Annotated in this window: 58 protein-coding genes and 1 tRNA gene (1 of these 59 cut by a window edge); 41 read left to right on the forward strand and 18 right to left on the reverse strand. The window is 71.9% G+C overall.

Going from position 1 to position 54525, the window contains the following annotated elements:
- A protein-coding gene (locus ABD331_RS11740; protein WP_344473609.1) for a GNAT family N-acetyltransferase crosses the window boundary here: on the forward strand, positions 1–429 show its 3' portion. 417 nt of this gene lie to the left of the window's left edge; 429 of the gene's 846 nt are visible here — the last part of the coding sequence; its start codon lies off the left edge, out of view; the stop codon is at positions 427–429.
- A 37-nt stretch (positions 430–466) separates the two neighbouring features.
- On the opposite strand, the gene ABD331_RS11745 is transcribed toward ABD331_RS11740, so the two are convergent.
- Entirely contained in the window at positions 467–1045 is a 579-nt protein-coding gene (locus ABD331_RS11745) for a PadR family transcriptional regulator (protein WP_344473612.1), read from the reverse strand.
- A gap of 77 nt (positions 1046–1122) precedes the next feature.
- Between ABD331_RS11745 and ABD331_RS11750 the strand changes: the two genes are divergently transcribed.
- Genes ABD331_RS11750 through ABD331_RS11770 form a run of 5 tightly spaced genes read left to right on the forward strand, consistent with a single transcriptional unit; the run spans position 1123 to position 5094 of the window.
- Entirely contained in the window at positions 1123–1788 is a 666-nt protein-coding gene (locus ABD331_RS11750; protein WP_344473615.1) for a class II aldolase/adducin family protein, read from the forward strand.
- Positions 1785–2675, forward strand: a complete 891-nt coding sequence (locus ABD331_RS11755) for a VOC family protein (RefSeq protein WP_344473617.1) — start codon at positions 1785–1787, stop codon at positions 2673–2675. Before ABD331_RS11750 ends, ABD331_RS11755 begins: the two co-directional genes overlap by 4 nt.
- 2 nt (positions 2676–2677) lie before the next feature.
- Positions 2678–3460, forward strand: coding sequence for a 2-keto-4-pentenoate hydratase (locus tag ABD331_RS11760; RefSeq protein WP_344473619.1), 783 nt, complete (start codon positions 2678–2680; stop codon positions 3458–3460).
- A 1-nt stretch (position 3461) separates the two neighbouring features.
- The gene (locus ABD331_RS11765; protein ID WP_148438837.1) at positions 3462–3662 is read left to right on the forward strand and encodes a tautomerase family protein; all 201 of its coding nucleotides are present in this window, start codon (positions 3462–3464) and stop codon (positions 3660–3662) included.
- A gap of 1 nt (position 3663) precedes the next feature.
- Positions 3664–5094: an aldehyde dehydrogenase gene (locus ABD331_RS11770; protein WP_344473624.1), complete on the forward strand. Its 1431-nt coding sequence runs from the start codon at positions 3664–3666 to the stop codon at positions 5092–5094.
- 260 nt (positions 5095–5354) lie between these two features.
- Here ABD331_RS11770 and ABD331_RS11775 read toward each other — a convergent pair.
- Positions 5355–5431: transfer RNA gene (locus ABD331_RS11775), tRNA-Pro, on the reverse strand.
- A 117-nt stretch (positions 5432–5548) separates the two neighbouring features.
- On the opposite strand from ABD331_RS11775, the gene ABD331_RS11780 reads away from it, so the two are divergent.
- From ABD331_RS11780 to ABD331_RS11795, 4 genes are all read left to right on the forward strand, one after another.
- Positions 5549–5974 carry a helix-turn-helix domain-containing protein gene (locus ABD331_RS11780; RefSeq protein ID WP_344473625.1) on the forward strand — a complete coding sequence of 142 codons (426 nt, stop codon included), beginning with the start codon at positions 5549–5551 and terminating at the stop codon, positions 5972–5974.
- A 68-nt stretch (positions 5975–6042) separates the two neighbouring features.
- Positions 6043–6591, forward strand: a complete 549-nt coding sequence (locus ABD331_RS11785) for a hypothetical protein (RefSeq protein ID WP_344473626.1) — start codon at positions 6043–6045, stop codon at positions 6589–6591.
- Between the two features lie 5 nt (positions 6592–6596).
- Positions 6597–7355 (forward strand): hypothetical protein, encoded by a 759-nt coding sequence (locus tag ABD331_RS11790; RefSeq protein ID WP_344473628.1) that lies wholly within the window; start codon positions 6597–6599, stop codon positions 7353–7355.
- Positions 7356–7361: 6 nt separating this feature from the next.
- The gene (locus ABD331_RS11795) at positions 7362–7562 is read left to right on the forward strand and encodes a hypothetical protein (protein ID WP_225274243.1); all 201 of its coding nucleotides are present in this window, start codon (positions 7362–7364) and stop codon (positions 7560–7562) included.
- A 59-nt stretch (positions 7563–7621) separates the two neighbouring features.
- Here the strand turns inward: ABD331_RS11795 and ABD331_RS11800 are convergent, their stop codons facing one another.
- The gene (locus tag ABD331_RS11800; RefSeq protein ID WP_344473633.1) at positions 7622–8035 is read right to left on the reverse strand and encodes an ATP-binding protein; all 414 of its coding nucleotides are present in this window, start codon (positions 8033–8035) and stop codon (positions 7622–7624) included.
- 16 nt (positions 8036–8051) lie between these two features.
- A complete protein-coding gene (locus ABD331_RS11805; RefSeq protein ID WP_344473635.1) occupies positions 8052–8822 on the reverse strand; it encodes a SigB/SigF/SigG family RNA polymerase sigma factor in 771 nt (256 codons plus the stop codon).
- Between the two features lie 176 nt (positions 8823–8998).
- On the opposite strand from ABD331_RS11805, the gene ABD331_RS11810 reads away from it, so the two are divergent.
- A complete protein-coding gene (locus ABD331_RS11810; protein WP_344474239.1) occupies positions 8999–9355 on the forward strand; it encodes an STAS domain-containing protein in 357 nt (118 codons plus the stop codon).
- Between the two features lie 4 nt (positions 9356–9359).
- Here the strand turns inward: ABD331_RS11810 and ABD331_RS11815 are convergent, their stop codons facing one another.
- Entirely contained in the window at positions 9360–10088 is a 729-nt protein-coding gene (locus ABD331_RS11815) for an ANTAR domain-containing protein (RefSeq protein ID WP_344473637.1), read from the reverse strand.
- A gap of 58 nt (positions 10089–10146) precedes the next feature.
- On the opposite strand from ABD331_RS11815, the gene ABD331_RS11820 reads away from it, so the two are divergent.
- From ABD331_RS11820 to ABD331_RS11835, 4 genes are all read left to right on the forward strand, one after another.
- Positions 10147–11979: a SpoIIE family protein phosphatase gene (locus ABD331_RS11820; protein WP_344473639.1), complete on the forward strand. Its 1833-nt coding sequence runs from the start codon at positions 10147–10149 to the stop codon at positions 11977–11979.
- 106 nt (positions 11980–12085) lie between these two features.
- The gene (locus tag ABD331_RS11825) at positions 12086–13189 is read left to right on the forward strand and encodes a glycosyltransferase (RefSeq protein ID WP_344473641.1); all 1104 of its coding nucleotides are present in this window, start codon (positions 12086–12088) and stop codon (positions 13187–13189) included.
- Between the two features lie 82 nt (positions 13190–13271).
- Positions 13272–14690, forward strand: coding sequence for an AAA family ATPase (locus ABD331_RS11830; protein ID WP_344473643.1), 1419 nt, complete (start codon positions 13272–13274; stop codon positions 14688–14690).
- A 21-nt stretch (positions 14691–14711) separates the two neighbouring features.
- Positions 14712–15422, forward strand: coding sequence for a glycoside hydrolase family 16 protein (locus ABD331_RS11835; RefSeq protein WP_344473645.1), 711 nt, complete (start codon positions 14712–14714; stop codon positions 15420–15422).
- Here the strand turns inward: ABD331_RS11835 and ABD331_RS11840 are convergent.
- Entirely contained in the window at positions 15419–15916 is a 498-nt protein-coding gene (locus ABD331_RS11840; protein WP_344473647.1) for a DUF7660 family protein, read from the reverse strand. The two genes, ABD331_RS11835 and ABD331_RS11840, sit on opposite strands and share 4 nt — an antisense overlap.
- Positions 15917–16302: 386 nt before the next feature.
- On the opposite strand from ABD331_RS11840, the gene ABD331_RS11845 reads away from it, so the two are divergent.
- Together ABD331_RS11845 and ABD331_RS11850 are read left to right on the forward strand one after the other, a co-directional pair.
- Complete coding sequence (locus tag ABD331_RS11845) at positions 16303–16446, forward strand: hypothetical protein (RefSeq protein WP_344473649.1); 144 nt, start codon at positions 16303–16305, stop codon at positions 16444–16446.
- A 102-nt stretch (positions 16447–16548) separates the two neighbouring features.
- Positions 16549–17415, forward strand: a complete 867-nt coding sequence (locus ABD331_RS11850) for an alpha/beta fold hydrolase (protein WP_344473651.1) — start codon at positions 16549–16551, stop codon at positions 17413–17415.
- 106 nt (positions 17416–17521) lie between these two features.
- Here the strand turns inward: ABD331_RS11850 and ABD331_RS11855 are convergent, their stop codons facing one another.
- A complete protein-coding gene (locus ABD331_RS11855) occupies positions 17522–18733 on the reverse strand; it encodes a PucR family transcriptional regulator (RefSeq protein WP_344473653.1) in 1212 nt (403 codons plus the stop codon).
- Between the two features lie 76 nt (positions 18734–18809).
- On the opposite strand from ABD331_RS11855, the gene ABD331_RS11860 reads away from it, so the two are divergent.
- The 5 genes from ABD331_RS11860 (at position 18810) to ABD331_RS11880 (ending at position 23329) form a co-directional block, all read left to right on the forward strand.
- Positions 18810–19727 carry a proline dehydrogenase family protein gene (locus ABD331_RS11860; RefSeq protein ID WP_344473655.1) on the forward strand — a complete coding sequence of 306 codons (918 nt, stop codon included), beginning with the start codon at positions 18810–18812 and terminating at the stop codon, positions 19725–19727.
- Positions 19728–21353, forward strand: a complete 1626-nt coding sequence (pruA, locus tag ABD331_RS11865; protein WP_344473658.1) for an L-glutamate gamma-semialdehyde dehydrogenase — start codon at positions 19728–19730, stop codon at positions 21351–21353. It abuts the gene before it with no gap.
- A 125-nt stretch (positions 21354–21478) separates the two neighbouring features.
- Positions 21479–22459, forward strand: a complete 981-nt coding sequence (locus tag ABD331_RS11870; protein WP_344473660.1) for a GlxA family transcriptional regulator — start codon at positions 21479–21481, stop codon at positions 22457–22459.
- Positions 22456–23079 (forward strand): DJ-1/PfpI family protein, encoded by a 624-nt coding sequence (locus ABD331_RS11875; protein ID WP_344473662.1) that lies wholly within the window; start codon positions 22456–22458, stop codon positions 23077–23079. Before ABD331_RS11870 ends, ABD331_RS11875 begins: the two co-directional genes overlap by 4 nt.
- A 46-nt stretch (positions 23080–23125) precedes the next feature.
- A complete protein-coding gene (locus ABD331_RS11880; RefSeq protein ID WP_344473664.1) occupies positions 23126–23329 on the forward strand; it encodes a hypothetical protein in 204 nt (67 codons plus the stop codon).
- A 1013-nt stretch (positions 23330–24342) separates the two neighbouring features.
- Here the strand turns inward: ABD331_RS11880 and ABD331_RS11885 are convergent.
- The gene (locus ABD331_RS11885) at positions 24343–24927 is read right to left on the reverse strand and encodes an ArsR/SmtB family transcription factor (protein WP_344473666.1); all 585 of its coding nucleotides are present in this window, start codon (positions 24925–24927) and stop codon (positions 24343–24345) included.
- A gap of 68 nt (positions 24928–24995) precedes the next feature.
- Between ABD331_RS11885 and ABD331_RS11890 the strand changes: the two genes are divergently transcribed.
- On the forward strand, positions 24996–26297 hold the full coding sequence (locus ABD331_RS11890; RefSeq protein ID WP_344473668.1) for an MFS transporter: 1302 nt from the start codon (positions 24996–24998) through the stop codon (positions 26295–26297).
- Positions 26298–26353: 56 nt separating this feature from the next.
- A complete protein-coding gene (locus ABD331_RS11895) occupies positions 26354–27160 on the forward strand; it encodes a serine/threonine-protein kinase (RefSeq protein WP_148438856.1) in 807 nt (268 codons plus the stop codon).
- A 363-nt stretch (positions 27161–27523) separates the two neighbouring features.
- On the opposite strand, the gene ABD331_RS11900 is transcribed toward ABD331_RS11895, so the two are convergent.
- Positions 27524–28270: a lysophospholipid acyltransferase family protein gene (locus tag ABD331_RS11900; RefSeq protein ID WP_344473671.1), complete on the reverse strand. Its 747-nt coding sequence runs from the start codon at positions 28268–28270 to the stop codon at positions 27524–27526.
- Between the two features lie 18 nt (positions 28271–28288).
- Positions 28289–29455 (reverse strand): cytochrome P450, encoded by a 1167-nt coding sequence (locus tag ABD331_RS11905; protein WP_344473673.1) that lies wholly within the window; start codon positions 29453–29455, stop codon positions 28289–28291.
- Between the two features lie 54 nt (positions 29456–29509).
- Here ABD331_RS11905 and dhaK point away from each other — a divergent pair, with 54 nt between their 5' ends.
- Genes dhaK through ABD331_RS11920 form a run of 3 tightly spaced genes read left to right on the forward strand, consistent with a single transcriptional unit; the run spans position 29510 to position 31535 of the window.
- Positions 29510–30490 carry a dihydroxyacetone kinase subunit DhaK gene (gene dhaK, locus ABD331_RS11910; RefSeq protein ID WP_344473675.1) on the forward strand — a complete coding sequence of 327 codons (981 nt, stop codon included), beginning with the start codon at positions 29510–29512 and terminating at the stop codon, positions 30488–30490.
- On the forward strand, positions 30490–31107 hold the full coding sequence (gene dhaL, locus ABD331_RS11915) for a dihydroxyacetone kinase subunit DhaL (RefSeq protein ID WP_344474241.1): 618 nt from the start codon (positions 30490–30492) through the stop codon (positions 31105–31107). Before dhaK ends, dhaL begins: the two co-directional genes overlap by 1 nt.
- 53 nt (positions 31108–31160) lie before the next feature.
- Positions 31161–31535, forward strand: coding sequence for a PTS-dependent dihydroxyacetone kinase phosphotransferase subunit DhaM (locus ABD331_RS11920; protein ID WP_344474243.1), 375 nt, complete (start codon positions 31161–31163; stop codon positions 31533–31535).
- A gap of 12 nt (positions 31536–31547) precedes the next feature.
- On the opposite strand, the gene ABD331_RS11925 is transcribed toward ABD331_RS11920, so the two are convergent.
- From ABD331_RS11925 to ABD331_RS11940, 4 genes are read right to left on the reverse strand one after another with little or no spacing between them, the layout of a single operon-like run.
- The gene (locus ABD331_RS11925) at positions 31548–33563 is read right to left on the reverse strand and encodes a thiamine pyrophosphate-binding protein (RefSeq protein ID WP_344473677.1); all 2016 of its coding nucleotides are present in this window, start codon (positions 33561–33563) and stop codon (positions 31548–31550) included.
- Positions 33560–34333, reverse strand: a complete 774-nt coding sequence (locus ABD331_RS11930; protein WP_344473679.1) for a cyclase family protein — start codon at positions 34331–34333, stop codon at positions 33560–33562. The genes ABD331_RS11925 and ABD331_RS11930 overlap by 4 nt, the downstream gene beginning before the upstream one ends.
- 60 nt (positions 34334–34393) lie before the next feature.
- Positions 34394–34984, reverse strand: a complete 591-nt coding sequence (locus ABD331_RS11935; RefSeq protein ID WP_486348505.1) for an Rv1352/Rv1906c domain-containing protein — start codon at positions 34982–34984, stop codon at positions 34394–34396.
- Positions 34985–35008: 24 nt separating this feature from the next.
- A complete protein-coding gene (locus ABD331_RS11940; RefSeq protein ID WP_344473683.1) occupies positions 35009–35437 on the reverse strand; it encodes a CBS domain-containing protein in 429 nt (142 codons plus the stop codon).
- A 138-nt stretch (positions 35438–35575) separates the two neighbouring features.
- Here ABD331_RS11940 and ABD331_RS11945 point away from each other — a divergent pair, with 138 nt between their 5' ends.
- The 11 genes from ABD331_RS11945 (at position 35576) to ABD331_RS11995 (ending at position 46892) form a co-directional block, all read left to right on the forward strand.
- Positions 35576–36979, forward strand: a complete 1404-nt coding sequence (locus ABD331_RS11945) for an aminopeptidase P family protein (protein ID WP_344473685.1) — start codon at positions 35576–35578, stop codon at positions 36977–36979.
- Between the two features lie 136 nt (positions 36980–37115).
- The gene (locus tag ABD331_RS11950; RefSeq protein WP_148441617.1) at positions 37116–37907 is read left to right on the forward strand and encodes an MlaE family ABC transporter permease; all 792 of its coding nucleotides are present in this window, start codon (positions 37116–37118) and stop codon (positions 37905–37907) included.
- Positions 37907–38761 carry an ABC transporter permease gene (locus tag ABD331_RS11955; RefSeq protein ID WP_344473689.1) on the forward strand — a complete coding sequence of 285 codons (855 nt, stop codon included), beginning with the start codon at positions 37907–37909 and terminating at the stop codon, positions 38759–38761. The genes ABD331_RS11950 and ABD331_RS11955 overlap by 1 nt, the downstream gene beginning before the upstream one ends.
- Before the next feature lie 4 nt (positions 38762–38765).
- Positions 38766–39779, forward strand: a complete 1014-nt coding sequence (locus ABD331_RS11960; RefSeq protein WP_344473691.1) for an MCE family protein — start codon at positions 38766–38768, stop codon at positions 39777–39779.
- A 3-nt stretch (positions 39780–39782) separates the two neighbouring features.
- Positions 39783–40826: an MCE family protein gene (locus ABD331_RS11965; protein ID WP_344473693.1), complete on the forward strand. Its 1044-nt coding sequence runs from the start codon at positions 39783–39785 to the stop codon at positions 40824–40826.
- Positions 40826–41851, forward strand: a complete 1026-nt coding sequence (locus ABD331_RS11970) for an MlaD family protein (protein ID WP_344473696.1) — start codon at positions 40826–40828, stop codon at positions 41849–41851. Before ABD331_RS11965 ends, ABD331_RS11970 begins: the two co-directional genes overlap by 1 nt.
- Positions 41848–42873 carry an MCE family protein gene (locus tag ABD331_RS11975; RefSeq protein WP_344473698.1) on the forward strand — a complete coding sequence of 342 codons (1026 nt, stop codon included), beginning with the start codon at positions 41848–41850 and terminating at the stop codon, positions 42871–42873. The genes ABD331_RS11970 and ABD331_RS11975 overlap by 4 nt, the downstream gene beginning before the upstream one ends.
- Complete coding sequence (locus tag ABD331_RS11980) at positions 42870–43868, forward strand: MCE family protein (RefSeq protein ID WP_344473700.1); 999 nt, start codon at positions 42870–42872, stop codon at positions 43866–43868. Before ABD331_RS11975 ends, ABD331_RS11980 begins: the two co-directional genes overlap by 4 nt.
- Positions 43865–45199, forward strand: a complete 1335-nt coding sequence (locus tag ABD331_RS11985; protein ID WP_344473702.1) for an MlaD family protein — start codon at positions 43865–43867, stop codon at positions 45197–45199. The genes ABD331_RS11980 and ABD331_RS11985 overlap by 4 nt, the downstream gene beginning before the upstream one ends.
- Positions 45196–46278, forward strand: coding sequence for a hypothetical protein (locus ABD331_RS11990; RefSeq protein ID WP_344473704.1), 1083 nt, complete (start codon positions 45196–45198; stop codon positions 46276–46278). The genes ABD331_RS11985 and ABD331_RS11990 overlap by 4 nt, the downstream gene beginning before the upstream one ends.
- A 17-nt stretch (positions 46279–46295) precedes the next feature.
- Complete coding sequence (locus ABD331_RS11995) at positions 46296–46892, forward strand: 4'-phosphopantetheinyl transferase family protein (RefSeq protein WP_344473706.1); 597 nt, start codon at positions 46296–46298, stop codon at positions 46890–46892.
- Between the two features lie 73 nt (positions 46893–46965).
- Here ABD331_RS11995 and ABD331_RS12000 read toward each other — a convergent pair whose 3' ends face one another.
- Complete coding sequence (locus tag ABD331_RS12000; RefSeq protein ID WP_344473708.1) at positions 46966–47898, reverse strand: cation diffusion facilitator family transporter; 933 nt, start codon at positions 47896–47898, stop codon at positions 46966–46968.
- Positions 47899–47932: 34 nt separating this feature from the next.
- Here ABD331_RS12000 and ABD331_RS12005 point away from each other — a divergent pair, with 34 nt between their 5' ends.
- From ABD331_RS12005 to ABD331_RS12015, 3 genes are all read left to right on the forward strand, one after another.
- Positions 47933–48391 carry a MarR family winged helix-turn-helix transcriptional regulator gene (locus ABD331_RS12005; protein ID WP_148441606.1) on the forward strand — a complete coding sequence of 153 codons (459 nt, stop codon included), beginning with the start codon at positions 47933–47935 and terminating at the stop codon, positions 48389–48391.
- A 77-nt stretch (positions 48392–48468) separates the two neighbouring features.
- Positions 48469–49122, forward strand: coding sequence for an LppX_LprAFG lipoprotein (locus ABD331_RS12010; protein WP_344473711.1), 654 nt, complete (start codon positions 48469–48471; stop codon positions 49120–49122).
- Positions 49123–49127: 5 nt separating this feature from the next.
- The gene (locus ABD331_RS12015) at positions 49128–50657 is read left to right on the forward strand and encodes an MFS transporter (protein ID WP_344473713.1); all 1530 of its coding nucleotides are present in this window, start codon (positions 49128–49130) and stop codon (positions 50655–50657) included.
- Positions 50658–50761: 104 nt separating this feature from the next.
- On the opposite strand, the gene aspS is transcribed toward ABD331_RS12015, so the two are convergent.
- The 3 genes from aspS to cmk all read right to left on the reverse strand — a co-directional run bounded on the left by aspS (position 50762) and on the right by cmk (position 54457).
- Positions 50762–52024, reverse strand: a complete 1263-nt coding sequence (gene aspS, locus ABD331_RS12020) for an aspartate--tRNA(Asn) ligase (protein WP_344473715.1) — start codon at positions 52022–52024, stop codon at positions 50762–50764.
- A gap of 272 nt (positions 52025–52296) precedes the next feature.
- A complete protein-coding gene (gene der / locus ABD331_RS12025) occupies positions 52297–53691 on the reverse strand; it encodes a ribosome biogenesis GTPase Der (RefSeq protein ID WP_148441602.1) in 1395 nt (464 codons plus the stop codon).
- A gap of 37 nt (positions 53692–53728) precedes the next feature.
- Positions 53729–54457, reverse strand: coding sequence for a (d)CMP kinase (gene cmk / locus ABD331_RS12030; RefSeq protein ID WP_344473718.1), 729 nt, complete (start codon positions 54455–54457; stop codon positions 53729–53731).
- Positions 54458–54525 lie beyond the last annotated feature (68 nt).

The raw sequence follows: 54525 nt of genomic DNA on the forward strand, positions 1-54525 counted from the left end.
GCCCCGGCGACGGGCCTGCCCGCCCCGCCGCCGCCCGTCCGCGTGACGTCCCCCGACAGCATCGCCGCCCTGGACGCGCAGGTGTCGGGCGGCGCCCGCCACGAGACCCTCTCCTGGTACGCCGCCCGTCCGGGCGTCACCGCGTACACGACCGGCGCGGGCTACGCGCTCACCCGCACCACCGAGGACGGAACGCTGATCGGCCCGGCGGGCGGCGCCGAACCACAGGACTGCGCGCACGCCGTCCTCGCCGCCCTCGCCACCGCACAGGGCACGGCGAAACTGGCCCTCCCCGGCACGCACCCTCTCCTCCCGTCACTGCTCGCGGCCGGCTGGCGCATCCACGACCTGGACACCCTCATGGCCGACGACGCCGCCCTCGCCCTGATCCGCCCCGACCGCTACGTACCCCACCCTGACCTGGGATGACCTGGGATGACCTGGGATGACCTGCGCGGCCGAGCGGTCAGCCGTCCTCGGCCAGGAGGCGCAGTCCTTCGCGGGCCCAGTCGGCGCGCGCCTGCGCGACGGCGATCTGCCCCTTGAACACGTGCGCCTTCAACCTGGCGATGCGTTCGTGCTCGACCGGCGGCCGGTTCTTCAGCCGCTCCTTGATCAGATCGGTCTCCTTGGCCAGCAGCGCCTCGCTGTGCGCCCGCCACTCCGCGATCAGCTTCTCCTGCTGGGCGACGTAGGTCTGCAGCACGGACGCGGCCTGCTCCGGCTCGACCATGTCGAAGAAGAGCGCCTGTAGGAAGAACGCGTCCCGCACCGGCGGCGCGGCGTGCTCGGTGCCCGCCCAGGCGCGCAGTTCGGCCAGCCCGCGCTCGGTGATCGAGTAGACCATCCGCCTCAGCTTCGTGCCGCGGATCTCCTGCTGGCCCTCGATCAGACCGGCCTGCTCCATCTGCCGCAGCGCCGGATAGATCTGGCTGTGCGGGGCGGACCAGACCCAGCGCGGGGCGGCCTCGAAGAAGCGGGTCAGCTCGTACCCGTTCATCGGGCGCGCCTCCAGGACGCCGAGCAGCGCGTGCTGAAGCGACATGCCCCTCAGCATAGGGAGCCTTGGAACATGTATCGAGATACATGTATGGTCCTGCCTGATCACCAAGGAGGGCTGACGTGAGCGCACCACCGACGGACGTTAGAAGTGAGCTGGCGGATGCCGGGCGGGCGCTGGCGGCGGCCGGGCTGGTCACCGCGTTCGGCCACGTGTCGGCCCGGCTGCCCGGCGACCGCCTGCTCATGACCCCGCCCGTCCCCCTCGGCACCCTCACCCCCGCCGCCCGCTACGCGGAGGTCCCCCTGGACGGCGCAGCCCTCCCCGACGGCACCCCGCGCGAGGCGTGGATCCACGTCGAGATCGCCCGCGCACGTCCGGACGTCGGCGCGATCTGCCGGGCGCAACCACCCACCGCCACCGCGCTGGCCTCGGCAGGCGTGCCGATCCTGCCGCTGCACGGCCAGGGCGCGTTCCTCGGCCCCGAGGTGCCCGTCCTGGACGACGCCGTCCTGGTCCGCGACCGCGCCAGGGGCAGGGCGCTGGCCGAACGCCTGGCCGGAGCCCCCGCCCTGGTGATGCGCGGCAACGGCGCCGTCACCGTCGGCGCGACCGTCGGCGAGGCCGTCGCCCTGATGTGGGTGCTGGAGGCCGGCGCCCGCATGAACGCCACCGCCGCCGCGGCAGGCACCCCCGTCCCCATCACGCCCGCCGAGCAGGAAGCGTGGCGGGCCGTGCGATCCGAACTGTCCGACCGCATCTGGTCCCATCTCAGGGAGTCGTCATGATCGAGTTAACCGACATCGCCTACGTCCGCTCCGGCGCCGCCGACCTGGAGGGCGCCGTGCGCTTCGCCGTGGACATCGTCGGCATGGAGCTGACCGCCCGGGAGGACGGCGTCGCCTACCTGCGCGCCGACCAGCGCCACCACTGCCTGGCCCTGGTCGAGGGCGAGTCGGGGGTGATCAGCTCGGGCTTCCTCGTCCGGGACGAGGACGCGCTGGCCGCCGCCGAGACCGAGCTGGAGAAGGCGGGCCTCACCGTCGCCCGCGGCGGCGCGGAGGCCGCCCGCTCCCGCCGCGTCCGCGACTTCATCGCCTTCGACGACCCCTTCGGCAACCGCATCGACCTGGGCATCGACCAGGTCACGCTGACCGCGCCCGTGCACGGCGGGCGCGCGGCCGGCATCACCGAGTTCGGCCACCTGTGCCTGGACGCCCCTGACGTGCGCGAGGCGTACCGCTTCTGGAACGGCCACTTCAACGCCCGCGTCTCCGACTGGATCGGCGACTGGGCGTGCCTCATGCGCATCGACCCCGTCCACCACAAGCTGGCCGTCTTCCAGGGCAGCCAGCCGGGCCTGTGCCACATCAACTTCCAGGTCGACTCGCTCGACGACGTCATGCGCAACTGGCACTTCCTGGAGGCCAACGGCGTCGAGATCGAGATGGGCCCCGGCCGCCACCCGCAGTCCACGGCCGTCTTCGTCTACTTCAAGGGCCCGGAGGGCATCACGTACGAGTACTCCTGGGGCGTGCGGCTCATCACCGACGAGGACGCCTGGCGCCCCCGCTACTTCGACCCGGCCGAGCCGGGCTCCATCGACATGTGGCAGGGCCCGACCCGCCGCGTGCACACCCAGCCGCAGATCCGCCGCCCGCTCGGACAGAGCTGACCATGACCGACTGGACCATCGAACGCGCCGCCGACGTGCTGCTGGAGGCGGAGCGGAACCGCGCCGACCGCGGCCCCATCACCGCCGAGTGGCCCGGCCTGGACCTGGCCACCGCCTACCGCGCGCAGGACGTGCTGCTGGAGCGCAGGAAGGCCGCCGGTGAGACGGTCATCGGCGTGAAGCTGGGCCTCACCTCGCGGGCCAAGCAGCTCCGGATGGGCATCGACGCGCCGCTGACGGCGTGGCTGACCGACGCCATGGTGCTGCCCGCCGGCGAGAACGTGCGGGTGGACGAGCTGATCCATCCCCGCGTCGAGCCCGAGATCGTCTTCGTGCTCAAGGACCGCCTCGCCGGCCCCGGCGTCACGGCCGCCTCGGCGATGGCGGCGGTGGGCGCGGTGCACGGCGGGTTCGAGGTGATCGACTCCCGCTACCGCGACTTCAAGTTCACGCTGCCGGACGTGGTCGCCGACAACGCCTCCTCCGCCCGGTTCGGCGTCGGCCCGATCGGGCGGGCGCCGGACGGGCTGGACCTGTCCCTGCTGGGCTGTGTCCTGGAGGTGGACGGCCAGGTCGTGGACACCGCCACCGGCGCCGCCGTCCAGGGCCATCCTGGCGAGGCCCTGGCCCTGGCCGCCAACTCCCTCGCCGCGCGCGGCCTGGCCCTGGAGGCCGGGTGGATCGTGCTGACGGGCGGGATGACGGACGCGGTGCCGCTGCGCCGCGGCTCGTCGGTGACCGTACGCTTCGCCGGGCTCGGCGGGCTCACCGTGGCGGGGGTGTGACATGCCGCTGGTCGAGGTGACGCTGTCGGAGGGGCGCGAGCCGGCCGCGATCCGGGCGCTCATCCACGAGGTGCACGCCGCCGTCGAGCGCTCGCTGGGCGCCCCGGCGCAGAGCATCCGGGTGATCGTACGCGAGGTGCCGCGCACCCACTGGGCGGCCGGCGACGAGACGCTCGCCGAACGAGACTCCCGAGGAGGCTGACATGGAATTCTTCGGACATGTGATCGACGGCGCGGAGGTGAAGTCCGCGAGCGGCGAGACGTTCGCCAGCGTCGACCCCTACACGCGGGAGCCGTGGGCGGAAGCCGCGCTCGGCGGCGCCGCCGAGGTGGACCGGGCGGTCACGGCGGCCCGCCGGGCCTTCGACGAGGGCCCCTGGCCGCGCATGAGCCGGGCGGAACGCGGCCGGCTGCTGCACCGCCTGGCCGACCTCGTCCTGGCCAACCTGGACGCGCTCGCCCTGGCCGACACCCGCGACATGGGCAAGCCGATCGCCCAGAGCCGCGGCAAGGACGTGCCGCGCGCCGCCGACAACTTCCGCTTCTTCGCCGACCACGCCCGCCTGACGCCGGCGGAGGCGCTGCCCATGGACTCCGGCCACCACGCCTACACCCGCTACGACCCCGTGGGCGTGGCCGCCGCCATCGCGCCGTGGAACTTCCCGCTCATGCTGGAGAGCTGGAAGATCGCGCCCGCGCTGGCCTGGGGCAACACCGTCGTGCTCAAGCCCGCCGAGGACACCCCCGCCTCCGCCACCATCCTGGCCAGGCTGGCGCTGGAGGCGGGCCTGCCGCCGGGCGTGCTGAACGTCGTGCACGGCTACGGCCCGGACTCCGCAGGCCAGGCGCTCACCGAGCACCCGGGCATCGACCGCATCACCTTCACCGGCGAGTCCGCGACCGGCCGCGCCATCTCCGCCGCCGCCGCCCGCCACCTGGTGCCGGTCAGCCTGGAGCTCGGCGGCAAGGGCGCCAACGCCGTCTTCGCCGACGCCGACCTGGACAAGGCCGTGGACTGGTCGCTGAAGGCCATCTTCACCAACGCCGGCCAGGTCTGCCTGGCGGGCTCCCGCCTGTACGTGCAGCGGCCGGTCTTCGAGGAGTTCCTGGCCCGCTTCACGGCCGCCGCCGAGGCCATGCGCCTGGGCGACCCCAAGCAGGAGAGCACCGAGATCGGCCCGCTGGCCTCGCAGACCCATTACCGCAAGGTCCGCGGCTACGTCGAGACGGTCGCGGACGAGGGCGGCACCGTCCACTCCGGCGGCCTCGGCGACGGCTGGTTCGTCCGCCCCACGATCGTCACCGGCATGCCCGCCACCGGCCGCCACCAGCGCGAGGAGATCTTCGGCCCGGTCGTCACGGTCACCCCGTTCGACACCGAGGACGAGGTCGTGGCGCTCATGAACGGCACCCGCTACGGCCTCAACGCCATGCTGTTCACCGAGAACCTGTCGCGCGCCCACCGCGTCTCGGCCCTCCTGCGCGCCGGGACGGTCTGGGTGAACTGCTTCTTCATCCGCGACCTGCGCGCCCCGTTCGGCGGGGTGGGCGACTCAGGGGTCGGCCGGGAGGGCGGCACCTTCAGCCGCGAGTTCTTCACCGAGCCGAAGGCCGTGGTCATGCAGATCGACTGACCGGCCGCCACGGGCACCCGGCGATCACCCTCCAGGCGGGTCGCCGGGCCGCCATGACTCATGCAGCTCCAGCAGAACGTGGACGGGCCTCGTCCGGACGGAGGTGACTCGCCCGTCAGCCGCCCCTGAGCCGCGCAGGCCCTCCAGCACAACGCCGAGCGCCGCCACCAGAGCCCGAGCCGCGCGCCCGGCCCGTCGGCCGCCCACCTGTGCGAAAGGGTGCCACCCTGACGAGTGACACCCTGATCGACCAGAAACCCTGGTCGGGACGACAGGATTTGAACCTGCGACCCCTTGACCCCCAGTCAAGTGCGCTACCAAGCTGCGCTACGTCCCGGCTGTGCTGTGTCGGCCGCCCCTATGGGGCGAGACGTCATAACCTTAGCGCACATCGGACGTGCACGCGTACACGGAAAGACGTGCACGCGTACACGACAGCGGGAGCGGAGGCCAGGTGGGGCGGAAGCCGACCATTGATCGCGAGGAGCTGGCGCGGCGGGTGGCGGAGGGGATGAGCGTCCAGGAGCTGGCCGCTCACTTCGGCGTCAGCGAGTCCGGCGTGCTGCAGGCGAAGCGGGCGGCCGGGCTGGCCAAGCCGATGCTGGACCACAGCACCGCGCTCCCGTGGAAGGTGGACCGCGCCCACACCCAGTCCGGCCCGGCGACGAACCTGCGGAACCTGTCGGCGGCGGCGCAGGGCAAGCCGCCGGCGGCGGAGCGGCTGAACACGGCGCTGCGGTGGGCGCAGCGGCTGGTGGACGCCGGGCTCGACGTGCGCTACGACACGGCGGAGGGGTTCACCGAGGTGCCCGCCGCCTCACAGGGCTCACATGTCGCAGCCGTACTGGCCGCGGCCAGGAAAGCGCTTGACGCCCGCTGAGAAAGGCGTTTCGACCTGCCGTTCGAGGGCAGTCGCTGGTCTCGACACAGAGACCGGAGGCGAACATCATGACCACCTGGGCATGGGTGGCCGTCGTCGTGGTCGCGGTGGTGGCGCTCGCCGCAGTCGGTTACTTCGTGCTGCAGCAACAGAAGCGCCGCACCCATCTCCGCGAACGCTTCGGCCCGGAATATGAACGCATAGTCGCCGAGCACGACAACCGCCGCGAGGCGGAGCAGGAGCTGCTCAGCCGCGAGCAGCGCCATGCGGAGCTCGACATCCGCCCCCTGACGGAGGAGTCGCGCGACACCTACGCCAATCGGTGGACCGAGGTGCAGGAGCGTTTCGTGGACGCACCGGGGTTCGCGGTGACGGAGGCGGACCAGCTCGTGACGGCGGTCATGGCGGAGCGCGGCTACCCCACGGAGAACTTCGAGCAGCGGGTGTCCGACCTGTCGGTGGGTCACGCCGCGACGCTCGATCACTACAGGACGGCTCACGAGATCAGCGGCCGCGCGGCCAGGAAGGAGGCCTCCACCGAGGACCTCCGCCAGGCCATGGTGCACTACCGCGCGCTGTTCGAGGAGCTGCTGCAAGAGACCACCCGAGGACGGTGAACGATATGAGCAGCGACGAGCTGAAGGTTCCGTCGCAGCAGCAGCGCAATGACGTTCATGACTACGACCACGACCGTGACCACGACCGTGACCGTGACCACGACCGTGACGACGACAGGGACCGGCTGACGAACGACCCCGTGGACGGCGAGGAGCTCGCCCGCAGCGAGGCCAGGACCGAGGACCTGTCGCGACGCGACGACGAGGACGAGACCGGCCGCAACCCCCGCGCCGGCGACGAGCACGCCGCTCCCGTGACCGGCGCCCCCGTCCCCGGGGTCGGCGTCACGGGCTCCCCCGACGTCGTGGCGGACGACGAGGTCCCGTACCGGGACCCGTACGCCAGGACCGACGGCGACATGCTCGCCGAGCCCGACCCGGCGCACGCGACCCCAGGCTCGCACGCCGCCCCCGACGACATCGTGCTGTTCGACCAGGACCCCTCCGAGGTGCAGGCCCGCTGGCGCGACCTGCAGTCCTCGTTCGTGGACGACCCCGGCGAGGCGGTGCAGCGGGCCGACGGGCTGGTCAGCGAGGTGGTGGACTCTCTCACCAGCACCTTGAGCAGCCGGACCAGCGCCCTGCGGGACCGCTGGAAGGAGACGGGGAGCAGCGCCGACACCGAGCAGCTCCGGCTGGCCCTGCGCGACTACCGGACCGTCCTGGAGCGCCTGCTGGCGCTGTCCAGCAAGTCTCCGGCACAGCCGGCACAGGCGGCGCAGGCCTCGCAGTCCGGTCCGTTCCAGAGTCAGGAAATGAGGTGACATGACATGCTCGCAGTCATCGCAGCGATCATCTTCGGGCTGGGCTTCCTGCTCGACCTGGTAGGCGCGTCGATTCCCGGCGGGTTCTCCGGCATGACGTTCGTCCTGCTGGGGCTGACCCTGCTGGCCCTGCACCAGGCAGGCGTCGGCACGGCCAGCATCCGCACGGGTTACAGCAACTGGCGCGGCGGCAGAGCCCGCCGTTGAGTGGACACATGAGATCGCCGGGTGGCACGGAGCCACCCGGCGATCTGCCGTCCTGGACCTCAGGCCTTGCCGGGGAACCTCATGATCACCGTGCTGCCGCCGCTGCCGACGCGCAGGGTCAGGTCGGAGGAGAGCAGCCGGGCCACCCACAGCCCCATGCCGCCCACGGCGCCCGGCATCGGGCCCGGCTTCCAGGCGCCCTCGTCGTGCACCTCGACGATCAGGTCGCCGCTGATCACCCAGGTGCGCATGCGGGCGTCGTCGGCCCCGTGGGTGACGGCGTTGGTGGCCACCTCGTTGACGGCGATGACGAAGTCGCCGATGGCCTCTTCCGGCATGCCGACGCCGCGGGCCTCCTCCTCGGCGAACTGCCGGACCTCTGGCAGATCCGGCAGCCGGAAGCGGAGTGTCTTCACGGGCGCGCCGGGTGGCGGGCTCGTGTAGCCCGACTGAGGCTCGACGTCCTCGTTCACCCGGCGACCGCCTTCGTCAGCCGACCAGCTCGGAGCGAAGCTGGTCGAGAACCTTGCGGAGAATACGCGAAACATGCATCTGAGAGATTCCGAACTCGGCTGCGATCTCGGCCTGCGTCATGTTGCCGAAGAACCGCAGCAGCAGGATGTGCTTCTCACGGGAGGGCAGCGCGTCGATGAGCGGCTTGACGGCTTCCCTGTCGACCATGTTGCTCAGCGTGTCGTCGTCCTCGGGGATGACGTCGCCGAGCGAGGCGGCGTCGTCGTCGGTGCCGAGCGGCGCGTCGAGCGAGAGGGTGCTGTACGCGGCGGAGGCGTCGAGCGTGAGCAGAACGTCCTCCTCGCTGATGTTCATCTTCGCGGCCAGCTCGGCCACGGTCGGCGAGCGGCCGAGGTCCTGGCTGAGGTCGGCCACGAGCCGGTTGAGCTCCGAGCGGCGCTCCTGGTAGAGCCGCGGCACCCGGATGGCCCAGGTGCGGTCGCGGAAGTGGCGCTTGACCTCACCGGTCATCGTCACGACCGCGTACCCTCTGAACGCGTGGCCGAGGGTGGGGTCGAAGCCGTTGACGGCCTTCATCAGGCCAACATACGCGGCCTGGAGGAGATCCTCCAAAGGTTCGCCGCGATAACGGTAGCGGCGGGCGATCTCCATGGCGAGCGGCCGGTGCATCTCGACGATGCGCTCGCGCAGGCGCTCCCTGTGGCTGTCGAGCGTGTCTTCCCTGACCATCTCGGCCAGGAGTTCTTCCGCGGTCATCTCCTCGAGGACGTATTCCTGCACAGCCATCGCTGCTCCTCATATGGGTCGCAGGCGGCCTGCCGCAAAAGGAAAAAGCCCATGCAGAGGCACGCCTCGCTCTACTCTCGAGACCGAAGCCCTCTGCTGGACTTCGGCTCCAGTATCCCCCATGCGGCGACAAGTATTCGCCGATCGTGTGGTGACAGTAGGGTTGCTCCGTGACAATGCCGGAGAACGGCGAGGAGCCAGTGGCGGCCCTCAGCCTGACGTCGACGACCGTGGACGACATCACCGTGGTCAGGGTCGACGGCGTCCTCGACGCCACGACACGAGCCCAGTTCGCCGACTATCTCGCGATGGCGGGCTCGGACCTCATCCTGGATCTGGCCGGGGTGACGTTCATGGATTCGCGCGCCCTCGGGCTGATCGTGCATCACTGGCAGACGAGCCTGTCGGCGGGCGCGAAGTTCGCCCTGATAGGCGTCGAATACTCAAAGTCCAAGGTGATGTGGATCACTGGCCTGGCTCAGCGCCTGCCGCTCTACGACACGCTGGAGGACGCGCTGGCCGCCATCAAGTAGCCGGCTAGCGCTTCGACTTCGACGACGACTTGCGCTGGTGCTCGTCGACCAGCAGCCTGGCCAGGTCCGCGACCTTGACCTGGTGGTGCTGGGAGATCCTGCGCAGCTCCTCGAAGGCGGCCTCGGCGGTGCATCCGCTGGTCTGCATGATGATGCCCTTGGCCTGGTCGATCACCGATCGTCCGGCGAGTGCCTCCTGGAGCTGCGCGTGGTCGGTGCGCACCTCCTCGAACTCCCACATGTTCGCCATGGCCACGCCGACCTGCTCGGTCAGCATGTCGGCGAGGGAGCCGGCGCCCTGCGGGGAGAACGCCCCCGGGCGTACGGAGTAGAGGCCGACGACGAGCAGGGCGGGCGGCACCTCGATGGGGACGACGAGCGCGGAGCGCACGCCCCAGCGGGTGGCCAGCGCGTCGTAGCGGGGCCAGCGGGTCTCCTTGAGCACGTCCGTCACGGTGGCGCGGCCCCCGCTCTGCCTGGCCTCGATGGAGGGGCCCTCCCCCAGCTCCCGCTCGCCCTCGACGAGCAGGATGAGCTCGCTGTGCGATCCGGAGACGAGGACCCGCTGGTCGCGCCAGTGCTCGGCGGAGGCGCCTGAGCAGTTGGGCACGCCCGTGGCCAGGGCTGTGGTCAGGCCGCGCAACACGCTTTCCGTCGAGGTGTCCTCTCCCAGCCGGCCCAGTGCGGCGAGGTCTCTGGCGAGTCCAGGGGTGATCATCGCGGTCGATTCCATAGCAACAAGCTTCTACCCCTTATGGCTAGCATTATCCCGAGTGGCGTAGCGTCAGACCATGACCATGCCGGACCTCGAACACGCGCTTGACGCGCTGGCCGGGCGCGTCTCCTCACTGCGTGAGGCGAGGGCCGCCTACCCCACCGACCTGGCGCCCACGCTGGACGCCGCGCTCGCCGAGCTCGACACCGCCGCGGAGCTGCTGGCGGAGGCCCGTGAGGAGCTGCGCAAGGCTCCCAAGCGGGTCAGCAGCCGCAAGGACGGCGGGCAGCGGGAGCTGAAGCTGCTGCGCCAGGTGCTGCGGGCCTTCCCGGTGCCCGTGATCGTCCTCGACGGCGGCGGCGTCGTCCGCCGGATCAACCCCGAGACCTCCCGCGTGCTGGGCAGCCCCGACGGCTACCTGGTGGGGCGGTCCTTCCCGCTGCTGGTGGACGTGTCGCGCCGGGCGGCGTTCCGCTCCCACCTGACGTCGGTGCTGCAGACCGGGCAGCCGGCGGCGTTCGAGACGCGGCTGGCGCACCAGGGGCGCACGCACACCGTCCAGCTCGCGCTGACCAGGCTGACGATGCCGGGCGAGCCGCAGCAGATGGTGGCGGCGGTCGCGCTGCCGACCGAGGTGCAGCTTCCCGAGCCGGGCGCGCGCCGGCCCGAGCTGAGCGACGGCGCGCTGCTGCTGGCCGCGGCCAAGCGGCAGGACCTGCTGACGCGGATGGGCAGGCTGCTGCTCGACGAGGAGGCGCTGCTGCGCCCCGTCGTGCTGCAGCGGGCCTCGCGGCTGCTGGCGGCCGAGTGGGCCGACTGGGTGGTCGCCGACATGGTGCGCGACGGGGCGCCGCGCCGCTCGGTCGTCATGGCGCCGAAGAACCACCCGCTCGGCGGCCTGGTCCGGCAGGTGGAGTCCGCCGACCCGGCGGCCAGCCAGCTCGTGCTGCAGGTGCTGGAGCGCGGCTCCGGCATGGTGCTGGAGATGGTGGACGACGACTCGCTGCTCGGCTTCTGCGCCGACGGGCCGCTGCTGACCGTGATGGGCGCGGGCTCGGTGCTGTGCGTGCCGATCGGCCGCGGCGACGGCGCGCTGACGCTGGTGCGGGCGCACGACAGGCCGCCGTTCGCGCTGGCCGACCTGGCCGTCCTCCAGGAGGTGGGGCTGCAGATCGGGCTGGCCGTACGCTCCCAGAACAGCTTCCAGAGCCGCTCCAGCGCCGCCGACGCCCTGTCGGCCAGTGTGGCCCCGCGCAACCTGCCCGACGTGCCCGGCTACGAGGCGGCGGCCGTCTACCACCCCGGCTCGTCGGTGGGCGCCGAGTTCTACGACGTGTTCCCCGTCTCGGGCGGCTGGGGCTTCGCGCTGGGCGGCGCCGCAGGCAAGGGCGAGGAGGCGGCCTCGGTCAGCGCCATGGTGCGCGGCGGGCTGCGCGTGCTCAGCGTCTGGGAGTCCGACCCCGACCTGGTGGTGCGCAAGGTCAACGAGGCGCTGGTCACGCAGGGGACCGGCATGTTCGTGATGGCCGTGGCGGGCTTCGTGAAGGGGCGGCAGATCAGGCTGTCGTCGGCCGGGCACCATCCGGCCGTGCTGCTCCAGTCCGACGGCGGGGTGCGCTTCGCCGAGGGCGGCGGCGTGCCGCTGGGCATCTCGCCCGAGGCGGAGACCGGCGTGGAGACCCTGACGATCGCTCCCGGCGAGACGCTGGTGCTCTACTCGGAGGGGTTGATCTCCTCCAGGAACGAGCACGGCGAGCCGTACGGGGAGGAGCGGCTGGCCGACGTGCTCACCAGATGCGCAGGTCAGGCGCCGTCCACCGTGGTGAAGGCGGTGGAGGCGGACCGGCACGCGTTCTCCGGCGGCCAGGTTTGGGATGAGATCGTGGTGTTCGCGCTCAGAGGTGTCTGATCTGCGGGGGTTTGCGATCGACGGAAATCTGGGTATGGTCGAAGACGAAGAACGACGTGCCTAAGACGCAGGCACACCTTTAAGGCTTTCCACGCTGAGGTGTGCCATGAATATTGCGATCGTCGCTTCCGCAAACGGTAACCAGCGCCACCGCATCCTGTCCGTCGCACGGGAGCTGGGGCGCGATCACCACGTCACCATCTACTCCCGCCGTGACAACGCCGATGGCAAGCCCAAGACGCGGGTGGCCCCGGGTGTCACGCTGGAGCACATCGACGTGGGCCCCGCCAAGGAGCTCACCGGTGACGAGGTGGCGCCCTACCTCAACGAGGTCGGCAACCAGTTGATGAAGCGGTGGAGCCAGGAGCGTCCCGACGTGATCCACGCGCACTCGTGGACCGGCGGGCTGGTCGCCGTGACCGGCGCCAAGGGTCTCGGCGTCCCCGTCACGCAGACGTTCCACACGGTCGACACCACCCACATGGAGCTGGAGCGGGCGCTCGGACGCCGCGCCAACGCGGTCATCGCGGGCTCCGGTGACGAGGAGTCGGCACTGATCAGGCTCGGCGTCCCGCGCGGCAACATCGCCGTGGTGCCGTACGGCGTGGACACCGAGCGCTTCCAGCGCCGTGGCGCGATCGCCACGCGCGGCAACCGCAAGCGCCTCCTGCACGTCGGGCCGCTCTCGATCGACCGCGGCGCGCACACCATCGTGCGGGCGCTGCCCGGCCTCGGTGACGTCGAGCTGGTCATCGCAGGCGGCCCCGAGCCCGAGGACCTCGACCAGGACAGGGACGCGCGCCGCCTGCGCGCGCTGGCGGAGCAGCTCGGCGTGGCCGACCGCGTGACGCTTCTCGGCCAGGTGAAGCGGGCCGCCGTACCGAAGCTGATGCGCAGCGCGGACGCCGTGGTGTCGGTGCCGCGCGACGCGGTGACGGGCATCGTGGCGCTGGAGGCGATGGCCTGCGGCGTACCGGTGATCGCCTCCGCTGTGGGCGCGCACCTCGACTCCATCATCGACGGCGTCACCGGCCTCCTGGTGCCGCCGGACCGGCCCGCCCGCACCGCGCGGCTGGCCCGCGAGCTGCTCTACGACCCCACCCTGCGCACCGCGCTGGGCTATGCGGGCGCCGACCGGGCGCGTTCGCGCTACTCGTGGGAGCGGGTGAGCCAGGAGCTCGTACGCGTCTACGAGGCGGCCTGCGCCTGATCCCCTCAATACTCCGGCAGGTGGCGGTGGCCACCTGCCGGCGCCATTTCCAGACCGAATGCGGTGTGCGAGGGTGGCGCGCATGGAGATCGAAGAGGCACGATCACTGGCCCACGCCCTCCAGCGGCTCGTCCACGACGCGCACACCGTGATCGACGAGTCCCGTCCGGTCCCCGCCCTGGTGGCCAGGGTGACCGGGCACCTGTCCTGCACGCTGAAGGACCTCGTGGTCGTCACGCAGACGTTCGGCAACTGGGAGCACGCCAGCCTCCAGCGCGGCGTGGACGCCTACCTCGCCGGCCGCGGCGAGCCCGCCTGGTACGGCGTGTCGGGACACGGCCGCGAGCACAACGACACCATCGACCTCCTGACCGCGGCCGGCCGCGGCGTCGAACGCTTCGAGATCGGCGCCGTCGACTACGCCACCGCGGCGACCGGCCCCGACGAGACCGTCGAAGTGGTGACGTTCGGCATGGTCGGGACCGTCGCGCCGGACGGCGCGCCGGTCGTGCTCTGCCTGCGCGGGTCCGCCGAGCAGTTCGGCAGGGAAGGCTGCAGGATCGAGGTGATCGCGACCTCCCGGGCGCGCGCCACCGCCACCCGCGAGGAGATCGAACGCCAGATGCGCCGCCACGACGTGCTGCGCGGCCAGATCCTCACGTTCGGGCTCTCCGAGCACCGGGGCAACAGTCTGGTGACGTTCCTGCCCCGCCCCGCGCTCGGCCCCGCCCAGGTGATCCTGCCGGAGGGGGTGCTCGACACCATCGAACGGCACGTGGCGGGCATCGGCCGGCACACCGAGGCGCTGCTCGCCCGCGGCCAGCACCTCAAGCGCGGCCTGCTGCTGCACGGCCCGCCCGGCACCGGCAAGACCCACACGGTGCGCTACCTGATGGGACGCATGCCGGGCGTGACCGTCGTGGTCATGACCGGCACCGCGCTGCGCTTCATCTCCGACGCCGCCGCCCTGGCCAGACGGCTGCAACCGGCCATCGTCGTGGTGGAGGACGTGGACCTGGTCGCGCACGAGCGCCGCTTCTCCGCCGAGGGCAGCCCACTGCTGTTCACACTGCTCGACGCCATGGACGGGATCGGCGCGGACGCCGACGTCACGTTCGTCCTCACCACGAACCGCCCCGACCTCCTGGAGACCGCCCTGGCGAACCGTCCCGGCCGGGTGGACCTCGCCGTCGAGGTCCCCAGACCCGACGCCGCCTGCCGCGCCGCCCTGCTACGCCTGTACGGCGCCGCCCACCTGGCCGAACCGGACCTGGAGCGGCTGGTGGCGGGGACGGAGGGCATGACCGCCTCGTTCTTCAAGGAACTGGTGCGCCGCGCCGTCCTGGCGTGCCTGCGCGAGGACCCCGCCCCCGACATGCCGGACGCCTCCCACCTGACGTCCGCGCTCGCGGAGATGCTGCACGGCCACGAGGCCCTCACCCGCTCCCTGCTCGGTGCGCCTCGTGTTACCGATGGGACAGATGGGTTGTTAAGTCCGTGAGATGTTGCTTCGATGGTCGGCATGCCTACACGCAGACCGATCCTGGCGGCGGTGGCACTCGCGGGTGTCGCCGCCCTCCCCCAGACCGCGCACGCGCAGACCTCGTGGGGCAGACCCGTCCTCGTCGAGAACTTCAACGGCTCCACCGTCAACACCAGCCGCTGGATGATCTACCACTCCCCGCAGGCCTCCCACAACCCGCGCACCGGCAAGGCCGCCTCCGTCTCCAACGGCGCCCTGCGGCTCAAGGGCGGCCTGTACGGCGGCAAGGACCTTTCGGGCGGCGTCGCCACCCGGCTCGCCCAGCAGTACGGGCGATGGGAGGTCCGCTTCAAGGCCGAGGCCGGGGCCGGCTACACGCCCGTGGCGCTGCTCTGGCCCGTCTCCCAGGACGACGGCTACTCCGAGGTCAACTTCGCCGAGATCGTCGACCCCCGGCGGCAGGGCGGCGGCATCTTCGTGCACAGCGAGCAGGGGCGGGCCAGGAAGGCGCTGCGGGGGGACTTCACGCGGTGGCACACGGCGGCGGTGGACTGGCTGCCTGGGCGGCTGACGTTCTGGCTGGATGGGAGGAAGGTGTGGGAGTACCGGGGGCGGCATGTGCCTGAGGGGCGGAAGATGGGGCTCGCCCTGCAGAACGACGTGGTCTGTGAGCCGCGCTGCCGGGACTCCTCGACGCCTGACACCGTGTCGATGTACGTGGACTGGGTGAAGGTCTACAAGGCTCGCTAGCGCAGCTCGTCCGCAGCCGCTTCGAAGAGCTGATTCTGCAGCTCTTCGAAGCGGTCCTGCTCGGGCAGTGCCACGCCTCGGGGCGTCTGCAGGACCAGGTCCGAGAAGCTGCCCATGCCGCCCGCGAGCGCGATGATGTGGCGGACGGCGAACTGGAGCAGTTCTGGAGATTCGGGGCGGTCGCGGGCCTCCTCCACCTCCACCAGGTGGTGCCGCATCGCATCGGCCCAGCCGGTCTCGCCGACGCCGTCCAGCAGCTCGATCAGAGCCACCAGCACGGCGCGCACGCGGTCTTCCGGCACGGCCTCCCCCATGTTGCGACAGGTGCTGTCCATGCTGCCCGTCCAGGCGGCCAGCGCCTCCAGGAAGGCCGGCAGCGTCAGGTTCTCCCACCCCAGGCTCTCCGCCGACTCGGCGGCCTCCGCCAGGGCCGCGACGAATTCCGCGAGGTCCTGCCTGGTCGCGATCCGGTCCAGCTGCTCGCCCAGCTCCATGTGCACTCCCGTCGGTGGTCAGCCTGGCAAGGGGCCGTGCCATTCGCCCTCGCGGATCTGGATGCCGATGCCGTCCGTCCGCGTGGTGAACTTCCTCTTCCGCACGAGCGCACGCCCAGCGCCGGGCTGGCGCCCGCGACCGTGGCCAGCCGGGCCGTGTTGTCCTCGGCCAGCCGCGCCTGGCCCAGCAGGCGGGTCGCCAGCGCCCGCACCTGCGCCGGGTCCCCGGGAGTGGGGTCGCCCGCCAGTCCGAGAGTCTCCCAGCCGCCCGGCATGAGATCACCCGCTCCGCTGTCGTGGAGGTCGTCTCCCCACCGGTACGCAGCGGGCGCGCCCTGGAGTTCAACATCAGGCCTGACCTTCGGGTACGCGGGCAGGAAGCTTCCGTGAACCTCCTGAGCAGCCTCGCCCTGGTCGCGCTTCTCGTCGGCATGGCCGTAGCCCTCACCCAGAAAGTGTGGCCGGTGGCGCTCCTGTGTCTCGGACTGTTCCTGGCTCTGCTCGCCGAGGCGGGCTTCATCGTGACATGAGCGGATAAGGTCCGAAGTTGTACCCGAGTGTGCCGGAGACGACCGATGAGTTCCGCCGTCTCCCCTGGTCTACATCTTCGGTTCATCGACAAGGAGTGACACATGACCGAACCCAGAAGCCACACCCTTGAGGTGCCCGGCGCCACGCTCGCGTACGACGTGCGGGAGGCCCAGGGCGTCGGCGCGCCGATCCTGCTGATGATCGGCTCGCCGATGGACGCCAGCGGCTTCACCACCCTGGCCGGCCACTTCGCGGACCGCACGGTGGTGACGTACGACCCGCGCGGGGTGAGCCGGAGCAAGCGCACGGACGGCCTGGCCGAGTCGACGCCCGACCTGCACGCCGACGACCTGCACCGGCTGATCGACGCGATCGGCGGCGGGCCGGTCGACGTCTTCGCCAGCAGCGGCGGCGCGGTGAACGCGCTCGCGCTGGTGGCGCGGCATCCCGGGCAGGTGCGCACGCTGGTGGCGCACGAGCCGCCGGTCGCCAGGGTGCTGCCGGACGCGGAGCGGGCGATGGCCGTGATCAGGGACATGCGGGAGACGTACGAGCGGGAGGGGTTCGGGCCCGCGATGGCGAAGTTCATCGCGACCACGAGCCACACCGGCGAGTTCCCGGCGGATCCGAAGGAGCTGCCGGTGCAGGATCCGGCCATGATGGGCCTGCCGACGCAGGACGACGGCTCGCGCGACGACCCGCTCCTGGGGCAGAACCTCATCACGTGTACGCACTACGAGCCCGAGTTCGAGGCGCTGCGGGGGGCCTCGACGCGGGTGGTGATCGCGGTGGGCGTGGAGTCCGAGGGGCAGATGGCGCGGCGCGGGGGTGAGGGGGTGGCCGAGCGGCTCGAGACGGAGCCGGTGATCTTCCCCAGCAACCATGGGGGGTTCATGGGGGACGAGTTCGGCATGCCGGGCCAGCCCGAGGCTTTCGCCGCCGCACTGCGCCAGGTCCTGGACGCGTAACCCCGGGACTGCGGTCCCGGTGCGTCACGGCTGGTCGTGGGTGTGCAGCCGGGGGCTGCGGTCCGGGTGCGTCACGGCTGGTCGTGGGTGTGCTGGTTCGGGTGCGTCAGGGCTGGTCGTGGGGGCGGAGGCGGGCCGCCTTCAGGCCCATGTGCACGGCCAGCCGGTCGTCGCCGTCCGACAGGTCGCGGTGGATGAGCCGCTCCGCCTTGCCCAGCCGGTAGTAGAGCGTCTGCCGGTGGATGCCCAGCTCGGCCGCCGTCTTCTGGACGTGCCCGCCCCGGTCGAGGTAGACCTCCACGGTCTGGGCCAGCTCGGCGTCCAGCGCCGCGATCTCGGCGGCCAGCTCGCGCAGGTCGGCCTGGCCGAGCCGGGCCAGGAGGCGGTGCACGCCCAGGTCCTCCCACCGGGCGATGGGCGCGTGGCGGGGGAAGTGCTCGGCGATGCGCAGCGCCTGGCGGGCCTCGCGCCAGCTCAGCCAGGCGTCGGCCGGGTCGGTGCGGGTGGCGCCGATGCCGGCGGCGGTGCCGTACGCGCTCTGCATGGTCTGCGCCACCTCCCCCGCGAGGTGGGCGGGGGCGAGCAGGGCGACGGGCGAGCCGGCGCGGGCCAGGACGCCGCGCGGGAGCGTCCAGAGGGCCGCCACCCGCTCCTGCGACTCGCGGACGGCGATCGCCGCGACCGGGCCCGGCACCTCGATGGAGGCGCCGGCCCGCTCCTCCGGGTCGGCCGAGAGCAGGGCGCGCAGGCCGCGTCCGAGGTCCTGGCGGCTCCTGGCCTCCTGGGCGAGCGCGGCGGCGGCCCGCGCGACGAGCGGGGCGGCGGCGAGCAACCGCTCGTCGATCAGCCCACCAGAACCGGCCCGCCCGCCAGAACCGGCCTGCCCACCAGAACCGGCCTGCCCACCAGAACCAGCGTGCCCACCAGCACCAGCCCGCTCGCCCGAGCCAGCCCGCTCCCCCGCGCCGAGCTGCCCGCCGGGGCCGGTCAGCTCGCCGGGGTCGAGGAGCCACAGGTAGCCGTAGGTGACGTCGGCGTGGCGCAGCGGCCAGCAGACTCTCGCCAGCACCCCGAGCTCGGCGTCGGCGGGAATCCTGACGGGCCCGTTGGCCCGGGCGATGCCATAACGTTCGAAGTACTCGCGCACCTCCCCGGTAGCGCGCCGCCGCAGGATGGACTCCTGGCGGACCGTGTCGATGTCGCCGTGCTGCGCGCCGTACGCGAGCAACCGGAACGAGCGGTCCTCCAGCGTCGCGGACGCCCCCAGCCGGGCGGCGATCTCATCGACGATCTCTTGTAGGTCAGCCGAGTTGTGCATTTGTATGACAGCCTGCCACAACCGGCGTTACGCCCGTCGATGGCCCCCTCTGAGCTGCGGTTTCTAGACTGAGCGCATGCTGGGTCAACTGCTGCTCGCCGCTTCGAGGAGCGGCGTCGTACGCCGTACCGTGTCAGGCTTCCCCCTCACGAAGAGGGTCGTGAAGCGTTTCGTCGCGGGCGAGAGCGTCCAGGAGGCCCGCGCCGCGATCGAACGGCTGCGCGACGCGAAGCTCGCCGTCACCGTGGATCATCTCGGCGAGGAGACGCTGGACGCGCGCGCCGCCGAGGACACCGCCAACGCCTACATCACGCTGCTGCAGGCCGTGCAGCCACTCGAGCTGGGCGCCGGGGGCGAGGTGTCGGTGAAGCTGTCGGCCGTGGGGCAGCGGCTCGACGACTCCATGGCGCTGGAGCACGCCCGCGAGATCTGCGCCGCCGCGGCCGCCAACGGCTCGACCGTCACGCTCGACATGGAGGACCACACCACGGTCGACTCCACGCTGTCGATCCTGCGCAAGCTGCGCGAGGACTATCCCTCGACGGGTGTGGCGATCCAGGCGTACCTGTTCCGCAGCGAGCAGGACTGCCGCGACCTGTCCGCGGAGGGCTCGCGCGTGCGGCTGGTCAAGGGCGCCTACCGCGAGCCGGCGTCGGTCGCGCACCAGGGCAAGCCGGACGTGGACAAGGCCTACGTGCGATGCCTGCGGATCCTCATGGCGGGGAAGGGTTACCCCATGGTGGCGACGCACGACGACCGCATGATCGCGATCACCGAGCTGCTCGCCGACCGCTTCGGGAGGACGATCGGCGACCACGAGTTCCAGATGCTCTACGGAATCAGGACCGACCGGCAGGAGGCCCTGGCCGGGGCCGGTCACACGGTCCGCGTGTACGTCCCCTACGGCGACGACTGGTACGGCTACTTCATGCGCCGCCTGGCGGAGCGCCCGGCCAACGTCGCCTTCTTCCTTCGTGCCCTTGGGGGTAAGTAAATGGATGCCATCAGCAACGTCCCCGTGCCCGCGAACGAGCGCGTGTACGGCTACGCGCCCGGCAGCGCCGAGCGGGAGACGCTGGAGGACCGCATCAAGGAGCTGGCCGGCGCGTCGCTCGACCTGACCTTGACCATCGGCGGTGAGCAGCGGCTCGGCGGCGGCGCCCCCATCGACGTGGTGCAGCCGCACAACCATGCCTCCGTCCTGGGCCGTACCAACGACGCTACGGCCCAGGACGTGCAGGACGCGATCTCGGCGGCGCTCCAGGCGGCGCCGGCGTGGCGGTCGCTGTCGTTCGACGAGCGGGCGGCGATCTTCCTGAAGGCGGCGGACCTGCTGGCGGGCCCGTGGCGGGCGACGCTGAACGCGGCGACCGTCCTGGGGCAGTCGAAGTCGGCGCAGCAGGCGGAGATCGACGCGGCGTGCGAGCTGATCGACTTCCTGCGCTTCAACGTGGCCTACGCCCGGCAGCTCTACGCCGACCAGCCGATCTCCTCGCCCGGCGTGTGGAACCGGATGGAGTACCGCCCGCTTGAGGGGTTCGTGCTCGCGATCACGCCGTTCAACTTCACCGCGATCGCCGGCAACCTGCCGACCTCGGCCGCGCTGATGGGCAACGTCGTGGTGTGGAAGCCGTCGCCGACGCAGCAGTTCGCCGCGCACTTCACGATGCGGCTGCTGGAGGAGGCGGGGCTGCCGCCGGGCGTGATCAACCTGGTGACGGGCAACGGGCAGGCCGTCTCCGAGGTGGCGCTGGGCCACCCGGCGCTGGCGGGCATCCACTTCACCGGCTCGACCCCGACGTTCCAGCACCTGTGGCGGACGATCGGCACCAACATCTCCGCCTACCACACCTACCCGCGTCTCGTCGGCGAGACCGGCGGCAAGGACTTCGTGCTCGCGCACCCCTCCGCCGACCCGGCCGTCCTGACGACGGCGCTGGTCAGGGGCGCGTTCGAGTACCAGGGGCAGAAGTGTTCCGCGGCGTCGCGGGCGTACGTGCCGCGCTCGCTGTGGAACCGCATGCGTGACGACTTCGTCGCCACCGCCGAGTCGCTGACGGTCGGCGACGTGGCGGCCGACCTGTCGACGTTCATGGGCGCGGTCATCGACGCGCGGGCGTTCGCCAAGCACAAGGAGGCGATCGACCGGGCGCGCGCGGCCTCGAACATCGACGTGCTCACCGGCTCCTACGACGACTCCGTCGGCTACTTCGTCAAGCCGACCGTCCTGGAGTGCGCGGACCCGTCCGACGAGATCTTCGTCAAGGAGTACTTCGGGCCGATCCTCGGCGTGCACGTCTACGAGGACCGCGACTACGACCGGGTCGTCGACCAGATGGAGAACGTCTCCCCGTACGCGCTGACCGGGTCGATCATCGCCCAGGACCGGTACGCCATCGCGGCGGCGGCCGAGCGGCTGCGCTTCGCGGCGGGCAACTTCTACGTCAACGACAAGCCGACGGGCGCCGTCGTGGGCCAGCAGCCGTTCGGCGGCGGGCGCGCGTCCGGCACCAACGACAAGGCGGGCTCGATCTTCAACCTGACGCGGTGGGTGAGCGCCCGCGCGATCAAGGAGACGTTCGTGCCGCCGACCGACCACCGTTACCCGCACATGGGCTGAGCGCCCATCGCCGCCGAGAGCCTCCGGGTCCTGCCCCCGGGGGCTCTCGTCGTTCGCGGGTGGTGGCGTAATCTGCAATATTCGTGTCGTTGACGCCATCACGGGCCGCGTCCAGCATGGGAGACATGCAGCGACGGATCCTGATCGTCGTCTTCCCCGGCTTCCAGCTCCTCGACATGGCCGGCCCCGCCGACGTGTTCGGCACGGCGGCCCTCCTCTCGCCCGCGGACGGCTACACGGTGGAGGTGGCGTCCCCCGGCGGCGGCGCCGTGCCCGCGGGGAACGGCGTCACGGTCATGACGGGCACGCTCGGCGACGTCACGGGCCCGCTGGACACGCTGCTGGTGGCGGGCGGCTTGAGCGTGCCCGAACACGTCCAGGACCGCGAGCTGATCGCCGACGTCGTCCGCCTGGCGGCCGGGGCGCGGCGGGTGGCGTCCGTCTGCAACGGCGCGTTCCTGCTGGCGGAGGCCGGCCTGCTGGACCACCGGCGGGTCACCACGCACTGGCTCGCCGCCGGCGAGCTGGGCAGCCGGTACGCGGACGTCCAGGTCGACCCCGACCAGCTCTACATCGAGGACGGCGACGTCTGGACCGCGGCGGGCGTCCTGTCAGGCGTGGACCTGGCGCTCGCCCTCGTCGCCAGGGACCACGGCCACGAGCTCGCCACGAACGTCGCCCGCGGCCTCGTGGTCTACCTGCACAGGCCGGGCGGGCAGAGCCAGTTCAGCACCCCGATGCGGGCGATGACGCCGCGCAGCGAGCCGCTCAGGGAGTTGCAGGCCTACATCGACGCGAACCCGTCCGCCGACCTCAGCGTGCCCGCCCTGGCCGCCCGCGCCGGCATGAGCGAGCGGCACTTCTCCCGCGTCTTCACCGAGCAGACCGGCCTGTCACCCGGCCGGTACGTCGAACGCAGCCGCGCCGACACCGCCAGGCGGCTGCTGGAGGTGACCGGTCTCCCCCTGTCCGCGGTGGCCAGGGAGGCGGGCCTCGGCACGCAGGAGACGCTCTACCGGGTCTTCCGCCGGCACTGGCGGATCTCGCCCGGCGACCACCGCAGACGATTCCACTCCATCTCCAGGGAAAGGCCACGGGGCACATGAACATCGCCATCCCGCTCTATCCGCGGTTCACGGCGCTCGACGCGGTGGGGCCGTACACGGTGCTGGCCTTCGCGCCGGGCTGCACGGTCACGTTCGTGGCCGGCGAGAGAGGGCCGGTCGCCGACGACCACGGCACCCTCTCGATCACCGCCACCGCCACCTACGCCGACCTGCCCGCACCGGACGTGATCGTCGTCCCGGGCGGCAGCGGCACCTTCGACGCCCTCGCCGACGAGGCCCTGGTCGGGTGGATCCGGCAGGCCCACGAACACACCCGGTGGACGACCTCCGTGTGCAGCGGCTCCCTGCTGCTCGGCAAGGCGGGGGTGCTGGAGGGGGTGCGGGCCACCTCGCACTGGGGTGTTCTGGACGAGCTCAAGCGGTACGGGGCTGAGCCGGTGAGCGAGCGCGTGGTGACCGCCGGGAAGATCGTTACGGGGGCGGGGGTGTCGGCGGGGATCGACATGGCTCTGACGCTGCTGGGGGAGGCTGGTGGGGTGGAGGTGGCGGAGAGTGTGCAGCTTCTGATCGAGTACGATCCGGAGCCGCCGTTCGACTGCGGGTCTGCGAAGAAGGCGACTCAGGAGATGATGGGGCGCGCCCTGAGCTTGCTTCCCTGACGGAGGTTGGTCTGGGGCAGGTGCGTCGGAGTCGTGCAGGTCCATCGTGTACGCCCGCGTCCCGTACACCCGCGTCCCGTACACCCGCGTCCCGTACACCCGCGTCCCGCACGCCCACATCGCGCACCCCGGCATCGCGCACGCCAGGGTCTCGTACGAGGCAGGCGCCCCCGTCCCTCCAGCCCGGGACGAGGGCGCCGCCCCTCCGGGCCCTATGTCCGGCGGGCCCGGAGGCCTGCCGCGCACCTGACGCGCGGACCGCCCCTGCACGTATGGGCTGCGGCGCCGCCGAACATCGCCCGCTCCGACGGCGGCGCCGCGCCCGGTATCCCGGCCCGCGTCCCTCCCCGCGAACCGGCCCACAGCCCAACCGACAGCCCCGCCCGCGGACCCGACCGCAGCCCAGCCTGCGACCCTCCCCGCAGACCAGCCCACAGCCCAGCCCGCAGACGGGCCGGCAACCCTGCCCGCAGACTCGCCCATGGACCCACCCGCACCTGCACGTGCCGGAACCGCGTACGGGCGCGCTCGCGCGCGGGCGAGCCCCCGCCTGCCGCCCATGGGAGCGCCCCGCACCCGCCGGCCTTGGATCGTTCCAGAAGGCCGAGAGGGGCGCGAGGCCCAGGGTCCGCGGTCCGGCCACCACCCGCATCGGTGCTGCGCGCCATGGTCGACTCCTACGTCAGTTGAGCACTGCTCGTGATAGGCCGGGTGTCGATGAAACTATGGGGTCACGCGAAGCCCTGGCTTCAGGGCGGCACCTAGGGAAATCCCTAGGTTGTGATCGCCCCCGGCACCCTGACCCCCCGCCGGCCGGCCGCCGCACCCCGCCCCGCCAGCCATCACGCCCGCACCGACCAGCCGTTGCCTCTCAGCCAGTCAGCCCTCGCCCCCACCCCCCGTAGGCCGCCACGCCCACGCCAGCCAGCCGACACTCCGCACCCCGCCAGCCGTCGCCCTACGCCGGTCGGCCACTGCTCCCCACCCCGCCAACCGTCGCCCAATGCCGGTCGGCAGCCGCTCCCACCCCGCCAGCCACCACGCCCGCACCGGCCAGCCGTTGTCTCCCAGCCGGTCAGCCCTCACCACCCCGGTCCGCCGTCACGCCCACACCAGCCAAGCCTTGCCGCCCAGCCAGTCAGCCCCAACCCGATCCTGGTCACCCATCACGCCCACACCGGCCAGCCGACGCTTCCCACCCCCAGCCCTCGCCCACACCGGCCAGCAGACGCTTCCCACCCCGCCAGCCCTCGCCCACGCCGGTCAGTCCTCGCCGCCCACGCCCGTCGGCAGCACGTCGAAGTGCACGATGACATGCCCGGTCGACTCGTCCTCCCGGGTATCGGACAGCGCACGGTACCGCTCCAGCACTTCGAACACCTGATCCCGCATCAACGCCGTCTCCTCGGGCGTCAGCCGCAGCGACCGCCGCCCGTACGCGCTCGCCTGCACCCACTCCTCGGGCGCCGTGGCCGACTCCTCGCGCCAGCGGGACAGTTCAGCGCCGCGGGTGCGTACCAGGTCGTCGAGCAGGTAGTCGAGCGCGCCCGCCACCTCGGGGTCGGCGGGGCGGGCCTCGCCGTAGGAGTAGCCGCCGGGCGTGATGCGCCAGTACTTCTCCTTGCCGCGCCCCATCCCGGCGACGACCTCGATCATGCCGTGCTTGGCCAGCTCTCTGAGGTGGTAGCTGGTGGCGCCGGTGTTCTGGCCGAGGCGGGCGGCGAGGCCGGTGGCCGTGGAGGGGCCGTGCTCGTCCAGGAGCTCGTAGATGCGCAGGCGCAAGGGGTGGGCGAACGACTTCAGCGCGTTCGCGTCGAGGGTGCGGGCGGAGAAGCTCTTGATTTGCATCGCTGTGCAAGCCTATCTTTGCAAAGGAAATTATGCACACTTTTCCTTACACACTATCGGAGCGAGCTGTGGCACGTCTTGGGCGGTCGTTCGCCTTCCTGTGGTCCTCCACGGGGTTGTCCAATCTGGCGGACGGGGTGTTGAAGATCGGTGCGCCGCTGCTGGCCGTGAGCATGACCCGGTCGCCCACCTTGGTGTCTCTCGCGGGGGCAGCCGCCACGCTGCCGTGGCTGCTGCTGGCGTTGCACGCGGGCGCCATCGCCGACCGGGCCGACCGCCGGCTGATCATGGTGAGGGCGAACCTGGTGCGCGCCGTTCTCCTGACCGCCGTCACCGTCCTGGCCGTCCTCGGGCTGCTGAACCTCTGGCTGCTGCTCGCCGCCGTGCTGCTGGCGGGCGTGTGCGAGGTGTTCGCGGATCTGTCGGCGCAGTCCGTCCTGCCCATGACCGTCTCCGGAGCGGAGCTGACCAGGGCGAACGGACGTGTGTCCACCGCGCAGATGATCGGCAACGACTTCGTCGGCGCGCCGGCGGCGGGGGTGCTCGTCGTGGCGCTGCCCGCCGCCGTCTTCGGCGCACCCGCCCTCCTGTACGGCGCCGCGGGGCTGCTCCTGCTCGGCATGCGCGGCACGTACCGGATGCCCGGCCCGCCCGCGCACCGCCGCGAGGGACACCCAGGCGGGGGACCGGGTCATGCTCACGGCCAGCAGCACCGCCCCATGCGGGCCGACATCGCCGAGGCGCTGCGTTATCTGTGGAACCACCGCTTGCTGCGCAGCCTCGCGCTCACGGCGGGCCTGCTCAACCTCGCCAACGCCGGCTACTTCGCCGTCTTCGTGCTCTGGGCGGTCGGCGACGGATCGCGGATGGGGCTGGAGCCGAGCGAGTACGGCCTCATGACCACGGCCTTCGCGGTCGGGGCGGTGTTCGGATCGCTGCTGGCGGAACGGGCGGCGGGAGTGCTCGGCGAGCTGCGGACCCTCGTCGGCAACTGGCTCATCACCAGCGTGCTGCTCCTGGTGCCGGTGATCGTGCCGTCCCCGTGGACGCTCTACCCGACCGCCGTGCTGTGGGGCGTGGTCGGCGCCGCGGGGAACGTCCTGGTGATCTCGATCCGCCAGCGGCTCATCCCGGCGGAACTGCTCGGGAGGGTCAATTCGGCATACCGCCTCATCGGGATGGGTGGCATGCCCCTGGGAGCGGCCCTGGGAGGCGTCGTGGCGGAGCTGGCCGGCCTGACAGCCGCCCTCGTGGGCGCCACAGGAGTATGTTTGGCGGCAGTCGGACTGGTGTGGCGCGCTTTGTCAGATCAATTTTCTGGGCCTCTGACCAGCGAACCTACACTTTCCGACATATCCACATCACGTTAGGCACCCTACAGCTCGTGCTGAGGTGACATGATTATCCCCGAGCTTGAGGGGATGGTATGCGGAAGATCGGCGGACGGTACCTCCTGAACGAGGAGGCCGGTCGTGGGGGTATGGGAGTCGTCTGGCGGGCGTTCGATCAGCTCCTCCACCGTACGGTGGCGCTTAAGGAGCTGACCTTGGCCGGTGAGGCCGAGATGGTGCGCCGCCGGGTGCTGCGTGAGGCCCGGATGGCAGCCGGGCTGACGCACCCCAACATCATCACGGTCCACGACCTCATCGAGGAGGGCGGCAAGCTCTGGATCGTGATGGAGTACCTCGACGGGCTCTCGTTGCACCAGTTGCTGTCGCAGGTGGGCACACTGCCCGCCCAGTCGGTGGCGGCCATCGGGCAGCACCTGCTCGCGGCGTTGCGCACCGCCCACCAGGCCGGCGTGCTGCACCGCGACGTGAAGCCCGCCAACGTCATGCTGACCGGCGACCGGGTGGTGCTGACCGACTTCGGCATAGCGACCGCCGAGGGCGACATCCGCATGACCACCTCCCGCCGCCTGCGCGGCACGCCCGCCTTCATGGCGCCCGAGCGGCTGCACGGCGGGCCGGCCAGCAAAGAGGCCGACATGTGGTCCTTCGGGGCCACGCTCTACAGCGCCATCGAAGGGCAGCCGCCGTATCCGGGGCAGGATGCGGCCACCGTGCTGGGGATGGCGCGCAGCGGGCCCTATCCGCCGCCTCGGCGGGCCGGGGTGATGCGGCCGCTCATCGAAGGGCTGCTGCATGGTGATCCGGTGCGGAGGTATACGCCGGAGCAGACGGCGGGGTTGCTGGCGGGGATGCGGGCCAGTGCTTATCAGGCGGCCATCTGATCGGTGAGTGGGGTGGCCGGGGGGCGTTCTTGCGTGCCGGGTGCTGTCCTGCTCGTGGTGCCGGGTGTCGTGCGCGTGCCGGGTGCCGTACTACGCGTCGCCTTGGGCGCCGTACGTGTTGCGCCGGGCACCACCGCGCACCTCCTCGCCGCACCGGCGCCGGGTGGTGCGGGCGGGTGAGCCTGGTGTGTGCGGCGTTGCGCGCCCGTTGAGCGCCGCCACGGCGGGCCGAGGTGCGGGGGGTGGGCGGCGCAACGCGTACGGCGGCCGGCGGAAAGCGAACGACGGAAAGAGCGTCCGGCGGAAAGACCGGACGGCGGAATGAGCGCCCGACGTAAAGGGGACGGCGGGCGGATGGGCGGGTCAGTCGCGCTGGGCGCGGGCCTCGGCCTCGGCGGCGTCCATGGCGGCGGCCTCCTCGGGAGTGGGCGCGGTGCCGCCGAGGTGCGCGGGCTGCCACCACACCCCTTGCGGAACCTCCGGATAGGTGCGCTGCGCCCGATCCACCAGCTCCGACAGCCGGGCGTGCAGATCGGCGGTGTGCTCGTTGACGTTCTCCCCGCGCTTGGGGTAGATCGGCTCCCCCACCAGGATGGTGAGCGGCACGTGACGCTGCAGCAGCTTGCGCGGCCGCCCCTTGGTCCACAGCCGCTGGCTCCCCCACAGGCTCACCGGGATGATCGGCGTCCCGGTGGCCATGGCCATGCGGATGGCCCCGTTCTTGATCTCCTTGACGGTGAAGGAACGGCTGATGGTGGCCTCGGCGAACACGCCGACGACCTCGCCCGCCTTCAGCATGCGCAGCGCGGTGGCGTACGAGCCGGCGCCCGCCCCCCGGTCGACGGGGATGTGGTGCATGCCGCGCATCAGGGGGCCGGAGATCCGGTGGGTGAAGACGTCCTCCTTGGCCATGAAGCGCACCAGCCGCTTGGACGGCAGCGCGGCGAACCCCGCGAAGATGAAGTCGAGGTAGCTGATGTGGTTGCTCACCAGCACCGCTCCCCCGGACCGCGGCACGTGCTCGGTGCCCTCCATGTGGAAGCGGATGTCGAGCGCGCGAAAGAGGGTCCGCGCGGCGGCGATCACCGGCGGGTACACGATCTCAGCCATGTGCGAACGGTAACCTACTCAGGCGGGTGTGACGGTAGTCGGGAGGCACACCATGCCTCTGACGTTGCCGTGGGCGGTGCGCCTGATGCCGTCCGGATCGACGTCGTAGCCGGGCCTGACGGCCTTGGTGAGTTCCTCCAGAGCGATTCTGGCCTCCAGCCTGGCGAGGGGGCCGCCGAGGCAGTAGTGGCGGCCGGCGCCGAAGCTGATGGCGCGGCCGGTGTCGCGGCTCAGGTCGTAGGCGTCGGGGTCGGGGAAGACGGTCTCGTCGCGGTTGGCCGAGCCGATCAGGAGCCACATTCTGGCGTCCTTGGGCACGCGGGTGCCGTACCAGTCGGTGTCGCGGGTGAGGCGGCGGGCGACGCCGTGGGCGGGGGTGTCGTAGCGCAGCGACTCCTCGACCCACTGCTCGACCTTCCCGCCGAACGCGACGGCGCGCTGGGCGGGGTTGCGCCACGCCCAGTACCAGGCGGCGCTGAGCAGGTGGGTGGTGGTCTCGGCGCCGGCGCCGATGAGCAGGAAGAGGAACGCGACGATGTCCTCGTCGGCGAGTTCGTCGTCGGCGACGAGCACGGAGACGAGGTCGTCGCGGGGCGTCTTCCTGCGTTCTGCGATGATCGAGCGGTAGTAGTCGCCGAGGCCGATGACGCTTCTGAGCCCGTCCTCCGCCATCTTGCCCTCGGGGTCGTACATGAGCAGGGAGCCGAAGTTCCTGCGGACGTGCGCCCGGTCGGACGGCGGCACGCCCACCAGCTCGGAGATCACGTCAAGCGGCAGCTTGGCGGCGATCTCGCGGGCGAAGTCGAACGTGCGGCGCTCGATCGCGCGTCCGATGTGGTCGCGGGCGATCTGCCTGATCATGGGTTCGAGTGCGGCGACGCGGCGCGGGGTGAAGCCTCGGGAGATCGCGGCGCGCATGCGGGTGTGCTCGGGCGGGTCCATGGCCACGAACGACAGGAACGTGCGCGCGTGCGGCCCCCACGCGCCCGGGTCCAGCATGGGGCCGTGGTCGCTGGACAGCAGGGAGCTGTCGGTGAGCGCGGCCGAGACGTCGGCGTAGCGGGACAGGGCCCAGAAGCCGAGGGCGGGATTGTGGTACAGGGGCGCTTGCGCACGCAGCCGGGCGTAGACGGGGTAGGGCTCGTCGTTCACCGCGGGGTCGTACGGGTTGTAGACGACATCCACGCCGCCCACGCTACGACGCTTGCGCAGTCGTGAAAACGGGCAGATGTTTTGACCATGAAGAAGCTCATCAACTCGGCCGACTCCGTAGTTGAGGACGCGTTGAACGGCATGGCCGCGGCTCATCCGTCGCTGCGGATCCGCGATCAGGTGGTGTACCGGGCGCAGGGCCCTCGTCCCGGGAAGGTGGGCCTGGTCTCGGGGGGCGGCTCGGGGCACGAGCCGCTGCACGCCGGGTTCGTCGGGTACGGCATGCTCGACGCCGCCTGCGCGGGCGAGGTCTTCACCTCGCCGGTCCCCGACCAGATCATCGAGGCCACGAGAGCCGTGGACGGCGGCGCGGGGGTGCTGCACATCGTCAAGAACTACACCGGCGACGTGCTCAACTTCGAGATGGCCGCCGAGCTGACCGAGGACGTCGAGGTGGCCAGCGTGCTGATCGACGACGACGTGGCCGTGCGCGACTCCCTCTACACGGCGGGCCGCCGCGGCACCGGGGCGACGCTGTTCGCGGAGAAGATGGCCGGGGCGCTGGCCGAGGAGGGCGCGCCGCTGCACGAGGTCGCCGCCGTGGCGGCCGAGGTGGACGAGCGCAGCAGGTCGTTCGGCATCGCGCTGTCCTCGTGCACGGTCCCCGCCGCCGGGAAGCCCACGTTCGACCTGCCCGAGACGGACGTGGAGCTGGGCGTCGGCATCCACGGCGAGCCCGGTCGGGCCAGGGTGTCGATGGTGTCGGCGCGCGAGCTGGCCGCCGTGGCGATGGAGGCCGTTCACGGCGACCTGCCGCTGCGGGGCGATCTGCTGGTGATGGTGAACGGCATGGGCGGCACGCCCCTCATGGAGCTGTACGTGGTGTTCGCGGAGGTGGCCGCGTTCGTCAAGGGCAAGGGGGCACGGGTGACGCGGTCGCTGGTGGGCAACTACGTGACGAGCCTGGAGATGCAGGGCTTCTCGGTGACCGTCTGCCGGCTCGACGACAGGCTGACCCGATGGTGGGACGCGCCCGTCGAGACGCCCGGCCTGCGCTGGGGGCGGTGATGGAGACGGCGCTGTTCGTGGCCTGGTTCGAGGAGGCGGCCAGGCTGGTGCGCGCCGACCGCGACCGGCTGACCCGGCTGGACGCGGCGATCGGCGACGCCGACCACGGCACCAACCTCGACCGCGGCCTCAGCGAGGTGCTCAAGGCGCTGGCCGACTCGGCGCCCGGGTCCGAGGCGGAGGTGCTGACGACGGCGGGCGCGACCCTGATCCGCCGCGTCGGCGGGGCTTCAGGGCCGTTGTACGGGTCGCTGTTCCGGCAGATGGGCAAGGCGCTGGAGACGCCGGTGACGCTGGCGGGGTTCGCGGCGGCGTTCGAGGAGGGGGTGGTGGCGGTCGAGCGGCTGGGCAAGGCCGCGCTGGGTGACAAGACCATGGTGGACGCGCTGGCGCCCGCCTCGCGTGCGCTCGCCCTGGCCGTACGGGACGGGGTGGGGGTGCGGCAGGCGCTGGATCAGGCGGCTCGGGCGGCCGGGGAGGGGTCGAAGGCCACCATTCCGATGCAGGCCCGGAAGGGGCGGGCCAGTTATCTCGGGGAGCGGAGTGTGGGGCATGAGGATCCGGGGGCGGCTTCGGCGACGTTGATCATGACCGCGCTGGCCGCCGTGGCGGGATAGGGCCCGCTGCGGATGGCTCATGGCGTGACGGCGGGAGGTGGTGGGGCGGCGTGATGGTGGGTGTGGTGCTGGTGTCGCACAGTGCGGGCCTGGCGGCCGAGGCGGCGGCGCTGGCGCGGGGGATCGCGGGTGAGGACGCGCCCGTCGTGGCGGCCGGAGGCACGGCGGACGGCGGGCTGGGCACGAGCCTGGACCTCGTCGAGGCGGCCGTGCGCGGCGTCGATCGCGGGGCCGGGGTGGTGATCATCCCCGATCTCGGCAGCTCCGTGCTGACCGCCCGGTTGCTGGAGGAGGACGGGCGGGTGGTGGTGGCCGACGTGCCGTTCGTGGAGGGGGCGATCGCGGCGGCGGTGGCGGCGGGCGCGGGCTCGCCGCTGGCCGACGTGCTCGAAGCGGCCGAGGAGGCCCGCGCCTTCCGCAAGCTCTGAACGCCCGAGAACCTAGTGGCCCTTGAAGGCCTCTTCCAGCCACCAGGACCCGCGCTCCCCCGTCACCTTGGCGTGCACGAGCAGCGGCCGGTCGCGTGGCCCGTTCAGCCAGTCGGCCACCCCCGCCAGGTCCTCCGGCGCGGTGACGGTCACGGCGGCCAGGCCGTGGCCCCGGGCGATGGCGGCGAGGTCGGCCGGGGGGAAGGTGACGGTGCCGAGGGGGTGGCCGTGCGGGCCGAAGTGGTGCACCTCCGCCCCGTACGCCTCGTCGTCGTACACGACGATCACCATGGGCAGCCCGAGCCTGACCACGGTCTCCAGCTCTGCAAGCCCCATCAGCGTGCCGCCGTCGCCGAGCGCGGCCACCGGGAGGCGGTCGGGGCGGGCCACGGCGGCGCCGATGGCCGTCGCCAGGCCGAGCCCGACCGACTGGAACGCCTGGGTGAAGCAGAACCCGCCCTCGTCCGGGACATCGAGGAACATCGACGGATATCCCATGAAATTTCCGGAGTCGATGGAGACGATCCGCTCCGCGGGCAGGAGCTCGTCCAGGCCGATCGTGAGCGTTCTCGGGTCGATCCGGCCGCCGCCGCTCTCGTCCTCGTACGGCATGGCCTGCCACCGCCCCTCGGCCCCGATGCGCGCGGCCAGCTCCGCCGTACGGTAGCCGGCAGACTGCGCGACCTGGGCCGTCACCGCGCGGGCGACCTCGGCCACGTCGCCCACCACGCCCAGGTCGGCGGGGACGTGCGTCTTGAGCGCCGCGGCGTCGAGGTCCACCTTGGCGACCCTGGCCCGCGCTCCGATGAGGGCACCGTGGCGGGTGGTCCACATGTTCAGCGCGCAGCCCCAGGCGACGACCAGGTCGGCCTCGCGGACCAGCTCGGCGGTCAGCGGGGTGGCGAAACCGCCGGACACGTCGAGGTCCCACGGGCTGCCCCGGAAGAGGCCCTTGGCCACCGCGGACGTCGCCAGCAGGGCTCCCGTCCGTTCGGCCAGGTCCTCCAGCTCGCGCCGCGCCTGCCTGGCGCCGCGTCCGGCGATGAACACGGGCCTGGCTGCCGACTCCAGCGCCGCCGCCAGCGCCGCCACCTCGGACCCCGCCGGCACGGCCACCTCGGCCCCGGCCGGCGCCGCCATCCGCCCGGGCTCGCCGCGGAAGGCGGAGGCCTGCACGGACTCCTCACGGAAGGCGGACGACTCCTCGCGGAAGGCAGAAGCCTGAGCGGACGACCCCTCGCCGGAGTGGGAGGCCTGCGCGGGGAACGCGGGGGCCGACGCGGGCGACTCCTCGCCGAAGCCGGAGGCCTGCGCAGGCGCCTCGCGGAACGCGGGGGCCGACACGGACGGCGCCTCGCGCGAGTCAGGGGCCGACGCGGACGGCGCCTCGCCGAAGGCGGAGGCCTGCGCCGACGCCTCGCGGAACGTGGCGGCCGACACGGACGGCTCCTGGCGGGGCGCGGTGGCCGGGGCGGAGGGCAGGCCTGACGGCGGCACGACCGGCAGCAGCCCCGCGACCAGCCCTTCCACGTCGTCGGGCCCCTCGTAGACGGCGGCCTGCACGTCGAGCGGCAGGTTCAGCAGCACCGTACGCCGCTCCCCCACCGCCACCCGGTAAGCCTCGACCGCCTGCTCCACAGCCGCACCCGCCGAGGTGACCCGAAGGGCGACCGCCCCGACCGCAAGAGCCAGCGCGGCCTGGTCGATGTGGAAGTTGGACTGCGCCTCGGTGGCCTCCCCCGCGACCACGATCACCGGCGTACGGCTCTTGGCCGCCTCCGTGAGCCCCGTCATGGCGTTCGTGAGCCCCGGCCCCTGGTGCACCGTCACCACGCCGGCGTGCCCGCTCATCCGGGCGTAGGCGTCGGCCATGGTGGCGGCGCCGCCCTCGTGGCGGGCGGCGACGAAGCGCGCGCCGCCGGCCACGAGGGCGTTGGTGACGTGGAAGTTGCCGCTGCCGACCACCCCGAAGACGGTGCCCGCGCCGCAGGCGGCCAGGGCCCTGCCGACGGCTTCGGCGACGATCAACGTTCCACCAGGGCGAGCACGCGGACGGGGCTGCCCGAGCCGCCCACGATGGGCAGCGGCGGGGCGACCACGACGGCGCCGGTCACCGGCAGGCGGTCGAGGTTGCGGAGCTGGGTGAGGCCGTACTTGCCGGCGCCGAGGAGGAAGGAGTGGCAGGGGAAGGCCGGGTCGAAGGAGTGGGCGGCGCCGGCGTCGGTGCCGACGGTCTCGACGCCGAGGCCGAGGATGGGCGTCTCGGCGGCCAGCCACTGCGCGCACTCTGCGGAGATGCCGGGGGTGTGCGGCCCGGTCTCGTCGGCGTTCAGGAAGGCGGCCTGGTCGCCGGAGCGGGTGTCCCAGCCGGTGCGGTAGAGCAGCCAGCCGCCGTCGGGCAGCGCGCCGTTGGCCCGCTCCCACTCCTTGACGTGGTCGATCTGCAGGAGGAAGTCGGGGTCCTTGGACGCCTCCGCCGCGAAGTCGAGCACCACGGCGGGCGCGATCAGGCTGCGCGCGGGCACCTGGGAGACGTCCTGGCCGTCGCGGGCGGTGACCCAGTGGACGGGGGCGTCGAAATGGGTGCCGGTGTGCTCACCGGTGTGGATGTCGTTCCAGTACCAGGCCGGGCCGCGGTCGTCGTACCGGCTGATCTCCTCCAGCCGGAACGGGATCGTGTTGCCGAAAGGCTCGGGGAGCTGGAGGATCGGCGTCTTCGACGAGAGAGGCGCGGTCAGATCGATCACCTCGATGGCCCCGCCGCGCACGCTGTCCACGAAGCTCTGCAACACCGACATGTCTTCCTCCTTGGTGGGCTGAGCGCATCCTCCTACGCTGGCCCTACCAGTGCAAACAGGTCAGGCCTTGGTCCACTCCACGCAGCCGCCCGTCTGGAACGCCTTGTCCGTGGCCAGGATCGTGACGGTGGCGGGGCCGTTCGGCATGCCGGTGGCGATCACGCCGCCGGTGGGGGTGCGCAAGCGGGCCCAGTAGCACATCGGGAAGCCGGACATGGGGCCGCTCGTGCGGTAGGTGCCGGGCTGGATGTCGGTGCCGACGACGAGCGTGCGCAGGAGGGAGGAGATGTCGACGGCGAGCCCGGTCGCACCTGGCGTCGTCCCGAGACCGGGCTGGGTCTGTCCAGGCGGAGTCTGTCCAGGAGGGGTCTGGCCGGGCGGGGTCTGCGCAGGCGGGGACGGGGGCGGGGTGGTCTGGGCGGGCGGGACGGTCTCCTCGGCGGGCGGCGGCGTGTCCTCGACCGTCACCGTGACCCTCGGGTCGGGCGCCTCCTCCCCCGACGTCGTCCCCGCCCCGAACCCGACGAGCACCCCCAGCAGGAAGCCCAGCAGCGCGGCGAGCCCCGAGACGAGCACGATGATCGGCGGACTGTTCGTCGCCCGCGGGTACTCGGGGTACCGGGGGTAGTCAGGTGGCGGAGGCCCGTACATCACGGACCAAGCGTGCCATCCCTGTCAACGATGGAGATAGTCGACGAGCGACGCCTTCTCCGTCTCCAGCTCCTCGATGGCGCTCTTGACGACGTCGCCGATGCTGACGATGCCGACGAGCCTGCCGTTCTCGACGACGGGCATGTGCCGGAAGCGCTGCGTGGTCATGGTGCGGCGCAGTGAGTCGACGTTCTCGCCAGGGCCGACCGTGGTGACCTCGGTCGTCATGATCGAGGAGACCGGGGCGTCGAGGATCGAGGCGCCGCGGTCGTGCAGGCGCCGTACGACGTCGCGCTCGGAGACGATCCCCTCGATGGTCTCGCCGTCGGTGGAGACGACGACGGCTCCGATATTGTGCTCCGCGAGCTGGGCGAGCAGCTCGCGCACGGTGGCCTCAGGCGCCACGGTCGTCACGCCACTGCCCTTGCCGCGAAGGATCGTCCCGATGAGCATGTGCACCACCTCTGCCCTCAGTCTTCCAAGCTTGCCTCCAGGCAAACAAGCCCGTGGGGACGGAGTCAATGGGTCCCGTAGGCTGCTTGGCATACGAAATTCCGTACATAGACCGAAATATCACCCAAGGACTGCCGAATGACCGAGCCGCTCAACACCGGAAGCCACGATCTGCCCGTCACGGAGGAGCTGGCCGCGTTCATGCGTACCGGCTGGGGACGGCAAGGCACGGCGGAGGTGGCGGCGGAGGTGAGCGCGCGGCCGATCGCGCCGTGGGCGGCCAAGCGGCGGGCCGCGCTGGCACAGCGCTTCCCCGGCGAGCGGCTGGTGATCCCTGCGGGCACGCTGAAGGTGCGCAGCAACGACTGTGACTACCGGTTCAGGCCGCACAGCGCGTACTCGTACCTGACGGGCGCGAACGAGTCGGACGACGTGCTGGTGATCGAGCCGTCCGGCCAGGCCGTCCTGTACGTCAGGCCGCGCGCCCCGCGCGAGGAGGGCCAGGAGTTCTACCGCGACCGCCGCTACGGCGAGTTCTGGGCGGGCCCGCGCCCCGACCTGGCGGAGGCGGCCGAGCTGTACCAGATCGACTGCGCCCACATCAGGGAGCTGGACCTCACGCGCCCGGCCAGGGTGCTGCGCGGGGTGGACGCCCGGGTGGACGCCCAGGTCGCGGCGGGCGGCGGCGACGCGGAGCTGGAGTCGTTCCTGTCGGAGACGCGGCTGGTCAAGGACGAGTGGGAGCTGGGCGAGCTGCAGGGCGCCGTGGACGCGACCGCGCGCGGCTTCGAGGACGTCGTGCGCGCGCTGCCGCGGGCGCTCGGCCACCGGCGTGGCGAGCGGTACCTGGAGGGCGTGTTCGGGCTGCGTTCGCGGCTGGAGGGCAACGCGGTCGGCTACGACAGCATCGTGGCCGCCGGCTCGCACGCCTGCGTGCTGCACTGGATCCGCAACGACGGCGCGCTGCACGCCGGCGACCTGCTGCTGATGGACGCGGGCGTCGAGGCCGACACGCTCTACACCGCCGACGTCACCCGCACCTTCCCCATGTCGGGCCGGTTCAGCGCGGTGCAGCGGCAGGCGTACGAGCTGGTGTACGAGGCGCAGACGGCCGCCATCGCCACCCTGCGGCCGGGCGCCCGCTTCCGCGACTTCCACCTCGCGGCCATGCGCGTCATCTGCGACGGGCTGCGCGACTGGGGCCTGTTCAAGCAGTCCACCGACGAGCTGATGGAGACCGGCCTGTACCGGCGCTACACGCTGTGCAGCAGCGGCCACATGCTCGGCCTGGACGTGCACGACTGCGCGAAGTCCCGCTCCGAGGTCTACCTGGACGGCGTTCTGGAGGAGGGTCACGTGCTGACCGTCGAGCCGGGCCTGTACCTGCAGCCGGACGACCTGACGCTGCCGGAGGAGCTGCGCGGCATCGGCATCCGCATCGAGGACGACCTGGTCGTCACCGCGACCGGCGCCACCCTGATGTCGTCGGCCCTGCCCCGCCACCCCGACGAGATCGAGTCGTGGATGGGCGCCCTGCTGTAACGGAACGGCCACTATTCGTACCCGGCTGACAAGGCACGCACCCGCCCTCATACCTTTCGCGCAAATTCCCGCGTAGCCATGGCCTACTGGACAGCCCGTCAGTAGGGTTGGCGATCCGTAGGCGGCGGAGGTGGTGATGGCCTGGTCCGGGTACGTCGGACGCCGGGCCGGCTCGGCCCTCGGCCAGGTCGGTGACCTGTTCGTCATCGTGCTGGAGGGCCTGCGCCGGAGCTGGGACGTCAGGCGCTGGTGGTGGGAGTTCGTCGACCAGTGCTGGTTCCTGGCCCGCGTCACCAGCGTGCCCGTCCTGCTGGTCGCCCTGCCGCTGGGCGCGACCGTGGCCTTGCAGGTGGGCGAGCTGGCACGGCAGCTCGGCGCCGGCTCCGCGACCGGCAGCGCGGTCTTCGTCGGCCTGATCCGCGAGGTGGCGCCGCTGGCCAGCGCGCTGCTCATCGCCGGGGCCGGCGGCAGCGCGATGACCTCCGACATCGGCGCCCGCCACATCCGCGACGAGCTGAGCGCGATGGAGGTCATGTCGGTCAACCCGATCCACCGCCTCGTCACGCCGCGCATGTGGGCGGCCAGCACGATCGCGGTGTGCCTGTGCCCGCTGGTCATCGTGGCGGGCGCGGCAGGCGGCTACTTCTTCAACGTGGTCGTGCAGGGCGTCACGCCGGGCGCCTACTTCGACGGGGCGCTGTCGCTGGTCGTGGCCTCCGACCTGTACGTGACGCTGTTCAAGGCGTGGATCTTCGGGTTCATCGCGGCGGGCGTGGCCTGCTGGAAGGGCATGACGTGCGCGACCAGCCCGGTCGGGGTGGGGCGGGCCGTCAACCAGGCGACCGTGGTGACGTTCATGCTGGTGTTCACGTTCAACTACGTGATCTCGGCCGTGTACTTCCTGGCCTACCCGCCGAGGTCGCTCTGATGGTGACGCGGACGGCCGGCCTCCGGATCGCCCTCAAGGGGCGGGACGCAGCCGAGCGGTTCGCGTCGCTGGCCGACTGGCCGCTGTTCGTGTGGCGGGTGCTGTTCTACTCCGTACGCGACGTCGTGCTCAGGCTGAAGTACGTCAAGGTCGTCGTCCGCCAGGTCAGCGACGTGGTCGTGGGCGTCGGGGCGACCGTCATCGGCGGCGGCATGATCTTCGTGGTGTTCACCATGGCGTTCGTCGTGGGCGCGACCGTGGGATTGCAGGGCTACCAGGGGTTGCAGGCCATCGGCGCGGAGTCGTTCATGGGGCTGGTGGGCAGCTTCGCCAACGTCCGCGAGATCACCCCGATCATCGCCGCCACGGCGCTGGCGGCGCAGGTCGGCTCGTCGTTCACGGCCGAGCTTGGCGCGATGCGGATCTCGGACGAGATCGACGCGCTGGAGGTGATGGGCATCAACGCCTTCACCTACCTGATCTGCACCCGGGTGGTGGCGGCGCTGCTGGCGCTGGTGCCGATCTACCTCATCGCGCTGTTCGCCAGCTTCTTCGCCACCCGGCTGATGTGCACCGCGCTGTTCGGGCTGGCGCCCGGCGTCTACGACTACTACTTCTACCTGTACCTCCCGGTCAGCGACATCGTGTTCAGCGTCGCCAAGGTCGCGGTGTTCGCCTTCGCCGTCATCGTCATCCACTGCTTCCACGGCTTCCACGCCACGGGCGGCCCGGTGGGCGTGGGGGTCGCGGCGGGCCGGGCCATCCGCCAGTCGATCGTCACGATCGTGCTGCTCAACCTGCTGCTGTCGTACCTGTTCTGGGGCGGCGGCGGCAACATACCGCTGACGGGGTGAGCCGGTGGCCCGAGCTGATCTTCCTCTCGCCGCCCGGCTGGGCATCGCGCTGGCCGTGGTGGCCGTCTTCGCCGCCGCCGCCCTGTACGCCGTGCGCTCGGCCACCCTGGTCCCCGGCATCCGCCTCGACGCCGTGTTCGGCCGGGCCGGGCAGGGCCTCGACAGCGGCTCCCCCGTCAAGATCCGCGGCATCACGGTGGGCGAGGTGACGGCACTGTCGCTGGACGTCCAGGGCAGGGCCGTCGTCACCATGCACGTGACCGTCGAGGTGCCTGCGACCACGGTCGCGTCCGTGGAGCCCGCGTCGGTGTTCGGCCCCAAGTTCGTCGCCCTGGAGCCGGGCGCCGACGAGACGACCGGCCCCTACCTCGCCTCCGGCGCCGTCATCACCGACACCCGCGACCCGCTCGACCTGTCCGACACGCTCGGCGACGCCTACGAGGGCCTGGACGCCGTCGATCCGCGCGAGGTCACGGTCATCGTGCACACGCTGGCCAAGGGCCTGGAGGGGCAGGGCACCGACCTGCGCGAGCTGATCGGCGACGCGGGCACCGTCGTCGGCGTGGCGCACCGGCACCGGCAGCGAGCCAGGCAGTTCCTGCACGACTCGGCGCTGCTCGGCACCGCCCTGTCGGACAAGGGCGACGACCTGATCTCCATCTCCTCCGACGTCAACGTCATCACGCCCGACCTGCTGGAGCGGGCCGACAAGGTGCGCGTGCTGCTGCAGGAGATCACCTCGATCTCCGGCCAGGTCACGCACGGCCTGGCCAAGCACCGGCAGAACCTCCGGGCCGGCGTGCACTCGGCCGAGCGGGTGGCCGCGCTCATCTACGCCCAGTTAGGCCTGGCGGGCGACGGCGTGCGCGGCCTGACCACGCTGGTGGACCTGCTCAACGAGCTGATCGAGGCGCAGGGCCCTGGCAACAGCCGCCAGCTCCAGGTGGAGGCGTTCGTGGCCACCGACGTCTGCGAGCTGATCGTCGGCGCCTGCGGCCCGACCGACGGGAGGCGCTGAGGCATGGAACGGGTGCGCCGCCGGTGGACCTTCGTGCGGTTCGTGCTGTTCGTCGGGCTGACCCTGTCGCTGATCCTGTTCATCGCCGTGCAGATCGCGCGGGTCAGCACCGGCGCCGGCTACCGGCTGGTCGCCGTGTTCGACGACGTGTCGGGGCTGGTCGAGGGCGACCAGGTGAAGATTGCCGGAGCGCCGGTCGGCCAGGTGGACACGATCGAGGTCGTGGACGGGCGGGCGGAGGTGACCATGGAGGTGCAGGAGGCGGTCAAGGTGCCGGCCGACACCGAGGCGGCCGTCCGCTGGCGCAACGCCGTCGGCCAGCGCGTCATCTACCTGCTGCCCGGCACCGCGCCCGGCCTGCTGCCGCCCGGCGCGCGCATCACCCGCACCTCCTCCGTCGTGGACATCGGCGAGCTGATCAGCGACCTCGGCCCGCTCACCCGCAGCCTGGACCCCGACCAGATCAACCAGCTCCTGACGGCCGCCGCCACCTCGCTCAAGGGCAACGACCAGAACATCCCCCGCCTGCTCGACAACGTCAACGCGATCACCACCACCGTCACCGAGCGCAGGCGGCTCATCGAGCAGTTGCTGAAGGACTACGCCACCGTCACCGAGGTGGTCGCCAAGCGGGACGCGCAGATCGAGCGGCTCGTGGACAACCTCGTCATCCTGACGGAGGCGTTCGCCGACAACCGGCGGCTCGTGGACGAGGCGCTGGTGGAGCTGTCGGCCACCTTCCACACCTCCAACGAGGTGCTCGGCAAGAACGCCGACGAGCTGGGCCGGCTGGTGGACAACCTGTCGGGGCTGACCGGCGGCATCAGGCGGCACGTGGGCGAGATCGACAAGGTGGTCAGCACCTTCCCGCCGCTGCTCACGCGGGCGTACTCGTCGGTCAACCGGGGCCACTACTTCATCACCGCCGTCCCCTGCCTGGCGCTCAGCGCCGCGCCCTGCCCGTACGGGATGCAGACGCCGCCGCCGCTGCGCAACACCAGGATCCAGAGCGAGCAGGACCTCAGGAAGCTGCTGGTGGGCCGGTGATGGCGCGCAAGTCGTTCCGCGACCGCAACAAGCACGCCGTCGGCCTGGTGTCGCTGGCCACGCTGGCCGCGGTGCTGGTGACCACGTTCCTGGTCGGCAACCTGGGGCTGCTGGAGGGCGGCTACACCGTCTCCGGCGTGTTCGTGGACTCCGGCGGGCTGCGCACCGGCAACGACGTGCGCGTCGCCGGGGTGCGGGTCGGCAAGGTCACCGAGGTGCGCGCCGACTACGCCCAGGGCCAGGTGGTCGTCACCTGGAAGGTGGACGACGGCGTGCGGCTCGGCCGTTCCACGCGCGCCGACATCGCCCTGTCCAACCTGCTCGGCGGCCGGTACGTCAAGCTCACCGGCGCCGTCGCGGCCCCGTACCTGGACCAGCTCCCCGAGGCCCAGCGGCGCATCCCGGTCGAGCGGACCGGCGTGCCCACCCTGGTCAACGACGCCGTCAAGGACGCGACCAAGCTGGTCGAGCGGCTCGACACCGAGGCCGTGGACGACCTGCTCGTCGAGCTGGGCAAGCTCGACACCTTCAAGCACGGCCGCGTCACCCGGCTGCTGGACAACATCGGCGACCTGTCGGAGACCATCAGCGAGAGCGAGCCGCAGCTCCAGCGGCTGCTCGACAACGGCACCAGGATCATCGAGGTGCTGGAGAAGAAGGACGCCGAGCTCGGGCGGCTCCTCGACGCCGTCGAGGTGATGCTGGACGAGCTGCGCAGGCGCCGCAACGAGCTGCGCGTCATCCTCGGCGACGGCAGCGACCTGGTGCAGAGCACCACCCGGCTGATCACCGAGCACGAGAAGACGCTCGTGAAGGTGCTGGACGACACCTCGGCCATCACCACGCGGCTCAGCGGCAGCACCGACCGGCTCAACTCGCTGCTCGGCTGGGCGGGGCCGACGTTCGCCGGGCTGGCCACGATGGGCGGGCAGGGGCCGTGGCTGGAGGCCATCGCCACCGGCCTCGGGCCGATCAACCCCGAGGTGCTGGCGGCGATCGCCGAGGACAGGGAGGACGAGCGATGAGGCGGCTGGCGGCGGTGTTGCTCGGCTGGGTGCTCGTGGCGTCCGGGTGCGGGGGGGGGGGGGGGGGGCCGTACCTGCTGGTCGCGATCTTCAGTCAGACGCCCTCCCTGTACGAGGAGGCGCGGGTGAAGGTGATGGGCCTCGACGCCGGCTACGTGGACCGGATCCAGATATCCGGTGACAAGGTACGGGTCGAGATGCGGATCGACCGGCAGGTGCCGCTGCCGTCCGACGTCATGGCCGTGATCGCGCCGCAGAACACGCTGGGCGAGCGCAACGTCGTGCTGCACCCGCCGTGGAAGCCGGGCGACCAGCGCGTCCAGCCGGGGGCGACGATCCCGCTGGAGCGCACCGACCTGCCCGTCGAGATCGACGAGGCCCTCGACGCGTTCACCAAGCTGACCGACGCGCTCGACGACGAGAAGCTCGGCGAGGTGGCGGGCGACCTGGCCGACGGGGTGCGCGGGCGCGGCGAGACGATCAACGACGCGATCGCCGACACCTCAGAGCTCACCGGCGTCCTGGCCAAGCAGGACCAGCAGCTCATCAGCCTGGCCAAGAGCCTCAACGAGCTGGCCACCAGCCTCAACCGGCGCGAGAGCCAGGTCACCGGCGCCATCGACGCCTTCTCCGAGGCCTCCGCGATCCTCGCCGACGAGCGGCAGCGGCTGCGCGGGTTCATCACGTCCATGGCCGCGTTCGTGCGGCGCGGCGACGTGATCATCGAGCAGTACGCGAAGGAGCTGCCGCAGGCCACCACCACGCTGGCCGAGCTGGTGCTGACCGTCAGGGCCAACAGCGCCTCCACCGCGCGGGCCGTCAAGGGCGCCGCCGACTTCGCCGACGTCCTGATCGACTCCTGGGACCACAAGCAGCACGTGCTGAAGATCCGCGTCGTGCTGAACGCGATGACCAGGGCGTGGCTGACACCGCTGTTCGACGCGCTGAACCTGGGCCCGGTGCCGTGCCTGCCCGCCGGGCTGAGCAACTGTCCCTTCGAGCAACGGGGAGGCTCACGATGACCGGGCGACCGGCCGCCGCACTCGCCGCGCTGGCGCTGACCGCCGGCTGCTCGCTGCAGACCCTCGGCGCCACCGGCGGCGACCTCACCCTGCACGCCGTCTTCGACGACGTCCAGAGCCTGGTGGCCGGGCACAGCGTGCAGATCGCCGACGTACGCGTCGGCACCGTGACCGGGATCCGGCTGGAGGGCTACCGGGCCAGGGTGACGATGTCGGTCCAGTCGGCACACCGGGTGCCGGAAGGAAGCTCGGCCACCATCGCCAAGACGTCCGTGCTCGGCGAGAACTACGTGCGCCTCACCCCGCCCACCGGCAAGAACCTGGCCACCGGCCCGTACGTCAAGGACGGCGCCACCATCGCCGAGACGTCGGTCGAACCGGACATCGAGCAGGTCACCGCCAAGGCCGGGCCGCTCATCGAGGCGCTCGGCGCCCAGGACGTCAACGCCATCCTCGACGCCGCCTCCACCGCCTTCGCCGGGCAGGGCGACGAGGTCAACCGGCTGATCAAGCAGACCGCGCAGGTCACCGACGCCTACGCCGCCGCCCGCCACGACCTCGGCACCTCCATCGAGGCCCTGGCCCGGCTCGGTGACGACCTGGCCGAGGGCAGCGAGGAGCTGGACCGGCTGCCGGGCACGCTCGCCGCCGCCACCGGACGGCTCGCGCACGGCCGCCACCACGTCAAGAAGACGATCGTGGCGCTCACCCGGCTGGCCGAGCAGGCCAACCTCACCGTCTACCCGCGCCACGCCCAGCGGCTGCGCACACTGGTGCGCGAGCTGGAGGCCGTCTCGACGTCCATGCAGCGGGGCAAGGAGGACCTGAAGGCGCTGGTGGCCGAGCTGCAGTCGTTCATCGACACGCCGCCGATCACCGTGAACGGTCAGGTGCTCATCTACGTGTGGCTGAAGGGCTTGCTGCCGAACGTACGCGGCGCCCCCGTACGCGAGTCCGGCGGGGACTTCAGCCTGCTGCTGGAGCCGCCGCGATGAAGAACCGCATCTACCTCAACCTGGGCTTCTTCGTGCTGCTCGGGGTCGTCATGACGGTCTGGGCGTTCAGCACGATCATCAGGCTGGACGCGGTCGAGCGGCCCTACCGGGTGTCGGCCGAGTTCGTCACCTCCCCCGGGCTGATGCGCGGGTTCGACGTGGCGTACCTGGGGGTCCGCGTCGGCAAGATCGGCGAGGTGCGGCTGGCGCCCGGCAAGATCGTCGTGGGCCTGGACATCGAGCGGGAGATCAAGCTGCCGAAGAGCGTCACCGCCGAGGTGCGGCGCCGCTCGGCCATCGGCGAGCCGTACGTGGCGCTCTCCCCGCCGCCCACCGGCGTCACCGGGCCGACCCTCGCGCCCGGCGACACGATCCCGCTGGCCAGCACCACGGTGCCGCTCGACTACAAGGAGCTGTTCGAAGGGGTCGGCAAGCTGCTCAACGCGGTGCCGCCCGAGGACGCCGACACCATCGTGCACGAGCTGGCCGTCGCCCTCGACGGGCGCGCGCCCGCCATCAGGCGCATCGTCGACGACGCCCACGCCATCACCGGCACCCTCGCCGACAACGCCGACGTGCTTGACGACCTGTCCGTGCAGCTCACCCGGCTCACCCACACCCTGGCTGGCGAACGCGGCAAGCTGGCCTCCGGGATCACCGACCTGAGCACCGTCACCGCGACCCTCCGGGCGTCCCGCGCCGACCTGAACGCCATCCTCGACCAGGGGCCCAGCGTGTTCGCCCAGCTCGACGCGGCCATCCGCACGTCCAGGCCGGGCTTCTCCTGCCTCCTGACGGCGGCCGGCCTGCCGCACCGGCCCGTCTTCTCGCCCGAGACCGAACGGAACGTGCACCACCTGCTCAGCATCGTGCCCACCGCGCTCACCCTCGCCGACGACATCACCGACCGGCGCGGCACCACCGTGTACGGCAAGGCGTCGTTCATCTTCAGCGTCCCGGGCGGGCCTGTGCCGGCCGAGGAGTACGCCGGGCCCCTCGGGCCGCCGCCCATCCCCAAGGTGCGGGCCTGCCCCGACCGCGAGCCCGTCCCCGACCCCGGCCCCGACCCCGGCCCCGATCCCGGCTCCCCTCCGTCCGCCTCCCGGACCGCCGCGGCCGAGCGGGACACCACCACCACTCCGGAACCGTCCCAGGAGGCCACCACCACCGAGTCGCCTGCGGGCGCGGCCGGCGACCGGGCCGCGTCAGGAACCCCGATGAACATCGTCCCGCTGGTTGCCGCGATATTCCTCGCCGTGGTGGTGAGCGGTGGCATCGTGGGCTGGATCGCGGCGGGCCGGGCCGCTCGCCGCCGTGAGGAGTCATCATGACCGACGCCCTGGAGGACCGCACCCGCCCCGCCGACACGGCGACGGACGCACCCCCCGACACCCACCCCACCCCGGACACGGAACCCTTGCCGGACGCGCCGCCCACGCCCGACGCGCAGGCCACTTCCGACGCCCCACCCGCGCCGGACACCGCTACACCCTCCGGCGCGCCTACCACCGAGCCCGCCGCTGAGCCCGCCGCCACACCCGCCGCCACGGCCACCACGCCCACCGCTGCGGCCACCACACCCTCCGGCGCGCCTGCCGCCGAGCCCGCCGCCACGGCCACCGCGCCTCCCATCACGCCCCCAGGCGCGGCCGCCATGGAGCCCGCCATGGAGCCCGCCACGGAGCCCGCCACGGAGCCCGCCACCAAGCCCGCCACCGCCCCCACCACGTCTTCCACCACGCCCGCCAGCGCGCCCGAACCCGGCTCAGGCTCGGAGCCTGCGGCCGACGCCGATGCGGAGCCGGGTGCCGAGCCCGAGCCGGAGCCCGAAAAGTCCCCCTCCCCCGGCAGGCGCTTCACCCGGGCCAAGGTCGTGGGAGCCCTGGCGGCCATGCTGGTGACCGCCATCACCGCCACCGCCGTCCTCCAGTGGATCTCCGCCGCCCAGGCCGAGGACGCCCGCGCGGGCCTGGAGTCGGAACGGGCCCTGCGCCTGGAGGTGTCCGGCGCGGCGAGCGCGTTCAGCCGGGCCCTGCTCAGCTACGACTACCAGAACCTGCAGACCACCCGCTCCACCCTCGCCGCCCAGGCCACGGGCGACTTCCTGACCACCTACGACGCCGCGTTCGGCGGCGCGATGGCCCAGGTCATCGTGAAGCTGAAGGCCACCTCGCAGGCCACCGTCCGCGAGGTGTACCTGGCGGACGTGGACGACGCCACCGCCCACGCCATCGTCGTGGTGGACCAGCAGGTGAACACTTCGGAGGCGATCCGCTCGGTCAAGGACTCTCACCTTAAGATCAGCCTTGTCAAGGAGAAGGGGACCTGGAAGATTCATGACGTGACCGTGCTCGGCGCGGCGTCTGAGGACCAGTACAACCTCAACGGCGACGACAAGAAGAAGGACTGACGATCGGCCCTTTAGCGATGGGCGGCCGCCCCGACGAGGTGCGTGCCCCCGATGAATGGCTCACCGAGGTGGAGCGGGAGCGGGCCGCCCGCTTCAAGTTCGAGCACGACCGCACCATCTTCATCGCCGCCCACCTGCTGGTCCGGCTCTGCGCGGCCGAGGTGCTGGGCGCCGACCCGGCTGAGCTGACCCTGTTGCAGTACTGCGACCTGCACGGCTTCGGCCACGGCAGGCCGTACTTCGAGCAGGCCCCCGACCTGGGCGTCAGCTTCAGCCACACGCGCGGCTACGTCTGCGCGGGGGCGGGTCCGGGCAAGGTCGGTGTGGACGCCGAGCGCGTCCGCCCCGGGCCGCTGGACACGGTGCTGGCCGGCCGGGTGCTCACGCCGCGCGAGCGGGCGATGGTCACCGGCAACGACGAGCTGATCAGGCACTGGACGCGCAAGGAGGCGCTGATCAAGCGCGGCGAGCTGACGCTGGACAAGGTGAGCGAGGGCGGCGAGGACCTGGCGGGCCGCCACCTGCTGGAGTGGAGCGCGGGGCCGGACATCAGGGTCGCGGTCGTCACCGACAGCCCCGCCCGCCGCGTCCCGATCCCCGGCCAGGACCCCTGAGCAGGGGCGCGGGCGCGACGCAGGTCAAAAGCAGCGCAGGTCAAAAGCAGCGCAGGTCAGAAGCGGCGGCGGGTCAGAAGCGGCGGCGGGTCGGGGTCGGGTCGAGGAAGACCTGCCTGACCCCGGAGAAGCGCTCCCGCAGCCGCCGATCCACCTCCTCGCAGGCGATCTCCACCCCCGCCGCGCTGGCCTCGTCCCTGAAGTCGATCTTCGCGGCGACCAGCACCTCACCAGGCCCGATGATCATGGTCATCAGCTCGACCACGTCCTCCACCTCCGGCTGAGCCATCAACACGGCGCGGATCCCGGTCTCCAGGGCCTGCGGCGCCGCCTGCCCGATGAGCAGCGACAGGTTCGACTGGATCAGGATGAGCGCGACGACCAGCAGAAGCAGCCCGATCCCGATGGACGCGGCCCCGTCCCACAGCGCCGACCCCGTCACCTGCGACCCGAGCAGCCCCGCCCCGGCGATGAGCAGCCCGACGAGCGCGGCGGCGTCCTCGAACAGCACGGCCTTCAGCGCCGTGTCGGACGTGAGCCGCACCAGGCGCAGCGGGCTCACGTCGTAGCGCCGCGCCTCGCCGCGCAGTTGCCTGTACGCCTTCGAGAACGAGATGCCCTCGATCACGAACGACACGGCCAGCACGACGTAGGACACCGTCAGATCGCCCAGCTCCTCGCCGTGGCTGATCTCGTGCAACCCATGCGTGATGGAGAACCCGGCCCCGCCCACCAGCGTCGCGACCGCCGCCATCATCGCCCAGAAGAAGCCCGACTTGCCGTGCCCGAAGGGGTGCCGCCGGTCGGCGGGCTTGCCCGAGCGGCGCACCGCCACCAGCAGCAGCAGCTCGGTCACGGTGTCGGCGGCGGAGTGCGCGGACTCCGACAGCATGGCCGCCGAACCGCTGATCACCCCGGCGACGAGCTTGGCCAGCGCGATGGTGAGGTTCGCGGCGCCGGCGACGAGCACGGTGCCCAGGCTCTCCCCCGAGTTGCCCTCTCCCATAGCGCTCAACTGTACGTGCGCTAGATTGGGGATCATGAGCGCGCCTCGCTGGCTTTCACCCGCCGAACAGCGTGCCTGGCGTACGCACCTGGCGCTGCACAAGCTGCTCATGCATCGGCTCGACCGCGAGCTGCAGGAGCACTCACTCTCGTTGAACGACTACGAGATCCTGGTCAACCTCTCCGAGAGCCAGGGCCGGCGCATGCGGATGAGCGACCTGGCCGACGCGACGATCCAGTCGCGCAGCCGGTTGTCCCACCAGATCTCCCGCATGGAGGCCAAGGGCCTGGTGGTCAGGGAGGACTGCCGTGACGACCGGAGGGGCACGTTCGCGGTGCTGACCGACGAGGGGTGGGCCACGATCCAGCGGGTGGCGCCGTTCCACGTGGCGAGCGTCCGCGAGCACTTCGTCGACCGGCTCACCGACGAGCAGCTCGACGCGATCGAGGAGGCGTACGCGCCCCTGGTGGAGCAGTTGAAGAAGCTGCGCTGACGCGGGCGGCGGCGCCGACACCCAACCGATATCGGCGACGGCGCGCGGCCTCCACCGGCGGTCGATACGATCCGGTCATGCTCAGAAGACTCCTCGTCGTGGCCGCGCTCGCGCTGGCGTCCGCGTGCTCATCGGGCGGCGGAGGCGGGGCCGAGCTGCCCGCCGGGCCCGAGCTGATGCAGAAGGCCTCCGAGGCGATGAAGACCGTCAAGTCGGCCGGCTTCTCGATCACGACCGAGGGCAGCCCGCAGGTGCCGGTCAAGAAGGCCGACGGCCGGTTAACGGCGGAGGGCGACGCCGACGGCACGCTCACCATCGACATCCTGGGCACCCTGCAAGAGGTCTCCTTCGCGCTGGTCGACGACACGGTGCACTTCAAGGGGCCGACGGGCGGCTTCCAGAAGATGACGCGGGCGCAGCTCGCCCAGTTCTACGACCCGTCGGTGATCCTGGAGCCCACCAAGGGCATCGCCCGCCTGCTCGCCTCGGCCACCAACCCCAAGGTGGAAGGCGTCGAGGACGGCTCCTACCGGGTCGCCACCACCTTCCCCGCCGGCGTCGTCTCCTCGATCGTGCCGGGCGTCACGCAGGACGTGAACGGCAAGGTCTGGATCGACCAGGCGACCAGCCGGCTGACCAAGGCGAGCCTGCCCATGCAGGGCGGCACGGTCACGGTGGCGGTCAGCGACTACGACGCACCCGTCACGATCACGCCGCCCGCCGAGAAGTGAGCCCGGTGGGTTCTCCTGACGCGCGGGCGCCCCAGGTGAGGCGCGCCCGGCGGGTGGTGCTCGGCGCGGGCGGCGCGGTGGTGCTGCTGGCGGCGCTGGACGCGTACGTCGTGGTGACCGTCCTGATCGACGTCGCCGAGGACGTCGGCATCCCGCTCAACCACCTGGAGCGGGCCACCCCGATCGTCACAGGCTTCCTGCTCGGGTACGTCGCCGCGATGCCCCTGCTCGGCCAGCTCTCCGACCGGTACGGCCGCCGCCCCCTCATCCACGCCTGCTTGGCGGCCTTCGCGCTCGGCTCGGTGCTGACCGCGCTGGCGTCCGGCGAGGTGATGGTCGTGGTGGGGCGTACCGTGCAGGGAGTGGCCGGGGGTGCGCTGCTGCCGATCACCATGGCGCTCATCGGCGACCTGTGGGAGGAACGTGAGCGGCCGGTCGCCCTGGGGGCGGTGGGGGCGGCGCAGGAGCTGGGCAGCGCGCTCGGGCCGTTGTACGGGGGGTTGCTGGCGGGGGTGCCCAGTGCGGTGGTGGCGGGGGTGGAGCTGGGCGAGTGGCACGCCATCTTCTGGATCAACGTGCCGCTGGCCGCGCTGGCCGCCGTCGCCGTCCACTTCACGGTCCCACCTCGCACGAAGCCCCTGACGACCGGCGGGGCGGCGAACCGGGTGGACGTGGTCGGCGGCGTCCTGCTCGCCCTGGCCCTGGCCCTCCTGGTCATCGGCCTCTACAACCCCGACCCCGCCACCGCCGTCCTCCCGCCCTGGGGCCCATCGGTGATCGCGACCGGCCTCCTGGCGGCGGCGGCGTTCGTCTGGTGGGAGATCCGCTCCCCCGTCCGCCTGCTGGACCTGACCACCACCCGCAAGCGCCCCCTCCTCGCCACCCTCGCGGTCAGCTTCCTGGCCGGCGCCGCGCTGCTGGTCACCATGGTGTTCGTGCAGATCACCGCGCAGACCCTGCTGGGCAAGGAGGCGCTGCACGCGTCGCTGGTCCTGGCCAGGTTCCTGGCGGCGCTGACGGTGGCGGCCCTGCTGGGCGGGCTGCTGGCGCGCAGGCTGGGTGAGCGGGTGGTGGCGGTGGCGGGCATGGCGCTGGCGGCCGTGGGTTACTGGCTGATGAGCCGCTGGCCGCTGGACCTGGCCGGGTCGGGCTGGGTGATGGACCGGGACCTGGTGCTGGCCGGGCTGGGCCTGGGGCTGGTGATCGCGCCGGTGTCGTCGGCGGTGCTGCGGGTGAGTGCGGCGGTGCAGCACGGGGTGGCGTCGGCGGCGGTCGTGGTGGCCAGGATGATGGGCATGCTGATCGGCATCGCGGCGGTGTCGGCGTGGGGGTTCTATCGGTTCCAGTCGCTGACGGCCGATTTGGACACGCCGCTGCCGTTCGGCGTGGATCAGGCGACGTACCAGCGGCAACTGGCCGACTACACGGCTCAGGTGCAGGCGGCCCTGCACACGGAGTACACGGAGATGTTCCTGGTGACGGCGTTCATCTGCGTGCTGGGCGCGGGCGTCGCCGTCCTGATGCCGCGCCGCTGAGACGCGCCCGCGTGGCCTGGGACGCACCCGCCCGCCGAAGCGGGACGGGCGCGCCCGATCAAGGCGCGAGCCCGGCGCACGTGGTCACGGCGCGGGACGGGCGTTCACGGCGAGAGCCGGTGCAGGTCGCGCGGGAACGCGGTCGTCTGCCGGACGTTGGCCGCCCCCGTCAGCCGGGCCGTCCACCGCTCCAGCCCCATCGCGAACCCGCCGTGCGGCGGCATCCCGTACCGGAAGGCCTGCAGATACCCTTCGTACGCCGCCGTCCCCTCCCCCCGCTCGGCCAGCGCCCGCACGTAGTCCTCGTGCCGATGCAGCCGCTGCCCGCCGGTGACCAGCTCCATCCCGCGGAACAGCAGGTCGAACCCGTTGGAGTAGCCGGGCCGCGCCGGGTCGGGGTGGGTGTAGAAGGGCCGCTTGGACATCGGGTACCCGGTGACGAACAGGAACTCGCACCCGTGCTCCCGCCGCGCCCACTCCGACAGCCATCGTTCCTGCGCGGGCGATAGGTCGGGCTCGCCGGAGGAGGTGAGCCGCTGCGCCTCGGTGAAGTGGATGGCGGGGATCTCGGCGGGCACCTCGGGCAGGGTGACGTCCAGGAGGCCGAGCGCGGCGGGGGCGCGCCGCCGTACGGACGCGAGCATGCCCGCGACGACCTCGCGCAGCACGGCCATCACGTCGCGGTGGTCGCGCACGAAGCCCAATTCGGCGTCGAGGCTGGTGTACTGGGCGAGGTGCCGGGCGGTGTCGTGCGGTTCCGCGCGGAAGACGGGCCCCACCTCGTAGACGCGTTCGAACACCCCGGCCATCGCCTGCTTGTAGAACTGCGGCGATTGCGCGAGGTAGGCGGGCCGTCCGAAGTAGTCGAGGCCGAAGACGTTCGCGCCCGACTCGGTGGCCGAGCCGACGATCTTGGGGGTGTGGATCTCGGTGAAGCCGAGCCGGTCGAGCGTCTCGCGGAACCCGGCCGCGCTCGCGGCCGAGATCTCCAGCCCGGCGCGCAGCAGCGGGTGCCGCAGCGCGACGGGCGCGTGGTCGAGCACGGTCGGCAGCGCCGCCTGCACCACGGGCCTGTACAGGTCGAGCGGCGGCGGCACACAGGGCTCGGCGAGGACCTCCACCTCGGGTGAGACCAGCTCGTAGCCGCCGGGCGCCTGCGCGCCGGCGGCCACGGTGCCGCTGACCTGGACGACGCTCTCCTCGGGCGGCAGGTCGCCGGCGGCGACCGCCTGCGTCAGGCCGGTACGGTCCCTGACGACGAGGAAGGATACGGATTTCAGTCGCCGGCGGCGATGGACCCAACCGGCGATCGTCACTCGTCGGCCGACGTGCTCAGCGAGCTCCGCCGACATGACACGAGAGATCATCACAGCTCCTACGAAGGAAGTGCATGACCCCTTGGGAGTGCGGGGGAGAAGGGAGCTCCCGGTGCCACCGCACTTTCGCCGCCCCGCGACGGGGGCGGCCTCCACGACCCGATGACGGGGGTCAGACCGGCGGGGCATTTCCTCCCCGCACTCGGGAGTGTCTTCGCCAGCGGGGCACGGCGCCGCCTTCGCAGCTACCGGCGGCTCTCTGGGGCCGTGCGGCCCGCTGGTTACTCGTCTCCGTCAGCGTGTTGCGCTGAATCGTACCCCAGTCACTTGTCCTTCTTCGCGCGCTTTTCCCGGATCTTCATCGTGACCTCGATCGGCGAGCCGGCGAAGCCGAACTCCTCGCGGATGCGCCGCTCGATGAAGCGCCGGTAGGTGTCCTCCAGCCAGCCGGATGTGAAGAGCACGAACTTGGGCGGCTCGACGGACGCCTGCGTGGCGAAGAGGATCTTCGGCTGCTTGCCGCCCCGCACGGGCGGCGGCGTCTGCTGGATCAGCTCGGTGAGGAACGCGTTGAGCCGCGCCGTCGGCACCCGCGTGGACCAGGAGTCGAGCGCCTTCTCCAGGGCCGGGACGAGCCGGTCGACGTGCCTGCCGGTCTTGGCGGAGATGTTGACCCGCAGCGCCCACGGGGTGCGGACGAGCTGCCGGTCGATCTCCTTCTCCAGGTAGTAGCGCCGGTCCTCGTCGACCAGGTCCCACTTGTTGAAGGCCACCACCATGGCCCGCCCGGACTCGATGACCAGGCCGATGATGCGCAGGTCCTGCTCGGTGAGGGGCTCGCTGGCGTCGATCAGCACGATCGCCACCTCGGTGCGCTCCAGCGCGGCGCGGGTGCGCATGGCGGCGTAGAAGTCGGCGCCCTGCAGCTCGCGGTCGCGCCGCCGGATGCCGGCGGTGTCGATGAAGCGCCAGGTGCGCCCGCCGAGCTCGATCAGCTCGTCGACGGGGTCGCGGGTGGTGCCCGCCATCGGGTCGACCAGCACCCGCTCCTCCCCCGCCAGCTTGTTCAGCAGGGAGGACTTGCCGACGTTGGGCTTGCCGAGCAGCGCGACGCGGGCGGGCCCGCGCTCGGCGCCGAACGTCACCTCGGGCGTCTCGGGCAGCGCGTCGAGCATGACGTCGAGCAGGTCGCCGCTGGAGCGGCCGTGCAGGGCCGAGACGGGGTACGGCTCGCCGAGGCCGAGCGCCCACAGCGCGGCGGCCTCCAGCTCGAGCTGCTGGTTGTCGACCTTGTTGGCGGCCAGGATGACCGGCTTGCCGGACTGCCGCAGCACGGAGCCCACGATCTCGTCGGCGTCGGTGGCGCCCACGGTGGCGTCCACGACGAACACGATCACGTCGGCCAGCTCGACCGCGACCTGGGCCTGCTCGGCGATGCGCAGGTTCATGCCGGTGGCGTCAGGGTCCCAGCCGCCGGTGTCGACCACGGTGAAGCGGCGGCCCCGCCAGTTGGCGTCGTAGGTGACGCGGTCTCGGGTGACGCCCGGCACGTCCTCGACGACCGCCTCGCGGCGGCCGATGATGCGGTTGACCAGCGTGGACTTGCCGACGTTCGGCCGCCCTACGATCGCGACGACCGGCAGCGGCGTGCTGTGGTGCTCCTGCTCGTCGATCTCCAGCTCGTCGAGGTCGGCCTCGACCCAATCCCCCGTTGACACGATGTCTCGTCCTTAATGTGAGTACCGCACCTGAAAGTCAGGTGCGCTCGCGGATATGGTCGCGGCCGCTTCGGGACTCGTTGGCTCGTCCCTCGCTCTCTCCTCCCGAGCTCCTCCGCTCCACGACCAGTCTCAGCACCTCCGCGACGACCTCGTCCAAGGTCAGCGTGGTGGTGTCGAGCTCGATGGCGCCAGCCGCCATCGAGAGCGGGTCCGTCTTACGTGTTGAGTCCAGGGTGTCACGCCTGGCCATGGCCTCCTGCTGCGCCTCCACCGTGGAGCCGGCGACCTCGGCGCTGCGCCGGCGGGCGCGGGCCTCGGGGCTGGCCGTCAGGTAGATCTTGGCGGCGGCCTGGGGCCAGACGACGGAGCCGATGTCGCGGCCTTCGACCACGATGTCACCGGCGCCGATGATCTCCCGCTGCAGCGCGACGAGCCGTGCGCGCACCTCGGGCACGGCGGCGACGGCCGAGACCGCGCCGGTGACCTCGGCCTGCCTGATCGGCTCCGCGACGTCCACGCCGTCGACGTGGATCGTCGGGCCGTCAGGGTCGGTGCCGGAGACGATGGCGGGCTCGCCGCAGCGGGCCGCGACGGCGGCCGGGTCGGTCAGCTCGACGCCCTGCTGAAGCATCCACCAGGTCATCGCGCGGTACATCGCCCCGGTGTCGAGGTAACGCAGGCCGAGCGCGCGGGCGGCGCCGCGCGACACGCTCGACTTGCCCGACCCAGAAGGTCCGTCCATGGCGACGACCAGACCGGTCACGGCCTCTCCCTCTTCACGTGTTGGGTCCAACTTGAAGAGGCTACCGTCTCCGGGGCGTTCCTCAGGCA

The organism is Nonomuraea monospora (assembly GCF_039531895.1).
GTDB classification, from domain to species: domain Bacteria; phylum Actinomycetota; class Actinomycetes; order Streptosporangiales; family Streptosporangiaceae; genus Nonomuraea; species Nonomuraea monospora.

Coding starts and splice junctions, on each gene's coding strand:
- ABD331_RS11895 (WP_148438856.1), top strand. CDS start 26,354: ATGCGGAAGATCGGCGGACGGTACCTCCTGAACGAGGAGGCCGGTCGT.
- ABD331_RS11825 (WP_344473641.1), top strand. CDS start 12,086: ATGAATATTGCGATCGTCGCTTCCGCAAACGGTAACCAGCGCCACCGC.
- ABD331_RS11945 (WP_344473685.1), top strand. CDS start 35,576: ATGACCGAGCCGCTCAACACCGGAAGCCACGATCTGCCCGTCACGGAG.
- ABD331_RS11920 (WP_344474243.1), top strand. CDS start 31,161: ATGGTGGGTGTGGTGCTGGTGTCGCACAGTGCGGGCCTGGCGGCCGAG.
- ABD331_RS11940 (WP_344473683.1), bottom strand. CDS start 35,437: ATGCTCATCGGGACGATCCTTCGCGGCAAGGGCAGTGGCGTGACGACC.
- ABD331_RS11995 (WP_344473706.1), top strand. CDS start 46,296: ATGGGCGGCCGCCCCGACGAGGTGCGTGCCCCCGATGAATGGCTCACC.
- ABD331_RS11765 (WP_148438837.1), top strand. CDS start 3,462: ATGCCGCTGGTCGAGGTGACGCTGTCGGAGGGGCGCGAGCCGGCCGCG.
- ABD331_RS11755 (WP_344473617.1), top strand. CDS start 1,785: ATGATCGAGTTAACCGACATCGCCTACGTCCGCTCCGGCGCCGCCGAC.
- ABD331_RS11820 (WP_344473639.1), top strand. CDS start 10,147: ATGACCATGCCGGACCTCGAACACGCGCTTGACGCGCTGGCCGGGCGC.
- ABD331_RS11970 (WP_344473696.1), top strand. CDS start 40,826: ATGGCGCGCAAGTCGTTCCGCGACCGCAACAAGCACGCCGTCGGCCTG.
- ABD331_RS11745 (WP_344473612.1), bottom strand. CDS start 1,045: ATGTCGCTTCAGCACGCGCTGCTCGGCGTCCTGGAGGCGCGCCCGATG.
- ABD331_RS12000 (WP_344473708.1), bottom strand. CDS start 47,898: ATGGGAGAGGGCAACTCGGGGGAGAGCCTGGGCACCGTGCTCGTCGCC.
- dhaK (WP_344473675.1), top strand. CDS start 29,510: ATGAAGAAGCTCATCAACTCGGCCGACTCCGTAGTTGAGGACGCGTTG.
- ABD331_RS11900 (WP_344473671.1), bottom strand. CDS start 28,270: ATGGCTGAGATCGTGTACCCGCCGGTGATCGCCGCCGCGCGGACCCTC.
- ABD331_RS11790 (WP_344473628.1), top strand. CDS start 6,597: ATGAGCAGCGACGAGCTGAAGGTTCCGTCGCAGCAGCAGCGCAATGAC.
- ABD331_RS11975 (WP_344473698.1), top strand. CDS start 41,848: ATGAGGCGGCTGGCGGCGGTGTTGCTCGGCTGGGTGCTCGTGGCGTCC.
- ABD331_RS11760 (WP_344473619.1), top strand. CDS start 2,678: ATGACCGACTGGACCATCGAACGCGCCGCCGACGTGCTGCTGGAGGCG.
- ABD331_RS11840 (WP_344473647.1), bottom strand. CDS start 15,916: ATGGAGCTGGGCGAGCAGCTGGACCGGATCGCGACCAGGCAGGACCTC.
- ABD331_RS11980 (WP_344473700.1), top strand. CDS start 42,870: ATGACCGGGCGACCGGCCGCCGCACTCGCCGCGCTGGCGCTGACCGCC.
- ABD331_RS11830 (WP_344473643.1), top strand. CDS start 13,272: ATGGAGATCGAAGAGGCACGATCACTGGCCCACGCCCTCCAGCGGCTC.
- ABD331_RS11885 (WP_344473666.1), bottom strand. CDS start 24,927: ATGCAAATCAAGAGCTTCTCCGCCCGCACCCTCGACGCGAACGCGCTG.
- ABD331_RS11965 (WP_344473693.1), top strand. CDS start 39,783: ATGGAACGGGTGCGCCGCCGGTGGACCTTCGTGCGGTTCGTGCTGTTC.
- ABD331_RS11990 (WP_344473704.1), top strand. CDS start 45,196: ATGACCGACGCCCTGGAGGACCGCACCCGCCCCGCCGACACGGCGACG.
- ABD331_RS11875 (WP_344473662.1), top strand. CDS start 22,456: ATGAACATCGCCATCCCGCTCTATCCGCGGTTCACGGCGCTCGACGCG.
- ABD331_RS12005 (WP_148441606.1), top strand. CDS start 47,933: ATGAGCGCGCCTCGCTGGCTTTCACCCGCCGAACAGCGTGCCTGGCGT.
- pruA (WP_344473658.1), top strand. CDS start 19,728: ATGGATGCCATCAGCAACGTCCCCGTGCCCGCGAACGAGCGCGTGTAC.
- ABD331_RS11850 (WP_344473651.1), top strand. CDS start 16,549: ATGACCGAACCCAGAAGCCACACCCTTGAGGTGCCCGGCGCCACGCTC.
- ABD331_RS11770 (WP_344473624.1), top strand. CDS start 3,664: ATGGAATTCTTCGGACATGTGATCGACGGCGCGGAGGTGAAGTCCGCG.
- ABD331_RS11950 (WP_148441617.1), top strand. CDS start 37,116: ATGGCCTGGTCCGGGTACGTCGGACGCCGGGCCGGCTCGGCCCTCGGC.
- ABD331_RS11805 (WP_344473635.1), bottom strand. CDS start 8,822: ATGGCTGTGCAGGAATACGTCCTCGAGGAGATGACCGCGGAAGAACTC.
- ABD331_RS11935 (WP_486348505.1), bottom strand. CDS start 34,984: ATGTACGGGCCTCCGCCACCTGACTACCCCCGGTACCCCGAGTACCCG.
- ABD331_RS11785 (WP_344473626.1), top strand. CDS start 6,043: ATGACCACCTGGGCATGGGTGGCCGTCGTCGTGGTCGCGGTGGTGGCG.
- ABD331_RS11835 (WP_344473645.1), top strand. CDS start 14,712: ATGCCTACACGCAGACCGATCCTGGCGGCGGTGGCACTCGCGGGTGTC.
- ABD331_RS11810 (WP_344474239.1), top strand. CDS start 8,999: ATGCCGGAGAACGGCGAGGAGCCAGTGGCGGCCCTCAGCCTGACGTCG.
- ABD331_RS11815 (WP_344473637.1), bottom strand. CDS start 10,088: ATGGAATCGACCGCGATGATCACCCCTGGACTCGCCAGAGACCTCGCC.
- ABD331_RS11870 (WP_344473660.1), top strand. CDS start 21,479: ATGCAGCGACGGATCCTGATCGTCGTCTTCCCCGGCTTCCAGCTCCTC.
- ABD331_RS11860 (WP_344473655.1), top strand. CDS start 18,810: ATGCTGGGTCAACTGCTGCTCGCCGCTTCGAGGAGCGGCGTCGTACGC.
- ABD331_RS12010 (WP_344473711.1), top strand. CDS start 48,469: ATGCTCAGAAGACTCCTCGTCGTGGCCGCGCTCGCGCTGGCGTCCGCG.
- aspS (WP_344473715.1), bottom strand. CDS start 52,024: ATGATCTCTCGTGTCATGTCGGCGGAGCTCGCTGAGCACGTCGGCCGA.
- dhaL (WP_344474241.1), top strand. CDS start 30,490: ATGGAGACGGCGCTGTTCGTGGCCTGGTTCGAGGAGGCGGCCAGGCTG.
- ABD331_RS11955 (WP_344473689.1), top strand. CDS start 37,907: ATGGTGACGCGGACGGCCGGCCTCCGGATCGCCCTCAAGGGGCGGGAC.
- ABD331_RS11930 (WP_344473679.1), bottom strand. CDS start 34,333: ATGTCGGTGTTGCAGAGCTTCGTGGACAGCGTGCGCGGCGGGGCCATC.
- ABD331_RS11795 (WP_225274243.1), top strand. CDS start 7,362: ATGCTCGCAGTCATCGCAGCGATCATCTTCGGGCTGGGCTTCCTGCTC.
- ABD331_RS11985 (WP_344473702.1), top strand. CDS start 43,865: ATGAAGAACCGCATCTACCTCAACCTGGGCTTCTTCGTGCTGCTCGGG.
- ABD331_RS11855 (WP_344473653.1), bottom strand. CDS start 18,733: ATGCACAACTCGGCTGACCTACAAGAGATCGTCGATGAGATCGCCGCC.